General features: G+C 74.6%; 47 protein-coding genes and 1 pseudogene. 33 read left to right on the forward strand and 15 right to left on the reverse strand.

Going from position 1 to position 49,129, the window contains the following annotated elements; translation table 11 throughout:
- Nucleotides 1-155: 155 nt before the first annotated feature.
- Nucleotides 156-275, reverse strand: a pseudogene (locus ABD345_RS31205) (LysR family transcriptional regulator); the annotation flags it as partial.
- Nucleotides 276-398: 123 nt separating this feature from the next.
- On the opposite strand from ABD345_RS31205, the gene ABD345_RS31210 reads away from it, so the two are divergent.
- The 5 genes from ABD345_RS31210 (at nucleotide 399) to infA (ending at nucleotide 3,939) form a co-directional block, all read left to right on the forward strand.
- Nucleotides 399-755 carry a DoxX family protein gene (locus tag ABD345_RS31210; RefSeq protein WP_344557051.1) on the forward strand — a complete coding sequence of 119 codons (357 nt, stop codon included), beginning with the start codon at nucleotides 399-401 and terminating at the stop codon, nucleotides 753-755.
- Between the two features lie 173 nt (nucleotides 756-928).
- Nucleotides 929-1,582 carry a hypothetical protein gene (locus ABD345_RS31215; RefSeq protein WP_344557054.1) on the forward strand — a complete coding sequence of 218 codons (654 nt, stop codon included), beginning with the start codon at nucleotides 929-931 and terminating at the stop codon, nucleotides 1,580-1,582.
- 356 nt (nucleotides 1,583-1,938) lie between these two features.
- Entirely contained in the window at nucleotides 1,939-2,679 is a 741-nt protein-coding gene (locus ABD345_RS31220; protein WP_344557056.1) for a hypothetical protein, read from the forward strand.
- A gap of 229 nt (nucleotides 2,680-2,908) precedes the next feature.
- The gene (locus ABD345_RS31225; RefSeq protein ID WP_344557058.1) at nucleotides 2,909-3,664 is read left to right on the forward strand and encodes a GNAT family N-acetyltransferase; all 756 of its coding nucleotides are present in this window, start codon (nucleotides 2,909-2,911) and stop codon (nucleotides 3,662-3,664) included.
- A 50-nt stretch (nucleotides 3,665-3,714) separates the two neighbouring features.
- On the forward strand, nucleotides 3,715-3,939 hold the full coding sequence (infA, locus tag ABD345_RS31230) for a translation initiation factor IF-1 (protein ID WP_014140224.1): 225 nt from the start codon (nucleotides 3,715-3,717) through the stop codon (nucleotides 3,937-3,939).
- On the opposite strand, the gene ABD345_RS31235 is transcribed toward infA, so the two are convergent.
- A complete protein-coding gene (locus ABD345_RS31235) occupies nucleotides 3,927-4,760 on the reverse strand; it encodes an HAD family hydrolase (RefSeq protein ID WP_344557060.1) in 834 nt (277 codons plus the stop codon). The two genes, infA and ABD345_RS31235, sit on opposite strands and share 13 nt — an antisense overlap.
- A gap of 118 nt (nucleotides 4,761-4,878) precedes the next feature.
- On the opposite strand from ABD345_RS31235, the gene ABD345_RS31240 reads away from it, so the two are divergent.
- A complete protein-coding gene (locus ABD345_RS31240; protein ID WP_344557061.1) occupies nucleotides 4,879-6,051 on the forward strand; it encodes an 8-amino-7-oxononanoate synthase in 1,173 nt (390 codons plus the stop codon).
- Nucleotides 6,052-6,097: 46 nt separating this feature from the next.
- Here the strand turns inward: ABD345_RS31240 and ABD345_RS31245 are convergent, their stop codons facing one another.
- A complete protein-coding gene (locus tag ABD345_RS31245) occupies nucleotides 6,098-7,594 on the reverse strand; it encodes an alkaline phosphatase family protein (protein ID WP_344557062.1) in 1,497 nt (498 codons plus the stop codon).
- Nucleotides 7,595-7,898: 304 nt separating this feature from the next.
- Here ABD345_RS31245 and ABD345_RS31250 point away from each other — a divergent pair, with 304 nt between their 5' ends.
- Nucleotides 7,899-8,666, forward strand: coding sequence for a GntR family transcriptional regulator (locus ABD345_RS31250; protein ID WP_344557063.1), 768 nt, complete (start codon nucleotides 7,899-7,901; stop codon nucleotides 8,664-8,666).
- A 58-nt stretch (nucleotides 8,667-8,724) separates the two neighbouring features.
- On the opposite strand, the gene ABD345_RS31255 is transcribed toward ABD345_RS31250, so the two are convergent.
- On the reverse strand, nucleotides 8,725-9,363 hold the full coding sequence (locus tag ABD345_RS31255; protein ID WP_344557064.1) for a hypothetical protein: 639 nt from the start codon (nucleotides 9,361-9,363) through the stop codon (nucleotides 8,725-8,727).
- A gap of 257 nt (nucleotides 9,364-9,620) precedes the next feature.
- Between ABD345_RS31255 and ABD345_RS31260 the strand changes: the two genes are divergently transcribed.
- Nucleotides 9,621-9,959 carry a hypothetical protein gene (locus ABD345_RS31260; RefSeq protein ID WP_344557065.1) on the forward strand — a complete coding sequence of 113 codons (339 nt, stop codon included), beginning with the start codon at nucleotides 9,621-9,623 and terminating at the stop codon, nucleotides 9,957-9,959.
- A gap of 172 nt (nucleotides 9,960-10,131) precedes the next feature.
- Here ABD345_RS31260 and ABD345_RS31265 read toward each other — a convergent pair whose 3' ends face one another.
- Nucleotides 10,132-10,953 (reverse strand): SAM-dependent methyltransferase, encoded by an 822-nt coding sequence (locus tag ABD345_RS31265; protein ID WP_344557066.1) that lies wholly within the window; start codon nucleotides 10,951-10,953, stop codon nucleotides 10,132-10,134.
- 313 nt (nucleotides 10,954-11,266) lie between these two features.
- On the opposite strand from ABD345_RS31265, the gene ABD345_RS31270 reads away from it, so the two are divergent.
- Both ABD345_RS31270 and ABD345_RS31275 read left to right on the forward strand, forming a co-directional pair.
- Nucleotides 11,267-11,869, forward strand: a complete 603-nt coding sequence (locus ABD345_RS31270; protein ID WP_344557067.1) for an RNA polymerase sigma factor — start codon at nucleotides 11,267-11,269, stop codon at nucleotides 11,867-11,869.
- Nucleotides 11,870-11,950: 81 nt separating this feature from the next.
- Complete coding sequence (locus tag ABD345_RS31275) at nucleotides 11,951-12,583, forward strand: hypothetical protein (protein WP_344557068.1); 633 nt, start codon at nucleotides 11,951-11,953, stop codon at nucleotides 12,581-12,583.
- Nucleotides 12,584-12,598: 15 nt separating this feature from the next.
- Here the strand turns inward: ABD345_RS31275 and ABD345_RS31280 are convergent, their stop codons facing one another.
- A complete protein-coding gene (locus tag ABD345_RS31280) occupies nucleotides 12,599-13,120 on the reverse strand; it encodes a P-loop nucleotide/nucleoside kinase family protein (RefSeq protein WP_344557069.1) in 522 nt (173 codons plus the stop codon).
- Between the two features lie 380 nt (nucleotides 13,121-13,500).
- Here ABD345_RS31280 and ABD345_RS31285 point away from each other — a divergent pair, with 380 nt between their 5' ends.
- From ABD345_RS31285 to ABD345_RS31300, 4 genes are all read left to right on the forward strand, one after another.
- Nucleotides 13,501-14,892: a sulfatase family protein gene (locus ABD345_RS31285; protein WP_344557071.1), complete on the forward strand. Its 1,392-nt coding sequence runs from the start codon at nucleotides 13,501-13,503 to the stop codon at nucleotides 14,890-14,892.
- Nucleotides 14,893-14,982: 90 nt separating this feature from the next.
- Complete coding sequence (locus tag ABD345_RS31290) at nucleotides 14,983-16,017, forward strand: formylglycine-generating enzyme family protein (RefSeq protein ID WP_344557072.1); 1,035 nt, start codon at nucleotides 14,983-14,985, stop codon at nucleotides 16,015-16,017.
- Between the two features lie 227 nt (nucleotides 16,018-16,244).
- Nucleotides 16,245-18,404 (forward strand): M4 family metallopeptidase, encoded by a 2,160-nt coding sequence (locus ABD345_RS31295; protein WP_344557073.1) that lies wholly within the window; start codon nucleotides 16,245-16,247, stop codon nucleotides 18,402-18,404.
- Between the two features lie 121 nt (nucleotides 18,405-18,525).
- A complete protein-coding gene (locus ABD345_RS31300) occupies nucleotides 18,526-21,300 on the forward strand; it encodes an ATP-binding protein (RefSeq protein ID WP_344557074.1) in 2,775 nt (924 codons plus the stop codon).
- Between the two features lie 56 nt (nucleotides 21,301-21,356).
- Here the strand turns inward: ABD345_RS31300 and ABD345_RS31305 are convergent, their stop codons facing one another.
- Entirely contained in the window at nucleotides 21,357-21,899 is a 543-nt protein-coding gene (locus ABD345_RS31305; protein WP_344557075.1) for an MOSC domain-containing protein, read from the reverse strand.
- Between the two features lie 63 nt (nucleotides 21,900-21,962).
- Nucleotides 21,963-22,886, reverse strand: a complete 924-nt coding sequence (locus tag ABD345_RS31310) for a LysR family transcriptional regulator (RefSeq protein ID WP_344557076.1) — start codon at nucleotides 22,884-22,886, stop codon at nucleotides 21,963-21,965.
- A gap of 84 nt (nucleotides 22,887-22,970) precedes the next feature.
- Between ABD345_RS31310 and ABD345_RS31315 the strand changes: the two genes are divergently transcribed.
- Genes ABD345_RS31315 through ABD345_RS31325 form a run of 3 tightly spaced genes read left to right on the forward strand, consistent with a single transcriptional unit; the run spans nucleotide 22,971 to nucleotide 26,400 of the window.
- Nucleotides 22,971-23,702 (forward strand): succinate dehydrogenase cytochrome b subunit, encoded by a 732-nt coding sequence (locus tag ABD345_RS31315; protein WP_344557078.1) that lies wholly within the window; start codon nucleotides 22,971-22,973, stop codon nucleotides 23,700-23,702.
- A 29-nt stretch (nucleotides 23,703-23,731) separates the two neighbouring features.
- Nucleotides 23,732-25,675, forward strand: coding sequence for a fumarate reductase/succinate dehydrogenase flavoprotein subunit (locus ABD345_RS31320; RefSeq protein ID WP_344557080.1), 1,944 nt, complete (start codon nucleotides 23,732-23,734; stop codon nucleotides 25,673-25,675).
- Entirely contained in the window at nucleotides 25,672-26,400 is a 729-nt protein-coding gene (locus tag ABD345_RS31325) for a succinate dehydrogenase/fumarate reductase iron-sulfur subunit (RefSeq protein ID WP_344557081.1), read from the forward strand. Before ABD345_RS31320 ends, ABD345_RS31325 begins: the two co-directional genes overlap by 4 nt.
- A 58-nt stretch (nucleotides 26,401-26,458) precedes the next feature.
- On the opposite strand, the gene ABD345_RS31330 is transcribed toward ABD345_RS31325, so the two are convergent.
- Nucleotides 26,459-27,457 carry an Lrp/AsnC family transcriptional regulator gene (locus tag ABD345_RS31330; RefSeq protein ID WP_344557082.1) on the reverse strand — a complete coding sequence of 333 codons (999 nt, stop codon included), beginning with the start codon at nucleotides 27,455-27,457 and terminating at the stop codon, nucleotides 26,459-26,461.
- Nucleotides 27,458-27,579: 122 nt separating this feature from the next.
- On the opposite strand from ABD345_RS31330, the gene ABD345_RS31335 reads away from it, so the two are divergent.
- Nucleotides 27,580-29,055 carry an MFS transporter gene (locus ABD345_RS31335; protein ID WP_344557084.1) on the forward strand — a complete coding sequence of 492 codons (1,476 nt, stop codon included), beginning with the start codon at nucleotides 27,580-27,582 and terminating at the stop codon, nucleotides 29,053-29,055.
- 15 nt (nucleotides 29,056-29,070) lie between these two features.
- Here the strand turns inward: ABD345_RS31335 and ABD345_RS31340 are convergent, their stop codons facing one another.
- Nucleotides 29,071-29,481: an STAS domain-containing protein gene (locus tag ABD345_RS31340; protein WP_344557086.1), complete on the reverse strand. Its 411-nt coding sequence runs from the start codon at nucleotides 29,479-29,481 to the stop codon at nucleotides 29,071-29,073.
- 241 nt (nucleotides 29,482-29,722) lie between these two features.
- Here ABD345_RS31340 and ABD345_RS31345 point away from each other — a divergent pair, with 241 nt between their 5' ends.
- Nucleotides 29,723-30,154, forward strand: coding sequence for an ATP-binding protein (locus ABD345_RS31345; RefSeq protein ID WP_344557088.1), 432 nt, complete (start codon nucleotides 29,723-29,725; stop codon nucleotides 30,152-30,154).
- 77 nt (nucleotides 30,155-30,231) lie between these two features.
- On the opposite strand, the gene ABD345_RS31350 is transcribed toward ABD345_RS31345, so the two are convergent.
- Complete coding sequence (locus tag ABD345_RS31350; protein ID WP_344557089.1) at nucleotides 30,232-30,651, reverse strand: winged helix-turn-helix transcriptional regulator; 420 nt, start codon at nucleotides 30,649-30,651, stop codon at nucleotides 30,232-30,234.
- A gap of 87 nt (nucleotides 30,652-30,738) precedes the next feature.
- Here ABD345_RS31350 and ABD345_RS31355 point away from each other — a divergent pair, with 87 nt between their 5' ends.
- Nucleotides 30,739-31,563: a Rossmann-fold NAD(P)-binding domain-containing protein gene (locus tag ABD345_RS31355; protein WP_344557090.1), complete on the forward strand. Its 825-nt coding sequence runs from the start codon at nucleotides 30,739-30,741 to the stop codon at nucleotides 31,561-31,563.
- A gap of 58 nt (nucleotides 31,564-31,621) precedes the next feature.
- Here the strand turns inward: ABD345_RS31355 and ABD345_RS31360 are convergent, their stop codons facing one another.
- Together ABD345_RS31360 and ligD are read right to left on the reverse strand one after the other, a co-directional pair.
- Entirely contained in the window at nucleotides 31,622-33,079 is a 1,458-nt protein-coding gene (locus ABD345_RS31360; RefSeq protein ID WP_344557091.1) for a serine hydrolase domain-containing protein, read from the reverse strand.
- A 108-nt stretch (nucleotides 33,080-33,187) separates the two neighbouring features.
- The gene (gene ligD, locus ABD345_RS31365) at nucleotides 33,188-34,189 is read right to left on the reverse strand and encodes a non-homologous end-joining DNA ligase (protein ID WP_344557092.1); all 1,002 of its coding nucleotides are present in this window, start codon (nucleotides 34,187-34,189) and stop codon (nucleotides 33,188-33,190) included.
- 103 nt (nucleotides 34,190-34,292) lie between these two features.
- Between ligD and ABD345_RS31370 the strand changes: the two genes are divergently transcribed.
- Entirely contained in the window at nucleotides 34,293-35,357 is a 1,065-nt protein-coding gene (locus tag ABD345_RS31370; protein WP_344557093.1) for an ATP-dependent DNA ligase, read from the forward strand.
- On the opposite strand, the gene ABD345_RS31375 is transcribed toward ABD345_RS31370, so the two are convergent.
- Nucleotides 35,330-36,313 (reverse strand): TetR/AcrR family transcriptional regulator C-terminal domain-containing protein, encoded by a 984-nt coding sequence (locus tag ABD345_RS31375; RefSeq protein WP_344557094.1) that lies wholly within the window; start codon nucleotides 36,311-36,313, stop codon nucleotides 35,330-35,332. The genes ABD345_RS31370 and ABD345_RS31375 overlap by 28 nt on opposite strands.
- A gap of 179 nt (nucleotides 36,314-36,492) precedes the next feature.
- Between ABD345_RS31375 and ABD345_RS31380 the strand changes: the two genes are divergently transcribed.
- Nucleotides 36,493-37,701: an FAD-dependent monooxygenase gene (locus ABD345_RS31380; RefSeq protein ID WP_344557095.1), complete on the forward strand. Its 1,209-nt coding sequence runs from the start codon at nucleotides 36,493-36,495 to the stop codon at nucleotides 37,699-37,701.
- Nucleotides 37,702-37,798: 97 nt separating this feature from the next.
- On the opposite strand, the gene ABD345_RS31385 is transcribed toward ABD345_RS31380, so the two are convergent.
- Nucleotides 37,799-39,757: a fibronectin type III domain-containing protein gene (locus ABD345_RS31385; RefSeq protein ID WP_344557096.1), complete on the reverse strand. Its 1,959-nt coding sequence runs from the start codon at nucleotides 39,755-39,757 to the stop codon at nucleotides 37,799-37,801.
- 414 nt (nucleotides 39,758-40,171) lie between these two features.
- Between ABD345_RS31385 and tdh the strand changes: the two genes are divergently transcribed.
- The 11 genes from tdh to ABD345_RS31440 form a co-directional block, all read left to right on the forward strand.
- Nucleotides 40,172-41,203, forward strand: a complete 1,032-nt coding sequence (gene tdh / locus ABD345_RS31390) for an L-threonine 3-dehydrogenase (protein ID WP_344557097.1) — start codon at nucleotides 40,172-40,174, stop codon at nucleotides 41,201-41,203.
- Nucleotides 41,204-41,252: 49 nt separating this feature from the next.
- Entirely contained in the window at nucleotides 41,253-42,443 is a 1,191-nt protein-coding gene (locus tag ABD345_RS31395) for a glycine C-acetyltransferase (protein ID WP_344557099.1), read from the forward strand.
- 307 nt (nucleotides 42,444-42,750) lie between these two features.
- Nucleotides 42,751-43,671, forward strand: coding sequence for a LysR family transcriptional regulator (locus ABD345_RS31400; protein WP_344557100.1), 921 nt, complete (start codon nucleotides 42,751-42,753; stop codon nucleotides 43,669-43,671).
- A 214-nt stretch (nucleotides 43,672-43,885) separates the two neighbouring features.
- Entirely contained in the window at nucleotides 43,886-44,029 is a 144-nt protein-coding gene (locus ABD345_RS31405; protein WP_344557101.1) for a hypothetical protein, read from the forward strand.
- Nucleotides 44,026-44,433: a type II toxin-antitoxin system death-on-curing family toxin gene (locus ABD345_RS31410; protein WP_344557102.1), complete on the forward strand. Its 408-nt coding sequence runs from the start codon at nucleotides 44,026-44,028 to the stop codon at nucleotides 44,431-44,433. The genes ABD345_RS31405 and ABD345_RS31410 overlap by 4 nt, the downstream gene beginning before the upstream one ends.
- 457 nt (nucleotides 44,434-44,890) lie before the next feature.
- The gene (locus ABD345_RS31415; RefSeq protein WP_344557103.1) at nucleotides 44,891-45,196 is read left to right on the forward strand and encodes an urease subunit gamma; all 306 of its coding nucleotides are present in this window, start codon (nucleotides 44,891-44,893) and stop codon (nucleotides 45,194-45,196) included.
- A 3-nt stretch (nucleotides 45,197-45,199) separates the two neighbouring features.
- On the forward strand, nucleotides 45,200-46,051 hold the full coding sequence (locus tag ABD345_RS31420; protein WP_344557104.1) for a cobalamin biosynthesis protein CbiX: 852 nt from the start codon (nucleotides 45,200-45,202) through the stop codon (nucleotides 46,049-46,051).
- A gap of 87 nt (nucleotides 46,052-46,138) precedes the next feature.
- Nucleotides 46,139-46,576 (forward strand): urease subunit beta, encoded by a 438-nt coding sequence (locus ABD345_RS31425; protein WP_344557105.1) that lies wholly within the window; start codon nucleotides 46,139-46,141, stop codon nucleotides 46,574-46,576.
- Entirely contained in the window at nucleotides 46,576-48,300 is a 1,725-nt protein-coding gene (ureC, locus tag ABD345_RS31430) for an urease subunit alpha (RefSeq protein WP_344557106.1), read from the forward strand. Before ABD345_RS31425 ends, ureC begins: the two co-directional genes overlap by 1 nt.
- Nucleotides 48,297-48,998, forward strand: coding sequence for an urease accessory protein UreF (locus tag ABD345_RS31435; RefSeq protein ID WP_344557107.1), 702 nt, complete (start codon nucleotides 48,297-48,299; stop codon nucleotides 48,996-48,998). The genes ureC and ABD345_RS31435 overlap by 4 nt, the downstream gene beginning before the upstream one ends.
- Before the next feature lie 22 nt (nucleotides 48,999-49,020).
- A partial coding sequence (locus tag ABD345_RS31440; RefSeq protein WP_344557108.1) for a GTP-binding protein occupies nucleotides 49,021-49,129 on the forward strand: 109 nt, incomplete at its 3' end.

Raw genomic sequence — 49,129 nt, forward strand, 5'->3', positions numbered from 1 at the left:
GCTCGATCACAGCCCACTGAGCATCCGTCAACGACGAGTCATACGACGGCTTGCAGACACAGACGCACATGGCGGCGATCATCGCGGACACCCGACCGCGAAGATCACCGCCAGTGGATCACGCCACGCAGTTGATCAATTACCCCACACTTTCTCAGCGGCGGCTGGCTGATGTGCAGGCGGCGGGCGGCCCGGCCGAAGTGCAGTTCCTCGGCGACCGCCACGAAGTACCGCAGGGTCCGTAGCTCCACGCTGCGACGATACCCATCCGGTATCGGCCGTGCGGAACGGGTCTTGGACAGCCGCCCGGCCCCGGCGGTGGACTCGTCCGAGCGCGGCCGGTCAGGTCCGCGCCACCGACGGGCCCGCGCAGCGGTGTCCCCCCACGGACGGGAACCATGGAAATCGCCTACTGGATCGTCGCCGGGCTGCTCGCCCTCCTCTACCTCTACGGGGGCGCGCTCAAAGTGCTCCGCAGCCCCGACCGGCTCCGCCCGATGATGGCCTGGGTCGACCGCGTCCCGCCGCCCGTCCTACGCACCCTGGGCACCCTCGAACTCCTCGGCGCCGCGGGCCTGCTGCTGCCCCCGCTGACCGGCACCGCGCCCTGGCTCGCCCCGGCCGCCGCCACCGGCCTCCTCCTGCTCCAACTCGGCGCCATCCCGGTCCACCTGACCGGTGGCGACCGCCGGATCGGCCTCAACCTCGCCCTCCTGGCCGCCGCGGCCGCGGCCCTCTGGCTGTCCGTCGGCTAGCGGGCGCGGCCCGGCAGACCACCTGCGGGGCTGCGCGGTAGTGCGCTCCCCGGGCACAGGAGCTTCCGGTCGCCTCCCTGACCCGCGAGGAGTTCCCCGGGCCTCGGCGCGGCCGCTCGGTGCAGGCGGCGAACGGAGACCTCCCGTCCGGTGCGTCGGCTGCCCTCCCGCTCATGAACGCTCGCATCCGCTCCGCACCGGGCCGGGCGCCGAGGAGGCGTTCCCCGGCCCCGGACCCGACCTCGAAGTGGGAGGCCGTTCGGGGGCGGGCCGCCGCCGTCTTCGACCTCGGGGCCAGGCTGCCCGCGCAGGTCTTCCGGGGGCTCGCGGACGAGGCGGTGTTCTGCGAGTTCGACGTGCTGCTCACCCCGGACGCCGGGCCGGCGCTCGCCGCGCTGGCCAGGTCGCACGGCGACCGGCAGGTCGACCTGCTCGTGGTCGAGGGGGCGGGCGTCGCCGAACCGGTGCTGTCGCTGTCCGTCGACGCCACGGCGGACGACTACTGGGCGGAGGTCGGGTTCGACGCGGTCCGGGATCCCCTGGAGTCGGTCACCGTCGCGGCCCGGGTCGTCGCGCTGACCGGCCCCTCCGGCCGCTGGGGGTGCCGGGGCGAACGCGACCCGGAGGTCGCCGTCCTGCGGGGCCTCCCGGACGGGGGCGCCCGGGACGACTGGAGCCTCCGGTACGGGCCTTGCCTCGGCGCGGCCGACGCGCTGGCGCACTGGCTGCCGGTGACCTTCCGCGGGCGGCACGTCCCCGACGCCCACGCCGCCGAACTGTCCGCCAACTACGGTGCGCGGCAGGGGAGCCGCGGTCGTCCGGGCTGAGGGGGAAGGCCGCTCCCGGCGCCGTCCACCGGGCGCCCCGGGGGCGTCGGTGCCGGTTCGGGTGCGATCGCTACGATGCCCGGATGCCGGCCCTCCCGCGGCGGATACCCGCCGCGGGTATCCGCCGCTCCTCCCGCCCGGTCGCCCGAGTTCGACCTGCTGGTCGCCTTCCCCGACCTGGCCGCGCTGCGCGACTCCGTCCGGCACTCGCGCCGGGAGGAAGTGGAGGCGTTCTTCGCGGCGCTGACCGGCCCGGCCGACCGGGCCACCGCGATCGAGGTCGTCGCCGAGACCCGGAGGCCGGAGGGTTCCTCCAGCGGACGGCGGACGCGCACCCCGGCAGCACGTTGCCACGGGTGCCGCAGGGCGGCCACTACATCCACCTGGCGTGGGAGGCCCGCGGCGGCGGCCTGGCCAAGGACGTCTCGGCGGATGGCGTCGCGGCGGAGGGCGTCGCGGCCTTCCACCGGCGTCTCGGCATCGCCGACAAGCTCCTCGGCCGGGTCGTCTCCGAGGACCCGGGCACCACCGACGCCCGGCGGCTGCGGCTGAACGTCTCCCGCGGCCTCCAGCAGGGCGCCGACCGGACCAGGGACCACTACCTGGGGCTGGCCGCCCACGACCCGCACGACTACGTCGCGCAGTCCCGGTTGCTCCAACCACCGCTGCCCAAGTGGGGCGGCTCCTGGGACGAGGCGTTCGCCTTCGCCCGGCAGTGCCGCCTCGTCGCGGAGCCGGGGAGCCTCAACCCGGTCGTGCTGGCCCAGGCCCACCTCGAACGCCGGCTCAACGTCGGCGGCGAGAAGGACCCGGCCCACCTGCGCCGTCCCGAGGTCCGCGACGAACTGGCCGGTGCCGCGCGGGAGTCCGTGCTCCACCCCGGTTTCCGCGGCGGCTACCGCTCGGTCGAGGCGCACGGCCACTTCGCGGCCGTCTTCGGTTCCGCCGGGGAACACGCCCTGGCCGCCCCGCACTTCCGGGCCCTCAACGGCTACGCTGGCGAGTTCCCCTGGGCCCTCCTGCGCTCCCTCACCAGCCTCGGCAGGGGCACCGCCTACAAGCGGCTGCGCCGCCGCGCCGCGAGGGCCGGCGGGTGAGACCGCGGCCGGTGGGCCCGGGCCGGGAAGTACGGGAAAAAATGGGTTGGACGGGCGGCGGCGGGTTGCTACTGTTCGGATCGCCGTGAACGGAAACGAGGAGGTGAGTTCCCCATGAGAGCTGGATCGAGGCGGGTGCTCCCCCCTTCCCCCACGGTGTAACGACTGACACAGGTGTCGTCGGGAGCGCCCGCGTGAGAACGCAAGCACTCCTGAAAGGCGAAAGCCGATGAACACCACCGTGCAGATCACCCGGGTCGGCGAGACCCAGTGGCAGGCCGTGACCGATGACGTGGTCGTCGGCCACGGCGACTTCTCCCAGCGTCCCGACGGGCGCCGCTTCGTGAGCATCGACGTGTGGGACGACGCGGCCTTCGCGCCGCTGGCCACCGCGATGCTCGCCGCCCTGCCCGCCCCGCTCCGCACCCTGGTCGCGGGGGGCGACACCGCGCTCGCCGCCCACTGGGAGCGGGCCGGGTTCGTTCCCGAACGGCAGGAGTGGGAGTACGAGCTGTCCACCGCGGGGCGGGACGGGCGCCCCGCCCCCGGGGTCACGATCCTGCCCGCCGGCACGGCCGACGAGGCCGAACTGCGGCTGCTAGAGCGGCAGATCCGGGCCGAGGTCGAGGCGTCCTCGGGTTGGTACAGCATGCCCGCGGAGGTTCGACCCGGCCCGCCGGGGGACACTCTGATCGACCCGTCCCTGTACGCCGTCGCCGTCCACGAAGGCCGGTACGCGGGCCTGGTCCGGGTGGTCCGCCGCGGTCGCGGTCCCGCCCGGGTCGGCCTGCTCGCCGTCCGCGCCGCCCACCAGCGGCAGGGCATCGGCCGCTCCCTGCTGGCCCACGCCCTGCACGTCCTGCACGAAGCCGGGACCGGCACCGCCCGGGCCGAGGTGGACCGCTCCCGCACCGCCGCCACCGCCCTGCTGGAGGGCCTCGGCGCCGAACGGACCGGTCACCTCCTGCACCTGATCCACCCCTGACCGCGAACCCCGCTCCTCCGTCCCCCTTCCCGTCGAAGAATCGAGATCCCTTGCCACGTGTCGCGAAGGGCCTTGAGCTTGAGGGCACCGTCCTCGAGTGCCTGCGGAACGCCACCTTCAAGGTGGAACTGCAGAACGGCCACCAAGTACTCGCCCACATCAGCGGAAAGATCCGCAAGAACTACATCAAGATCCTCCCGTTCGACCGCGTCCTGGTCGAACTCAGCCCGTACGACCTGACCAGGGGCCGCATCCTGTTCCGCTACCGCAACTGACCCCGGGTCAGGCCCGTCCCTCCGGCCCGCCCCGCTGCCGCGTCCCCGCCGGCAGCGCGGCGCGGGCGCGCTCCCGGCCGGGGCGACCGGCCGGGCGGGCGGCCGGCCAGCAGGGCGGCCAGCAGGGCCGGGAGGGCGTGCACGGAGCGGATGCGGTGCGCCGGCGGGACGTCGGCGGTGCCGGCCGGGTCGACCAGCAGGGCGGGGATGCCCGCGCGGCGCGGGCCGTGGTAGTCGGGGCCGGCGGAGTCGCCGATGAACCAGGCGTCGGCGGGGGAGAGGCCGAGGCGCTCCAGGGCGGTGCGGTAGATCGACGGGTGCGGCTTGCGGTGCCCGGTGTCCACCGACAGCACCACGGCGTCCATCAGTTCCAGCACGCCCAGCCGGGCCAGCAGGTCGGGCACCATGGTCGGGCTGTGGGTGTTGGAGACCACCGCCAGCCGGCACCGTCCGGACAGTTCGCGCAGCAGCTCGGCGACGCCCTCGAAGGGCCGGATCGCGCTGCCCCACTCCGCCAGGTACGCGGCCACGAACCCCGCCACCTGACTGCCCGTCGGCGCGGCGGGCAGCGCCTCGGCGAGGAACGCGGCGGCCACCTCGTCCACCGAGAACTCGCGCTCGTCCGCCGCCGTCTCCCGGTCGAACCGCGCCGTGGTGGCCGACCAGGCGGACAGGAAGCCGGCGTAGTCCAGGGCGGCGCCGAACTCCCGCAGCAGGGCGTGCGAGCGCGGGTAGCCCTGCTCGGTGCGGCTGGGCGAGTAGTCCACCAGGGTGCCGAAGAAGTCGAACAGCAGGTGCGAGGGGCGGCGGAGAGCATCCATTGCCGGAGTCTGCCGGGCCGACCGGACGCCCGCCCGCCGAAGCGCCGGAGTGTGGGACACCGCACATCGGGGCGGTGCGCGTTGCCCCGGCCGCGCGCCGGGTGGAAGAGTGCCGGGCATGGTGGCAGACGCGCAGGTCAGCGGAGCGGAAGCGGCTCCGGAGCGGGTGTTCGACTGGCTGGACGAGGCCGCGGCCGTCCGTGACGCGGCCGGGCTGACCAGGCGGTTGCGCAGCCGGCCCGCCGAGGACCCGGTGCTCGACCTGGCCTCCAACGACTACCTCGGCCTGACCCGGCACCCCGCCGTCACCGCTGCCGCCGCCGGGGCCGCGCTCCGCTGGGGCGGCGGCGCGACCGGCTCCCGGCTGGTCACCGGCACCACCGAGGCGCACACCGCGCTGGAACGCGAACTCGCCGAGTTCTGCGGCTACCAGGCCGCGCTGGTGTTCTCCTCCGGCTACACCGCCAACCTCGCCGTGCTCACCGCGCTCGCCGGACCGGACACCCTGATCGTCTCCGACGCCCACAACCACGCCTCGCTGATCGACGGCTGCCGCCTCGCCCGGGGCCGGGTCGCCCGCGCCGCGCACTGCGACCCCGCCGCGGTGCGCGAAGCCCTCGCCGCCCGCAGCGAACCCCGCGCCCTGGTGGTCACCGACTCGGTGTTCTCCGTCGACGGCAACGCCGCCCCGCTCGCCGGACACCTCGCCGCCGCCCGCGCGCACGGCGCCGCGCTGGTCATCGACGACGCGCACGGCCTGGGCGTGCTCGGCCCCGGCGGCGCGGGCGCCGGAGCCGCCGCCGGCATCGCCGGGCAGCCCGACGTGGTCGCCACCGCGACGCTCTCCAAGTCCCTCGGTTCCCAGGGCGGCGTCGTCCTCGGCCCCGAACGGGTCGTCCGCCACCTGGTCTCCGCGGCCCGCACCTTCATCTTCGACACCGGCCTCGCCCCCGCCGCCGTCGGCGCCGCCCTGGGCGCGCTGCGCCTGCTGCGCGCCGAACCCGGCCGGGCCGCCGACGCCCTGCGGGTGGCCCGCGAACTCGCCGACCGGCTCGCCGAATCCGGCCTGGACGCCTCCGCCCCCGACGGCGCCGTGGTCTCGGTCCGCGCCGACGACCCCGAGCACGCCGTGCGCTGGGCCGCCGCCTGCCGGGACGAGGGGCTGGCCGTCGGCTGCTTCCGCCCCCCGTCCGTCCCCGACGGCGTCCCGCGCCTGCGGCTCACCGCCCGCGCCGACCTGACGGCCGACCAGGTCGCCTTCGCGGTGCAGGTGGTGCTCAAGACCCGCTGAGCGGTGCCGGGCGGGCGGGGCCGCCCGCCCGGACCAGGGGGCCGGTTCAGCCGAAGAGGACCTGGTCGACCGTCCAGAACGCCGAGTTGGTGCCGGTGTAGCGGAACTGGAACCGGGCCGTCGAGGCCCCCGCCGGGACGGCCACCTCCAGGTGCTCCACCGTGTTCAGGTCGGCCCGGTAGGACTTCACCAGCTGCGCGGCGCCGCCGTCGAAGGACACGTACACGTCGCCGGTCTGCGGGCCGTCGACCTTGTAGTCGGTCGCGAAGGAGAGCGTGCCGCGGGTGCGGCCCGCCACCGAGTAGGCCGGGCTGACCAGCGTCGAGTCGAACGGGCCGGTGCCGTGCGACTTGTCGTCCCACTCGTCGGAGTCGGCGACCGCGAACACGTTGCGGGCCCGGACGTTGGTCTCCCGGCTCTGGCCCAGCTGGGCCGCCGTCCAGAACTCGTCGGTGGCGAACGCCCAGCCGCGCCACTCGGTGACGCCGCCGGTGGGCATCCGCGAGTTGTCGATCGACCAGCCGGCCGGCGGGGTGCGGGTGAAGCCCTTGACCGTCGAGCCGATGCCGGTCTCGTCCACCCGGGTCTGCAGGCTCGGGCGCAGCGCGTCGAACTCGTCCGGCACGATCTCGTCCACCGGCTTGCCGTCCAGGCCCCAGGCCGGGTCGATCGGCGCGCCCTGGTGCTTGAGCACGGTCGGCGCGATGTCCACCGGCTTCACGTCGTAGCGGTGCGCCCCGGCGGCGTAACCCCGGCCGCCCAGGACCATCCAGGTCTGCCGCTCGTTGGCGCTGTTGCCGCCGTGGCCGCCCGCGTCGGTGTGGCCGTGGTCGGTGGTGACCACGATCAGCCAGTCCTCCGCGGCGTACGTGGCGCGGGACTTCAGCGCGGTCAGCACCTGGCCGACCAGCCCGTCCGCGCCGTGGATCGCCGCCAGGTACTGGCTGGACGCGCCGCCGTACGAGTGCCCGGCCTCGTCCACCTCGTCGAAGTGCAGGAACACCGAGTCCGGGTTGCCGTGCGCCAGGTAGTCGGCGGCGTCCGAGGCGGTCTTGGCGTCGTTCTCGCTCTCCGGGATCCGCAGGTCGGCGGTGCCGTTGAAGACGTTCGCGGTGATCGGGTTCCAGGAGCCGATCACCAGCGTCGAGTTCGCCGGGTCGGCGCTCTCCAGCCGGCTCGCGTAGTCCGGGTACAGGTCGAAGCGCGAACCGGTGAAGTTGTTGTCCAGCACCCTGTGCTTGTCCGGCCACACGCCCGTCGCGATGGTCGACCAGCCCTGCCCGGACAGGGTCGGTGCCAGCGGGTTCGCGTACAGGTCGGAGGTCGCCGTGGTGCCCGAGGCGATCAGCGCCTTCAGGTTCGGCGCGTCCGCCGCCAGCAGCTTGTCGTACCGGGTGCCGTCGATGCCGATCACCAGCGTCTTGGCCTGCTTGCTGCCGTTCGGCAGGCCGTTGTACGCGCCGGTGGCGGCCACCGCGGACGAGCCGCCCAGCGGTACCAGCGCGGCCGCGACGACGGCCGCCGCGGAGAGGGAAAGGGCCATGGTGGAACGGGAGTTGCGCACGGGGGCTCCCAACGGGAAAGCGAAGCGGTGCGGTTGCACCGGCAACCGAGGATGGGCCGGGCGGGCAGCGGCGAACCCGCACCGAGTCCACGGTTGTATGAACAAGCGTCAAAATTCAGTCCAGACCGGTTATCGATCCGTGATGGTTCGTCGGCGCCCCGAAAGCACCCCGGACCGGCGGGCCGAGGAGGGGCGCAGGAAGGGCGGGGGAGAGCGGGGGAGAGCGGGGGAGAGCGGGGGAGGGCGGGACGGACGGGCGCGGGCCGCTCGGTACCCTGGCGCGGTGAACCACGGCACCCCCCGCGCCCCCCTCGCCCCCGCCCGGTCGGGCGTCCCCGAGCACGGCCGGGTGCCCAAGTACTACCTGGTCAAGACCCGGCTCGAAGGACTCGTCGGCGAACTGGGCCCGGGCGGACGACTCCCCACCGAGGCCGACCTGGCCGAACGCTACGGCGTCGCCCGCGCCACCGTCCGCCAGGCCCTGCGCGAACTGCTGCTCGAAGGGCGGCTGCGCCGCCAGGGCCGCGGCACGGTGGTGGCCGAGGCCAAGATCGAACAGCCGCTGTCGCTGGCCAGCTACACCGAGGGCGTCACCCGCCGGGGCCTGCGCCCCGGCCGCACCCTGATCGCCCTGGACCGGCAGCCCGCCGACCCCGCACTGGCCGAACGCCTCGCCGTCCCGCCCGGCGAACCGCTCTGGCACCTCGAACGCGTGCTGCGCGCCGACGAGGAGCGCGTCGGCCTGGAGTCCACCTACCTGCCGGTGGCCCGCGTCCCCGGACTGGCCACCGAGTTCGACCCGGCCGGATCGCTCTACGGCCACCTGCGCGAACGCGGCGTCCACCTCGCCGGAGCCGAGGAGCGGATCGAGACCGTGCTCGCCACCCCGCGCGAAGCCCTGCTGATCGGCACCCCGCCCGCCCTGCCGATGCTGCTGCTGCACCGCCGCAGCCGGGACGCCGACGGCCGCCCGCTGGAACTCGTCCGCACCCTCTACCGGGGCGACCGGTTCAGCTTCACCCTCGACCTGACCGCGCCCACCACCGACTGACCGGCCCCGCCGCCCCCGCTGCCCCGGTCGCCCCGCCGGTTCCGCCGCCCCGGTCGGCTCAGAGCGCCGACACCAGCAGCAGGAGCACCAACAGCGGCGCACCCCAGGCCAGTCCGCGCAGCACCCCGCGCCGCACGGTGTCCTCGGCCGGCAGTCGCAGGCGCGGCGCCGCCGGGCCCGCAGCCTCCGCGCCGGACGCGCCGGACGCGGCGGCGCGCTGCGGGGCCAGCGGCAGGCCCATCCGCACGCCCGCCGTGGCCAGCGCGGGCGCCAGCAGCGTGGAGGCCAGCCACAGCGGGTAGAGGAAGCCCGGATCCCGCTGGGAGACCGGGTCGTGGGACGAGGCGGGCGCGATCTCCGCGACCGGCCAGGCCAGCAGCGCCACCAGCGCGCCGAACAGCAGCGCCAGCGCCGCCCCCGCCCACACCGCGCCCACCGGACGCGAACGGTACTTCGGCGTCACCGTCCGCAGCAGGCTCCCCGCCAGCACCGCCGTCCCGTAACCGGCGAACACCGCCAGCCCGTCCCCGCGCAACGCCCCGCGCAGCCCGTCCGCCCACGACGCCCCGTCCGCCGCCGCCCCGAACCCCCACCCGCCGGCCGCCGCCGCCAGGACCAGGACCACCGCCCCGGGGGCCGCCGTCCGCGCCGCCGGCCCGTCCGTCGCCGTACCGCCCACTGCCGTGCCGTTCACCATGGCCGGCACGCTACAGCCGCCCCCGGCCCGGCCGGGCGGCGGCCCCGAAGCCCCGGCGCCCGCGCGGACCGGGAGCGCGACGGTCGCCTTGCCGAACGCGGCTCCCGGCGGGCGGGCCCGGTCCGGAACGCCTCGCGGGCCCGCCCGGAAGGGCGAGGACGGCCGGACCACCGCAGCGCTCCGGCGCAGCACCGCCGGGGGCGCCGCCGAGCACCGCCGCAGGGTACGCCGACCCGGCCCGTCCGCCGGGCTGCTGCGTGCTCGACGGCGCGACCAACGCCAGCGACGCCGCCCGGGAGGTCCGCGAGGAGCTGCGGGCCCGCCGCGAGGGCACCGAGCACGCCGTCGCGGCCGAGATCGCCGCCGTCGCCGGCCTGCTCCCGCCCCGGGCCCGGGAGGAGGCGGACGGCCCGGCCGCCTCCTCCGCCGCCGTCGTCCGGGGCACCTCCGCCCAGGCCCGCGACGGCGCCGACCGCGCCACCCTGGAGCGGGTCGCCGAACTCGCCCGGCGGGCCTGGCCGTCCGAGTCCAATGAGGGGCCAAGGGCCGGAGGGGCGCCGGGGAGGGGCACGGCGGGGCGCTCCGCCGGGGCGTGACATGGGGCTCGCGCGCCCGCCGCGTCCCCCGGGCGCCGACCGGGTCCGCCGCGCGCTGACCGCGCGCCCACCGCGCTGACCGCGCGCCCACCGCGCCGCCCGGGCGCCCACCGCGCCGCCCGGGCGCCCGGGCGTTTGGGCCCGCCCGGGCCCCGCGCAGGGGCGGGAGTGGTCAGGGGCGGACGGCGACGGCGCCGTAGCAGGAGGCGCCGGCGTCGGTGATGTGCTCGGTGTCGTCCTCGGCGTCGGGGGAGGGGTTCCAGCGGGGGGTGGCGACGATGCCGGGGTCGAGGACGTCCCAGCCGGTGAAGAAGCGGCCGAACTCCTCGCTGGTGCAGGCCGCGACGGGGGTGCCGGCCGCGGTGTAGACCTGGATCAGCCGGGCGGTCTCGTCGGGGGCGAAGTCGGGCGTGAGGTGGGTCATCACCAGGGCGGAGCCGCTGGGCAGCCGGGACTTGAGGCGCTCGGTGATCCGGTGCGCCTCGTCCGGGACGAAGTGCAGCAGGGCGTTCATGCTGAGCGCGATCGGCCGGTCGAAGTCGAGGGTGCGGGCGGCGGCCTCCAGCAGGGCGTCGGGTTCGCGCACGTCGGCCTGGACGTAGGCGGTGACGCCCTGTTCGGTGCCGCGCAGCAGGGCCTGGGCGTGCAGCAGCACGATCGGGTCGTTGTCGGCGTAGACCACCGCGGCGTCCGGCGCGGTCCGCTGGGCGACCTCGTGCAGGTTCGGGGAGGTGGGGATGCCGGTGCCGATGTCGAGGAACTGGCGGATGCCCGCCTCGGCGAGCCGGCGGGTGGTGCGGCGCATGAAGGCGCGGTTGGCGCGGGCGGCGGAGCGGGCGTAGGGGAAGACGGCCAGGGCGCGGCCGGCGGCCTCCCGGTCGGCCGGGAAGTTGGTGGTGCCGCCCAGGTAGAAGTCGTACATGCGCGCCGAGTGCGCCAGGTGGATGTCGAGGCTGACCTCGACCCCGTCGGTCCGCTCGCCTGCCGTCGTCATGGTCTCCCCCTGATCGTCCGTCACTGCGCTCCCACTATGCCCACACGGGCGAACGGACAGGCAAGGGTGCGGGACCGGTCCGGTGCGGTGGTCGGCGAAACGGTCGGAAGCGGTCGTTGGACGGTCAGGAACGGTCATCGCCCCGGATGGGCAGGTTTTCGGCTAGAGCGACTTATGTCTGATCTTGAAACCTCTTGTGCCGGATTAGCATCTCGGTACCTGATGCGTCTTAATGTTCTTCCAGGGGACGTGAGTTCCCGCGGCGGCGCCGTGCCGGCCGTCGGCCCGGTACCGCTGGGGAGGAGTTGGGCACGTGACGTCACAGGGCAACGAGTTTGCTCCCCGCGCGAACGGGGACGGCCCCGAAAGTGACTGGACGGTGGGGGACCGGCACCGCCTGACGTTCGACGCGTTCTGCGACACCCACCACCGGACGTGGTCCGGCTTCGCGGGCACCCGCCTGCACGACGGCGCCGCGCGCGAGGCGGTGGAGACCGCGAAGGGCCGGGTCTGGCGGGAGTGGCCGCGGATCCTGCGCGAGGAGTTCCCGGCGTTCCAGGCGTGGACGATCCTCAAGGAGGAGGTCGGTGCGGCCCTGCTGCGGCGGATGATGGACGGCGAACCGCCGCCCGCGCCGGGGCTGGTCCCGCGCTGGGTGCGCGCGGTGCGGGTCGCCGCCGAGCGGGCGCACCACCTGCCGGAGACCGGCGCGAGCCACGAGCGGTTGTACGCTGCGCTGTGCGGACTGTCCGAACGGCGCCACGACGTCGTGGTGCTGCGCTACCTGCTCGGCCTGACGGACACCCAGATCGCCGACTGCCTGGCCACCACGGAGGCCAACGTGCGCTCCACCGCGGGCCAGGCCCTCGACCGGCTGGCCGCCGCGCTCGGCGGCCACCGCGAGCGGCACCGGTGAGCGGTCGGCACCGACGGAGAGGCGGCACCGATGAGCGGGCAGCAGGGATGAGCGGGCGGCACGGATGAGCGAGGAGCACCGATGAGCGCCGGACGCGACGGCCTCCACTCGCCCACCCGGACGTCCCGGCCGCGCCCCGACGACACCGGCGTGTCCTGGGAGCGGCTGCTGACCGCCCCGCGCCCCTTCCCCTCCGAGCACCTGCAGGCCGCCCACGAACTCGACCTCGCCACCAGCCTGTTGCTGGCGATGCCGACCGCCGCCGCCTCGCTGGACCTGCTCGTCAACGACCGCCGGATCCACCCCGAGGGCGCCCTCGTCCTGGGCGCCCTGCTGCACGCCGCGCACCACCGCGAGGGCGCCCAGTTCTGGTGGCAGTTCGCGGCCGGCGCCGGCTCCTACACCGCCGCGTCCTGCCTGAGCCTGCTGCACCGCAGCCTCGGCGAGTTCCTGGACGCCGAGGTCTGGCGCCGCCAGGCCGAGGCGCTGGCCGCCGGTCCCCGCCCCCCGCAGCGGGTGCTCGGCTTCCGGGACGCGCTGCTCCCGGCCGGGGTGCTGCCCGAGCTGCTCGCGCTGTGCCACGAAGGGCTGGACGTGAAGCTCCCGCCCCGGCTGGCCGCCGTGATCCACCAACTCCCGGTCGCCTGCGACGACCCCGAGTACGGCGAACTGCCGCAGGTCAGCAGCACCCTGGTCCGCGACCTGGCCAGGTGAGGCCCCGGCCCGCGCTCAGTACTGCCGGATCACCCGCTCGCCCTCGCCGACCGGCTCCTCGAAGGCGTCGAAGTAGCGCCGCAGGGTCTCCGCGGAGACGGTGACGCTGTTGGCGTCCTCGCGCCGGTTGCGGACCGCGAGGCGGCGCAGCAGGACCGGCAGTTCGGCCCGCAGCCGCACCAACTCCCAGCGGCAGCCGTGCCGTTCGACCAGCGCCTTGTAGCGCTCCCGGGTGCTCCGCCGCCAGAAGCTGTAGTCGACCACCACCGGGCGGCGGGCCTCCAGCAACCGGACGAGCTCCTGCCACAGCTCCTCCTCGGCCTCCGCCTTGAGCCGCTCGTACACCGCCGGGTCCAGCAGCGCCGCGTCCCGCCCGATCCGGGCCCACACCACCTCGTCGATCGACAGCCGGACGAAGCCGCGCCGCTCCAGCGCCTTCGCGCAGGTGCTCTTGCCCGAGCCGGGCAGCCCGCACATCAGCACGACCAGGCCGGGCTCCGTCCCGTCCAGGTCCGGCAGCAGTTCCGCTTCACGCACTCCGTCCACTCCGTCCACGCCGTCCACGCCGTCCACCCTAGGACGCCCGGGCCGGCGCCGGACACCCGTTTTCGCAGCCGTACCGCACCCTCGTCCACGAAGGGCCGGACGTACGGGTGCACCGGCCGGCCGACCGGGGCGCCGGGGGTTTCGGGCGGTGTGCGAAACATTGCAACGGGCCCGTGAAAAGCGTGCGTTGTCTGCCCGCAGCCGATTGCGGGCGGCCGCGGCGCGCCCGTAGGTTCACCGTCAGCGCGCCGCGCACGATCCGCCGGCCGGGGACGCCCGCCGACTCGCACCGCCTGCCGCCACTCCTCCGGTGACTCCAGCGAAAGGGCACGCACACCATGAGTCGGAACCCCGAACCTCCCCGCGAAGAAATGAAGTTGGGCCGCCGCGGCTTCCTGGCCGGCGCCGCCTCGGTGGCCGCCGCCACCGCGCTGCCGCTGGGCCTGGGCGCCGGGAGCGCCGCCGCCGCGGCCGGCGCCCGGCCCAACATCCTGGTGATCCTCACCGATGACCAGCCCAAGCAGACCGAGTGGGCCACCCCGAAGACGGTGGACTGGCTGGTCGGCCACGGCGTGCGGTTCACCTCCGGGCACGTCACCACGCCGCTGTGCGCGCCCTCCCGCTCGTCGATCTTCAGCGGGAAGTACGCCCACCACCACGGCGTCCGCGACAACGGCCACCCGTACAACCTCGACCAGCACGACACGATCCAGCGGGCGCTCCGCCAGGCCGGGTACCGCACCGGCCTGTTCGGCAAGTACCTGAACGCCTGGCAGCCGGCCGACAACCCGCCGCACTTCGAGGAGTGGCTGCTGTCGGACCCGGTGGTCTACAACGACGGGCAGTACAACGACAACGGCACCGTGCACACCATCCCCGGCTACTCCACCTCGGTCATCCGCGACCGCGCGCTGGCCTTCCTCGACAAGGCCGCCACCGACACCCGCCCCTGGTTCGCGTTCGTCGCGCCGAAGGCCCCGCACGCGCCGAACACCCCCGAGCCCAAGTACGCCGACACGACCGTCCCGGTCTGGAACGGCCGCCCGTCGGTCGACGAGGCCGACCGCAGCGACAAGCCCGCGTGGATCCAGAACTCCACCGGCACCCTCGCCACCGGACGCCAGGTGCGGGCCAACCAGCTGCGCACGCTGCTCTCGGTGGACGACGCGGTGCAGGCGATCCACGACAGGCTGGCCGCGCTCGGGCAGCTGCAGAACACCCTGGTGGTCTACCTCGGTGACAACGGCTACACCTGGGCCGACCACGGCTGGTCCAAGAAGTCGGTGCCCTACCTGCCCTCCGTCGAGGTGCCGTTCTACGTCTCCTGGCCGGCCGGCGGCCTCGGCGCGGGCAGCCCCGCCGACCACCGGATCGTGGCCAACATCGACATCGCCCCCACCGTCCTGGAGGCCGCCGGGATCACCCCCGACTGGGCGGTCGACGGACACTCGCTGCTCGGCCCGTACAGCCGCGACCACCTGCTGGTCGAGTGGTGGGAGCAGGGCCCCCACCAGGCCGGGAGCCCGCACACCTGGTCCTCCTACCTGTCGAGGACCGAGCAGTACACCGAGTACTACAAGCTGCACACCGATGCGGACGGCCTGCCCGTCGGCACCGGCGAGGTCGCCTTCCGGGAGTACTACGACCTGGACGCCGACCCGTACCAGCTGGTCAACAAGCTGTACCAGGCCACCCCGGCCCAGGAGCAGGCGCTCGGCGTCCCGGCCCTCGCGGCCACCCTCAACGCCGAGCGCACCGCCTGACCCATCCCCCGCGACACCCCTCCGAGCCCCGGCCGGTCGTCTCCCCGGCGACCGGCCGGACCCCGTACCCCCCGCGAAGAAGAGGCCGCCATGCTCTCCTGCTGCACCCCCGGGCACGAGCCCGCCGACCTCGGCCCGTCCGTACCGACCCCGCTGCCCACCCTGCCCGTCCTGACCCTGGAAGCCGCGCCCCCCGCGCCCCCGGCGGCTGCCGCGCCCCCCGCGCCCCCGGCGCCTCCCGCCGCCCCGGCCCTCTCGCCCGCCGCGCTGCGGGCCGCCCGCGGGCTGCTGGCGCTGCCCGGCGGGGCGTTCCTGATGGGCGGTCAGGACCCGGACGGCGTCCCGGGGGACGGCGAGGGCCCGGTCCGCGAGGTGCGGCTCACGCCGTTCGCGATCGCCGCGACCACCGTCACCAACGCCGAGTTCGCCTCCTTCGTCCGGGAGACCGGGTACGTCACCGACGCCGAGCGGTTCGGCTCCAGCTTCGTCTTCGAGGGCTTCCTCACCGACCGGGTGCGCGCCGCCTCCCCGCAGGTCGCCGCCACCCCGTGGTGGCGGGCCGTCGAGGGCGCCAGCTGGCGCGCCCCCGAGGGCCCCGGCAGCGACTTCGCCGCCCGCCAGCAGCACCCCGTGGTGCACGTCTCCTGGAACGACGCCCGGGCGTACTGCGCCTGGTCCGGCACCCGGCTGCCCACCGAGGCCCAGTGGGAGTACGCCGCGCGCGGCGGGGCGGTCGGCACCCGCTACCCGTGGGGCGACGAACTCGCCCCCGGCGGAAGGGAGATGCTCAACATCTGGCAGGGCGACTTCCCGACCCGCAACGTCGGCCGGCACCGCTCCACCGCCCCGGTCCGCTCCTACCGCCCCAACGGCCACGGCCTCTACAACGTGCTCGGCAACGTGTGGGAGTGGTGCGCCGACCGGTTCAGCCCCGACCACCACCGCCCGGACACCCCCGCCACCCGGCAGGACCCGCTCGGCCCGCCCACCGGCCCCGCCCGGGTCATGCGCGGCGGCTCCCACATGTGCCACGCCTCCTACTGCAACCGCTACCGGCTGGCCGCCCGGTCCGCCAACACCCCCGACAGCTCCAGCGGCAACATCGGCTTCCGGATCGCCCGTTGAGCACGTGCCCGGGGTGACGGGCACCGGCCGGCCGCACGTCGGAAGGGTTCCCCGGGGGAGGGGACGGCGCACCCTTGACCGGCCCTTGCCGGGTCGGCGAGGGCATGTCGCGGAGGTGCTCCGCGGTCCTAGCGTCCTGCCGCCGAGCTGAAACCGGCCACGACGCCACACCCCATCGGCGTCGCCGGCCGTCCCCCATCAACCCCGGCTCGGTGGGAGGAAACCCGATGAACCGCAAGACCGCTCTGGCGGCAGCTGTTGCGGCCGCCCTCACCCTGGGCACCGTGGCAGTGGCGAGTTCCCAGTCCCCCGCACTGGCCAGCGGCACCACCGCGAACGGTGCCGGGTACCAGGCGATGACCGCGCTGGGCCGCGCCACGGTGATGGAGCAGGCGGAGAAGGAGGCCAAGGGGCTCGCCAAGAGCCTGGGCCTCGGCGCGGACGAGCGCCTGCTGCCCAAGGACGTGATGGTCGACAACGACGGTTCCCGGCACGTGCGCTACGACCGCACCTACCGCGGGCTGCCGGTGGTCGGCGGCGACCTGGTCGTGCACTACGCGAAGAACGGCAAGCCCACCTCGACCACCTGGGCCCACGAGGGCGCGATCAAGGTGGCGGGCGTGACGCCCAAGCTGACCGGCAAGGACGCCTCGGCCACCGCCGTGCGCAGCGCCAAGCACGTCAAGCAGGCCCGCACCACCAACCTCGACACCAGCCAGCTGGTGGTCTGGGCGGTCGGCAAGGTCCCGGTGCTGGCCTACCGCAACACCGTCACCGGCGCCGGCGAGGCGGGCGCCGACTCCCGCGAGGCGGTCCTGCTGGACGCCGCCAGCGGCGCGGTGCTCGACCAGTACGAGGTCAACCAGACCATCTCCGGCACCGGCAACGGCGTCAACGTCGGCCAGGTCTCCATCGAGACCAGCCAGGGCGGCAGCGGCTACACGCTGACCGACGCGCTGCACGGCTCCACGGTCGTCTACGACTCGTACAACAGCCCGCAGTCGAACCCGGCGCAGAACGCCCGGACCTTCTCCAAGTCGTCCAACTCCTGGGGCAACGGCTCCACTTCGAGCCGGGAGAGCGCCGCCGTCGACGCCTCCTACGGCCTGGCGAAGACCTGGGACTTCTACAAGAACACCTTCAACCGCTCCGGCATCCGCAACGACGGCCGCGGCGCCCCCGCGTACGTGCACGTGGACAACCAGCTGCTGAACGCGTTCTACGACGACTCCTGCTTCTGCATGTCCTTCGGCGACGGCTCCTCGCAGAACGGCAACACGCCGCTGACCGCACTGGACGTCTCCGGCCACGAGATGAGCCACGGCGTCACCGCCGCCACCGCCAACCTGAACTACTCCGGCGAGTCCGGCGGCCTCAACGAGGCGACCTCCGACATCTTCGGCACCATGGTCGAGTTCTACGCCAACAACGCCACCGACCCCGGCGACTACTACATCGGCGAGAAGCTCCGGATGGGCAACGGCTACCTGCGCCGGATGGACAACCCGGCCGCCGACGGCTCCTCGCTGTCCTGCTACAGCAGCCGGGCCGGGCAGGTCGACGTGCACTACTCGTCCGGCATCGCCAACCACTTCTTCTACCTGACCGCCGAGGGCACCGGCGCCAAGACCATCGGCGGCCTGCCGCACAACGGCACCCCGTGCAACGGCGACACCTTCAGCGGCATCGGCAAGGACAAGGCCGCGGCGATCTGGTACCGCGCCCTGTCCACCTACATGACCTCCACCACCAACTACTCCTCGGCGCGCACCGCGACCCTGCAGGCCGCCTCCGACCTGTACGGGGCGAACTCGCAGGAGCGGTACATCGTCTCCAAGGCGTGGGCCGCGGTCTCGATCGGCACCGCGCTGCCCGACCCGGGCGGCAACCAGTCGCCCACCCCGTCGCCGACCTCCTCGCCGACCTCCTCGCCCACCGGCAACCCCAACCCGGGCAACGCGCTGGTCAACGGGAACTTCGAGCAGGGCGCCACCGGTTGGACCCAGAGCGCCAACGACATCACCAACTCCACCCAGCAGGCCGCGCACGGCGGCTCCTGGTACGCCTGGATGATGGGCTACGGCTCCGCCGCCAGCGAGACCCTCTCGCAGAGCAGCGTCGCGGTGCCCACCGGCAGCCCCAAGCTCACCTTCTGGCTCAAGGTCACCACCCAGGAGTCCGGCTCCACCGCCTACGACACCCTGAAGGTGAACGTCAACGGCCAGACCGTGGCGACGTACTCCAACGCCAACGCCTCCGCCGGCTACGTGCAGAAGACCGTCGACCTGAGCGCCTTCGCGGGCCAGACCGTCAGCCTCTCCTTCACCGGCCAGGAGGACGCCTACCTGTCCACCGTCTTCCTGCTCGACGACGTCAGCGTCGGCTGACGGAGGTTCCCTGAAGGCCCCAACGATCAAGCCTTAAAAGGGACTTAACAGCGACTCGCGAGGGTGTCGTGTTCATGCGACACCCTCGCGCAGCCGGTTCCGAGACGGCACACTGACCGCCATGACCGGCATCCTCCCCGGCCCGACCGGACCCGCCACCACCCCGGCGGACCCGACCGAGCCCCCACTCGTCGACCGCACCCACCTGCTCGCCGAGATCCGGGCCGCGCTCACCGCCACCGGCGGCGTCCTGCTGCACGGGCCGGCCGGGATCGGGAAGACCGCACTGCTCGACGCACTCGCCCAGGAGGCCGGTCCGGCCGGCGGGACCGTCCTGCGCAGCAGCCCCACCGCCGCCGAGGCGGACCTGCCGCACCTCGCCCTGATCGACCTGCTCGGCGAAGCCCTCCCCGGCCTCGCCGAGGAACTGCCCGACCACCTGCGCCAGGCCCTGGAGTGCGCGCTGCTGCACCGCGCCCCCCAACCCGGCACCCCCACCGACCCGTTGGCCGTCCGGGTGGCCGTCCTGGAAGCCCTGCGCCGGCTCGCCCAGCGCGGCCCCGTGCTCGTCCTGCTCGACGACACCCAGTGGCTCGACGAAGCCAGCCGCCAGGTCATCGCCTTCACCGCCCGCCGGCTCACCGACCGCCGGGTCCGCTTCGCCGTCACCGAACGCACCGAACGCACCGAACACGCCGACGCCGCACCCGAGATGGGCGCACTCTGCCCGCCCGCCGCCCGCGAGATCGCCGTCGGACCGCTCGGCGAACGCGGCACCGGCGCCCTGCTGCGCGAACGCCTCGACCTGCGCCTCAGCGGCCTCACCCTCACCCGGGTGCACACCGTCAGCGGCGGAAACCCCTACTACGCCCTGGAGTTGGGCCGCTCACTGGCCGCCGGCGGCAGCGAGAGCGCACTCGCCGCCGACCCCGCCCGCCCGCTCGACGTCCCGCACCGGCTGCGCGCCCTGGTCTCCGCCCGGCTCGGCGAACTCCCGGACGCCGCACGGCAGTCGCTCACCGTGCTGGCCGCCGCCCGGACCGGCACCGGCCTGCCCGACACCGTCACCGAGCCGCTCGCCGCCGCCCGCCGGCACGGCATCGTCCAGCCGACCCCCGCCGGCACGCCCCAGTTCAGCCACCCCCTGATCGCCGAAGTCGTGCTCGCCGACGCCACCCCCGCCGCCCTGCGCGAGGCCCACCGGCTGCTCGCCGACCTCGCCGCCGACCCGGTCGAACAGGTCCGCCACCAGGCCCTCGCCGCCGACGCCGCCGACCCGCAGCTCGCCTCCCGGCTGCACCGCGCCGCCGACACCGCACTCACCCGCGGCGCCCCCGGCACCGCCGCCGAACTGCTCCGCCTCGCCGCCGACCACACTCCCGACCCCGACGCCGCCGGACGCCGCCTGCTCGCCGCCGCCCGCAACGCCGCCGCCGCCGGACTGCCCGACCTCGCCCGCGCCTGCGGCGAACGCCTGGAGAGCGCCCCCGCCGCCGACGTCCGGGTGCACGCCCGGCTGCTGCTCGCCCGGCTGCTCGGCCCCGACCACCCCGGCGCCGAACCCCTGCTCGCCGCCGCCGCCGAGGACACCGGCGGCGACCCCGCGCTCACCGCCGCCGTCCACCAGGAGCGCGCCGTCCGCGCCCTGCACCGCGGCGACCGGGCCGAAGGGCTCGCCGAACTCGCCACCGCCGAGAAGCACGCCGACCAGGCCGACGACCCCGACCTACTGGTCGAACTCCTCGCCCAGCGCGCCCCGTTGACCCTGCTCACCGACCCCGCCCTCGGCCTGGCCCAACTCGAACGCGGCTGCCGCCTCGCCGCCGGACGGCCCCCCACCGCCGCCGCCGTGTTCTGCCGCGAAGGACTCGCCGTCGCCGCCCTGCGCAGCGGCGACCTGCCCCGCGCCGTCGCCGAGGTCGAAGCCCTGCGCGCCGAGGTCGAAGCCGCCGGCCGCACCGAGGACCTCGCCGACGTCCTCTACATCTCCGCCTCCGTCTACGAACGCGCGGGCCGCTGCACCGAGGCGTACGCCGCCGGCCGCGCCGCCCACGACCTGCGCGAACGCATCGAACCCAGCCCCGGCCCGGCCCGGGTGCTCGGTGGCGCCGCCGAACTCAACGGCGGCACCGCCGACCGCGCCGCCCACCTGCTGGACTCCGCGATCCGCGCCGCCGAGAACGACCACGACCGCGAATGGCTCGCCTACGCCCACGGACTGCGCGGCCGGGTCGAACTCCTGCGCGGCAACCACCCGGCCGCCGCCGAACACCTCACCCAGTGCCAACTCCTGCTGCGCCGGATGGAGTTCACCGACCCCTCCCTCTTCCTGGTGGACGCCGACCTGGCCGAGGCGCTCGCCCTCTCCGGCCGCCCCGAGGAGGCCGCCGCCACCCTCGCCGACGCCCGCGAACGCGCCACCCGGCTCGGCCGCGAGGTTCTCACCCTCGGCCTGCACCGGGCCGAAGCCCACCTAGCCGCCGCCACCGACCCCCGCCGCGCCGCCGACACGCTGCGCGCGCTGCTCCCCGACACCCACCCCTACCCGCTCGAAATCGCCCGCGCCCACCTCGCGCTGGGCGCCCTGGAGCGCCGGGCCCGCCGCCGCGCCGCCGCCCGCACCGCCCTCCAGGAGGCCCACGCCCGCTACGCCGCCGCCGGCTGCCTGCCCTGGCAGCAGCACACCGCCGCCGCCCTGGCCGCCCTCGACGCCCTGGAGGCCGACCCCACCCCCATGCAGCAGCAGATCCTCGCCCTGATCCGCTCCGGCGCCACCAACCGCGAGATCGCCGCCCGCCTGCACCTCTCGGTCAAGGCCGTCGAGGCCAACCTGACCCGCCTCTACCGCCAGTACGGGGTCCGGGGCCGGGCCGAACTGGCCCGCCACCGGGACTGACCGGCCGCCACCGCAAGTGCCGGCCGGACGTCACCGCACGTGCCGGCCGGACGTGCTCAGACCCGGTCGAGCGGCCGGTGCGGCTCGGGCGGCAGCGTGACGGTGATGCCGTCGCCGGGGCGGATCTCGCCGCCGGAGCGGACCACGCCCATGATCCCGGCCTTGCGGACCACCGCCCCGGTCGCGTCCCGCCCCACCACCTGCTTGAGCAGGCCGTGCCGGAAGTTGTCGATCTGCGCGCACGGGTTGCGCAGCCCGGTCACCTCGACCTCGGCCGCGTCCCCGAAGCGCAGCACCGCGCCGACCGGCAGCCCCAGCAGGTCGACGCCCCGGGTGGTGACGTTCTCGCCCAACTGCCCCGGCTCGACGGTGAATCCGGCCTCCGCCAGTTCCTCGAACAGCTCGGCGTGCATCAGGTGCACCTGCCGCAGGTTCGGCTGGGACGGGTCCTGCGCGACCCGGGAGCGGTGCTTCACCGTCACCCCGGCGTGCACGTCCCCCTCGACCCCGAGGCCCTCCAGCAGCCGGATCCCCTCCCGGTTCGGCTTCGTGAACGAGTACTCCCCGTTGCTGCTGACCGCAACCACGCTCCCGGTCACCCGGACCACCTCTCGTCGCACTGATGTTCCGTGCACCCACCCTATACGCGGGGCCCGCCGGGGTCAGGGGGTGGGGAGCAGCCGGGTGCCCGGGGGCAGCGAGTCGGTGCGGTCGGCCTCCCGGAGGTAGGCGAGCAGCGTCTCGCGGAACGCGCCCGCGGCGCGGGTGAGCGGCAGGTCGCGGCCGTGGGCGAGGGCGATGGTGCGGCCGAGGCCGGGCGGGGCGAAGGGGGTGCTGGGCAGCGCGGCGCTGGCGGCGACCATGCCGGGGACGACCGCGGGGCCCAGTCCGGCCCGGACGGCGGCCAGCACGGCGTCCATCTCGCCGCCCTCGACCGCGTACGAGGGCTCGAACCCGGCCGCCCGGCAGGCCGCCAGGGTGGTCTCGCGGACGTCGTAGCCCTCGCGGAACATCACCAGGTCCCGGCCGCGCAGGTCGGTGATCCGGGCCCGGCGGCGGGGGAGCGGGGCCGCCGAGACCAGCACCAGGTCCTCGTGCAGCAGCGGGGTGACGGCCAGCGGGTCGGTGGCGGCGGAGGCGGGGGTGATGACCAGCGCGAGGTCCAGCTGCCCGGCCTCCAGGTCGCGGACCAGGTCGCGCGAGCCGCCCTCGGTGAGCCGCAGGTCCACCCCGGGGTGCCGGGCCCGGTAGCTGCCCAGCACCTGCGGGACGAGGCTGGCGCACAGCGAGGGCGGCGCGCCGAAGCGGACCCGGCCGCGGCGCAGCTGCACCGTCTCGGCGACGGCCCGCCGGGCGCTGTCCGCGTCGGCCAGGATCCGGCGGGCCAGCGGCAGCAGGGCCTGGCCGGCGTCGGTCAGGGCCGTCCCGGAGCGCGAGCGGTGGAACAGCTCGGCGCCCAACTCCCGTTCCAGGGCGCGGACCTGTTGGGAGAGCGAGGGCTGCGAGACGTGGCTCAGCTCGGCGGCCCGGGTGAAGTGCCGGGCGTCGGCGACCGCGACGAAGTAGGCGAGCTGCTGCAACTGCACACCAGCCATCATAGGCAGTGCCTATCGTGATCAGCGCTTCCATGTCTTGGACACCTGTGACACGCCCGGCTTACGGTCATGGTCATGGCTCCTGCTACCCGGACGAACCGGACGAACCGGACCCCCGCCCCCGGCCGGCACCCGTCCTCCCTGGCGTCGCTGTGGCGCAGCTCGGTCGGCAAGAAGGCGGTGATGGCGGTCAGCGGCCTGCTGATGCTGGCCTACCTGGTCGCCCACATGCTCGGCAACCTCAAGGTGTTCTTCGGCCCGGACGACATCAACGGCTACGCGCACTGGCTGCGCACCATCGGCGAGCCGTTCCTGCACCACGGCTGGTTCCTCTGGCTGGCCCGGCTGGTCCTGCTGGCGGCGGTGGTCGCCCACGGCACCGCCGCCTACCAGCTCTCCCGCCGGGACGTGCGGGCCCGCCCGGTGAAGTACGTGCACCGGCGGCAGCGGGCGACGTACGCGACCCGGACGATGCGCTGGGGCGGGGTGATCCTCGGCCTGTTCGTCGTCTGGCACATCCTCGACCTGACCACCCTCACGGTGAACCCGGCCGCCGAGGAGGGCCACCCGTACCAGAACATCGTCGCCTCGTTCTCGACCTGGTACTCGGGCGCGATCTACTGCCTGGCGATGCTGGCGCTCGGCCTGCACGTGCGGCACGGGTTCTGGAGCGCCGCGCAGACCCTCGGCGCCAACGACCCGCGCCGGGACCGGGCGTTGAAGCTCGCCGCGAACGGGCTGGCGCTGCTGCTGACCGCCGGGTTCCTGTCGGTGCCGGTGGCCGTGATGGCCGGACTGGTCCGATGAACCCCCAACACCCCACCGGGAGCACGGCAATGAGCTACCTCGACTACACCCTCGGCGCGCCGGTCGCCGACACCGCCGCCCCGGACGGGCCGATCGAACAGCGGTGGGAGCGGCGGCGGTTCGAGGCCAAGCTGGTCAACCCGGCCAACCGCCGCAAGCACACCGTGATCGTGGTCGGCACCGGCCTGGCCGGCGGCGCGGCCGGCGCGACGCTGGCCGAACAGGGCTACCACGTCGTCCAGTTCTGCTTCCAGGACTCCCCGCGGCGCGCTCACTCGATCGCCGCCCAGGGCGGCATCAACGCGGCCAAGAACTACCGCAACGACGGCGACTCGGTGCGCCGGCTGTTCTACGACACCGTCAAGGGCGGCGACTTCCGGGCCCGCGAGTCCAACGTGCACCGCCTGGCCGAGGTCTCGGTGGAGATCATCGACCAGTGCGTGGCCCAGGGCGTCCCGTTCGCCCGCGAGTACGGCGGCCTGCTCGACACCCGCTCCTTCGGCGGCGTCCAGGTCTCCCGCACCTTCTACGCCCGCGGCCAGACCGGCCAGCAGCTGCTGCTCGGCGCCTACCAGGCGCTGTCCCGGCAGATCGCCGCCGGGAACGTCGAGATGCACCCGCGCACCGAGATGCTCGACCTGCTGGTGGTCGACGGCCGGGCCCGCGGCATCGTCGCCCGCGACCTGGTCACCGGCGAGATCCGCTCGTACACCGCGGACGCCGTGGTGCTCGCCACCGGCGGCTACGGCAACGTCTTCTACCTCTCCACCAACGCCAAGAACTCCAACGCGACGGCGATCTGGCGGGCCCACCGGCGCGGCGCCCTGTTCGCCAACCCGTGCTTCACCCAGATCCACCCCACCTGCATCCCGCGCTCCGGCGACCACCAGTCCAAGCTGACCCTGATGAGCGAGTCGCTGCGCAACGACGGCCGGATCTGGGTCCCGAAGGCGAAGGGCGACACCCGCCCGCCCGCGCGGATCCCCGAGGACGAGCGGGACTACTACCTGGAGCGGATCTACCCGGCGTTCGGCAACCTGGTGCCCCGAGACATCGCCTCCCGGGCCGCCAAGGTGGTCTGCGACGAGGGCCGCGGCGTCGGCCCCGGCGGGCAGGGCGTCTACCTGGACTTCGCCGACGCGATCGCCCGGCTCGGCCGGGACGCCGTCGAGGCCAAGTACGGCAACCTGTTCGAGATGTACCAGCGGATCACCGCCGAGGACCCGTACACCGTCCCGATGCGGATCTACCCGGCGATCCACTACACGATGGGCGGCCTCTGGGTCGACTACGACCTGCAGACCACGATCCCGGGCCTGTTCGCGATCGGCGAGGCCAACTTCTCCGACCACGGCGCCAACCGGCTCGGCGCCAGCGCCCTGATGCAGGGCCTCGCCGACGGCTACTTCGTGCTGCCGCCCACCCTCAACGACTACCTGGGCCGCACCAAGCTCGCCGCCGTCCCCGCCGACCACCCCGAACTCGCCGCCGTGGAGGCCGAGTCCGCCGACCGGCTGAACCTGATCCTGGCCGTCGACGGCGACCGCACCCCCGACTCCTTCCACCGCGAACTCGGCGAACTCCTCTGGGAGGAGTGCGGAATGGCCCGCGACGAGGCCGGACTGCGCCGCGCGCTGGCCCGGATCCCGGAGATCCGCGCGGAGTTCTGGCGCCGGATCAAGGTGCCCGGCACCGGCGAGGAGCTCAACCAGGCGCTGGAGAAGGCCAACCGGCTGGTCGACTACTTCGAACTCGCCGAACTCATGTGCCTGGACGCTCTGCACCGCGCCGAGTCCTGCGGCGGCCACTTCCGCACCGAGTCCGCCACCCCCGACGGCGAAGCCGCCCGCCGCGACGAGGAGTTCGGCTACGCCGCCGCCTGGGAGTTCACCGGCACCGGCGAGGCCCCCGTCCTGCACCGGGAAGAGCTCGCCTTCGAGCACGTCCACCCCACCCAGCGGAGCTACGCGTGAACCTCACCCTGCGCATCTGGCGCCAGCAAGGCCCGGACACTCCGGGCGAGATGACCGAGTACCGGGTCTCCGGAATCAGCGAGGACATGTCCTTCCTGGAGATGCTCGACACCCTCAACGAGGAACTGATCCTGCGCGGCGAACGCCCGGTCGCCTTCGACCACGACTGCCGCGAGGGCATCTGCGGCGCCTGCGGCATGGTCATCAACGGCCAGGCCCACGGCCCCGAACGCACCACCACCTGCCAGCTGCACATGCGGCACTTCGCCGACGGCGACACCATCGACGTCGAACCCTGGCGGGCCGGCGCCTTCCCCGTCGTCCGCGACCTGGTGGTGGACCGCTCCGCCCTCGACCGGATCATCGGCTCCGGCGGCTACGTCACCGCCCCCACCGGCTCCGCCCCCGAGGCGCACGCCACCCCCGTCCCCAAGGAGGCCGCCGACCTGGCCTTCGAGCACGCCGAGTGCATCGGCTGCGGGGCCTGCGTCGCCGCCTGCCCCAACGGCTCCGCGATGCTGTTCACCGCCGCCAAGGTCGTCCACCTCAACGTGCTCCCGCAGGGCGCCCCCGAACGGGCCTCCCGGGTGCGGAACATGGTGGAGACCATGGACGCGGAGGGCTTCGGCGGCTGCACCAACACCGGCGAGTGCGCCACCGCCTGCCCCAAGGGCATCCCGCTGACCGGCATCTCCCGCCTCAACCGCGAGTTCCTGCGGAGCTGACCGGCCCGGACCCGCCCGCCCGCTCCGCCCGCTCCGCCGTACCGCCCCTCCCCGCCGGTCAGATGTCGCGCGGGGAGGGCAGCGGCAGCGGCCCCGGCCCCTTGACGGTCCGGATGGTCGGCGCGGTCTCCACGTGCTGCACCCCGGACAGCGCCGCCACCCGGGTGGTCAGGTAGGTGTACAGCTCCCGCGCGCCGCGGGTGATCACCACCGCGTGCAGGTTGCTCGGGCCGGTCGTCGCACAGGCGTACGCCACCTCCGGATGGGCGGCCAACGCCTCACCGGCCGCGGCGAGTTCGGACGGCACCACGTTCAGCCACAGGCAGGTGTGGCTGCGCAGTCCGAAGATCCGCCAGTCCACGTCCAGGTCGAAGTAGAGCGCGCCGGACGAGGTCAGCTCCTCCAGTCGGCGGCGCACCGTGCTCTCCGACTTCCCGCAGGCGGCGGCCAGTTCGGCCAGCGGCGCCCGCCCGTCCACCGCCAGCACGCCCAGCAGGCGGCGGTCCGTCGCGTCCAACTCCGGTACGGGGGAGTCGGATCCGGCCGTCTCCGGCCCGTCCGGGGCGAGCGCCGCGACCTGTTCGGCGCTCAGCGCACCGGACTTGGCCACCAGGCTCTGCGCCCCGCCGAAGAAGGTGTGCAGCACGCAGTGCGCGGCCACGCTCAGCACGCTCGGCGTGCGCGGCAGGTGCTGGAGCAGCAGCGAGTGGTCCGCGCGCTCCGGCGGGGTCCGGGTCGTGCAGGAGATCTCCGTCCCGCCCGAGTTCAGCGACACCCACACGGTGTCCTCCCGGCGGGCCAGCGCGGCGGCCACCGCCCCCGCCGAGTCCGGCGCGCAGCGCACCCGCAACTGCCAGCGCGCCTCGCCCAGCCGCTCCGGATCGGTCAACCCCAGCACCCGGACCGCCCCCGCCCCGCGCAGCCGCCCGTACCGGCGCGCCACCGTCTGGTCGGACACCCCCAGCACCGCCGCCAGCCGGCTGAACGCCGCCCGCGGCGCCAACTGCAGCGCGTGCACCAGCTGCCGGTCGATCAGATCGTACGTGTCGGATCCCACCGCACCAGGGTAACCGGTGTCGGAAAGCACCGGAAGCGGCGCACTGGCTAGGGGAAAGCCGCACCCCGGCCCGAAAGTACCGGGAGAACGAGCGACCCCGCCCCGGAAGGACGACCCGTCCCGTGCGCAAGTGGACACCCCTGACGGCCATCTGCCTCGGCGCGTTCATGCTGCTGGTCGACACCAGCATCGTGAACACCGCGCTGCCCGAGATGTCCGAGGACCTGCACTCCACCTTCACCGCCCTGCAGTGGGTGGTCGACGTGTACGCCCTCACCCTCGCCGCCCTGCTGACGGCCTTCGGCTCGCTCGGCGACCGCCTCGGCCACCGCCGCCTCTACCTGGCCGGCCTCGCCGTCTTCGGCCTCGCCTCGCTGGCCTGCGCGCTCGCCCCCGGCGCCGGCACCCTGATCGCCGCCCGCGCCGTCCAGGGCATCGGCGCCGCCGCCATGATGACCTCCACCACCGCCCTACTGAACGCCGCCTACCGGGGCCGCGACCGGGGCACCGCGTTCGGTGTCTGGGGCGCCGTCAACGGCGCCGCGGCCGCCGCCGGACCGGTGCTCGGCGGGCTGCTCACCCAGCAGTTCGGCTGGCGCTCGGTCTTCCTGGTCAACCTGCCGATCGCCGCCCTGACCGGCTGGCTCACCCTCCGCCACCTCGCCGCCGACCCGGCCCGGACCGCCCGCCCCGCCGGACGCTTCGACCTGCCCGGCGCCACCGCGTTCACGCTGTTCGCCGCCACCCTCACCTACGGCCTGATCGAGAGCGGCGAACGCGGCTGGAGCGACCCGCTGGTGCTCGCCGTCCTGGCCGCCGCCGCGCTCGCCCTCGCCGTCTTCACCGCCGTCGAACTGCGCACCGCCCACCCCCTGCTGGACCTCGGCCTGCTGCGCAACCCCGCCTTCGCCGGGCTCGCCGCCGCCGGACTGCTGCTCACCGCCGCCGCCTTCGCCCAGCTCACCTACACCGGCCTGTGGCTCCAACAGGTCCTCCACCTCGGCCCGTTGAGCGCCGGACTCGCCGTCTGCCCGCTCGCCGCCGCCGCCTTCGTCACCGCCCCGCTCGGCACCCGACTGCTGCGCGGCGCACCCCCGCGGCTGCCGATCGGCCTCGGCCTGGCCCTGATCGGCACCGGCACCCTGCTGCTCGCCCTGGTCTCGCCCGGCTCCGGCTGGACGGTCCTGCTGCCCGGCCTGCTGGTCACCGGCACCGGCGTCGGCCTGGCCACCCCGCAGATGATGTCCGCGGCCCTCGCCACCGTCCCGCGCGAACGCGCCGGCATGGCCTCCGGCGCCTTCAACACCGCCCGCCAGCTCGGCTTCGCCCTGGGCATCGCCGTCCTCGGCACCGTCTTCCAGAACACCCTGCGCGACCGGGGCGGCGCCGACCCCCGCCACGCCCACGCCGCCGCCCTCGACCGGGTCTACCTGACCGCCGGCGCGGCCGGCCTGGTCGCCGCCCTCCTGGTCGTCCTCCTGGTCCGCCGCCCGGCGGCACCCGAAACCGCGCCGGAATCCGCACCCGCGCCCGAAACCGCGCCCGAACCCGGATCCGGGCCCGCCCTGGTCAAGGACCGCTCCCCGCAGCCGTCCTGACCCGCCCGCCCGCGGTCACGCCCGCCCCGCCGACGCCAGGCCGCACGCGGGCGGTGCGGACGGCGCGGACGGCGTGGGCCGGGCGGGCGGCCGGGGCGCGGCGGGGAGGACCTCGAAGACGGTGTCGGTCTCGGTCACCTCCAGCAGCCGGGCGACCACCGGGCGTGGGGCGGCGAGGCAGAGCACCGTCCCGGCCCCCGCCGCGGCGGTCCGGGCGCGCAGCAGCTGGTTCAGGCAGGACGAGGAGCAGAAGCGCAGTTCGGAGCAGTCGACGACGAGCGTCTCGGGCGCGGGCCGGACGGCCAGCGCCCGGTGCAGGGCGGCGGCGAGGACGTGCTCGGTGTCGCGGTCGGCGTCGCCGCGCAGCGCGAGGACCACGGTGCCCGGCGGTGCGGGGCGCCGGTCGGCGGTGAGGACGGTGTCCATGATCGGAGTCCTTCCGGCAGGGGAGTCCGGTGGTGTCCTGTTTCGACCCTGCTCCTGCCGAGGCCGGTACACAACCCCGGGAACGGAGCGACCCGCCCCGGGACCGCCCGGAGAACGGAACCGGAGCCGCCCCGGCGCCCGGGTACCACCGGCGCCCGTTAGCGTTCGGGCCCGGCTGGAAAGACGCGTGGGTGGCGTGCGCGGGCGCGCCGCGCAGGCGTCGAGGCAGGAGGTGGCAACCATGGGCCCCGGGGACGGCGAGAACCACTGGCACTTCCGGTTCGGGCCCGGCGGAGTCAGGTCGGTCGGACCCGGCCTGGGCTGCGTGCGCGACGTGCTGGCCGCCCTGCCCGGCGCCGGTGGCGGCGACGGCGGTGACGGCGGTGACGGGGCGAGCCGGCGGCGGGACGACGTGCTGCTGGTGGCCTGCGAACTGCTGGCCAACGCCTGCGACCACGCCCCGGGCGTGACCTGCCTGGACGTCGACCTGGCCGACGGCCACCTGACCGTCGCGGTCACCGACGGGGCGCTCACCCGCCCCGTGCCCGCGCCCTGGCGCCCCGGACAGCCCCACGGCCACGGCCTGCACGTGGTCGAGCGGATCTCCACCCGGTGGGGCGTCTCCCCGTTCCCCGGCGGCAAGACCGTGTGGGCCGCCCTCCCCGCGCCCTGAACCCCACCGTCCGCCCGTCCGCCCGTCCGCCCGTCCGCCCGTCTGCCCGTCTGCCCGTCCGTCCGCCCGGCCGGCCGTCAGCGGATCTCGTGGCCCGGATGCTCCAGGTCGTACGCCGCCCGGGCCTCGGCGATGGCGCCGCGGTGCGCGAGCGACCAGTCGGCGAGCGCCTTCACCAGGTGGGTCAGCCCGGCTCCCGTCCCGGTCAGCCGGTAGTCGACCTGGGCCGGGACGGTGGGGTACACGGTGCGCCGCACCAGGCCGTCGCGTTCGAGCCGGCGGACGGTCAGCGTCAGCATCCGCTGCGAGATGCCCTCGACGGCGCGCTGCAACTCGCGGAACCGCCGCGGCCCGCCGGCGAGTTCGACCACTACCAGCACCGACCACTTGTCGCCGATCCGGTCCAGCACGTCCCGGATCCCGCAGTCGGGGTGGTCGTGCCGCCCGCAGGGGTCGAGGTCCGCGGGGGTGGTTACCGCCGTGTGCGTGAGTGACACCGAACTGCCTCCTTGTGGCCCGTGAGCACCCGATCGAGGATCGAGCCTGGTTACCGAAGAGAACCACGACGGAAGGCGGCGAACGGCATGATCCTGGTGACGGGAGCGAACGGGAACCTCGGCTCGGCGATCCTCACGGCCCTGCGAACCCGCGGCAGCACCGCGACCGGAGGCAGCCGCACCCCGGGGGAGGGCACCCGGCGCCTCGACTTCGACGACCCCGCCGGACTCGACCTCACCGGCGTCTCCACCCTGGTCCTGGTCTCCGCGGGCTACGCCGAGGACGACCGGGTGATCGCCCGGCACGCGGCTGTCCTGGCCGCGGCCGCCCGCGACGGCGTCGGCCACGTCGTCTACACCAGCCTCACCACGGCCGGCGACCACCTCGCCTTCGCCGCCGCGCACCGCGCCACCGAACGCCTGCTGCGCACCGGCGCGCTGCCCTGGACGATCCTGCGCAACGGCCTGTACGCCGAACTGTTCGGCGCCCTGCTGAGCTGGAGCGGCGACGGCCTGGAGTCCCCGTTCGGCGACGGCGCCCTGGCCGCCGTCGCCCGGGCGGACCTCGCCGACGCCGCGGCGACCGTCGCGGCCGACCCGGTCCCGCACCGCGGCCGGACCCTCGACCTGGTCGGCCCGCCCGTCACCGCCGACCGGGTCGCCGCCCGGCTCGGCGTCCCGCACCGCGGCATCGGCCTGGACGAGTACCGGCGCCGCCTGCTGGACGAGACCCCCGGCCTCCTCCCGTTCCAGCCGCCCATGCTCGCCTCGATCGCCACCGGCGTCCGCCACGGCTTCCTGGCCGGCACCACCCCCGACCTCGCCGACCTGCTCGGCCGCCCCGCCCGCGACCCGCTGGCCGTCGCCGCCGCCACCGCGGCCGCCGCCCGCCCGACGGTCGCGGCGAGCTGACGGACGGCGCACCCGGTGCCGGCCACGCGCCGGTCACGGCGGTGCACGACACCAACGGCTAGGCGACGTCCGGCCGGGTCATCAGCGGTGCGCGCAGGTGCAGTTCCAGCCGGGGGCCGGTCAGCGGCGGGGTGCTCCACCGGGCCGTCGCCGTTCCCGCCGCCGGGTCGACGGTCAGCCGGACGCGGTGCGGAGTGGTGATCACGTACAGGTCGGCGAGGAAACGGCCGTCCTGCCAGGCCCCGGCGGCGACCACCGGGCGGCCGAGCGGGGCGCTCTCCCGCCAGGTGCCGTGGCCCACCTCCAGGTCGAGGACGGCCCCGGTGCCGGGGAGCGGTCCGAGCCGGACCCGCCAGCCGCCGTCGACCGGTGCGACGGCGACCGCCGTCCCGGACGGCAGCGCCGACTCCCCGGCGGTGGCGTCCAGCTCCGCGCGGGCCGCCCGGCCCGGTCCGGCGGTGCCCGGCACCGGCCGGAGCGACAGCCGCCGCAGCCGCTCGGCCAGCGCCGCGTCGTCCGCCGCGTCGTCCGCCGCGCCGTCCGCCCGGCCGAGACCGGGCAGCAGGCACTCCCACAGGGCGTCGAACACCGCCTGGGACTCGCCCTGCGCGGTCACGGCCACCACCAGCTCGTGCCCGGGGACCACCACGCACTGCTGCCCGTAGGCGCCGTGGCCGTGGTAGCCGTGCCGGGAGCGCCAGAACTGGTAGCCGTAGCCGCAGGAGAAGTCCGGGTCCCTCGCGCCGCTGACGAACGACTCGGAGGCGACGTGCCGACGCGTCGCGCGCTCGACCCAGGCGCGCGGGACGAGCTGCCGCCCGCCCCAGCGGCCGCCGCGCAGCAGCAGCTCGCCGAAGGCCGCCACCGCCTCGGTGGTCAGGTGCAGCCCGTGGAAGCCGAACGCGGCGCCGCTGCCCACCCGGTCCCACTCGGCGTGGTCGACGCCCATCGGCCCGAACAGCCGCTCGTCGAGGAACTCCGGCAGGCCGCGCCCGGTGACCCGCTCCACGATCCGGGCCAGCAGGAAGGTGGTCGCGTTGTCGTAGACGTGCCGGGTCCCCTCGGGCGCGTCGAACGGCAGGCCGAGGAAGCCCCGCACCAGGTCGCCCGGCTCCCGCGCCCACGCCTCCTCCAGGCTGTCCGCGGCGTGCCCGGCGGTCATCGTCAGCAGGTGGTGCACGGTGATCCGGCGTGCCTGCGCCGAGGCCCCGGCCGGCACCCGCTCCGGCAGCAGGTCCGCCACCCGGTCCGCCGGCGACAGCAGGCCGTCGGCGACCGCGAGGCCCACCGCCACCGAGGTGAACGACTTCGTCAACGAGTAGAGCAGGTGCGGCCGCCCGGCCGAGTAGGGCGCCCACCAGCCCTCCGCGACGACCCGCCCCCGGTGCACCACCAGCAGCGAGTGGCACTCGACGGGCAGCTCCGCCAGCCGGTCCAGCAGCGCCCCCACCGCCCGGGACGAGAGCCCGGTGGCGGACGGCGCCGAACGCGGCAGCAGGAGGCGCTGAGCAGACATTCCGAACTCCCCCGACGGGTGCGGGCCCCCGGGTGCGGGGCGGGCCGACCCGCGCATGCTACGGACGGCCCGGGCCGGGCTCCACGGCTTTTCCGCGGACCGCCGCCGTCAGTCCCGCTTGCGGGCCCGGCTCGGCCGCACCCGGGACGGCTCGCCCGGCATCTTCGGGAAGTCCGGCGGGTAGGGCAGGTCACCCGCGCCCTGGGCCGCGTACAGCTCCAACACCCGTTCCAGCGAATCCCGTTGACCGTCCATCCCGGCGTGCACGTCGCCGAGCTCGGCGAACCGCCCGGGCAGCGTGCGCAGCGTGAAATCGGCGGGGGAGACCCGCTCCAGCTCCTCCCAGCGCAGCGGCGCGGAGGCGGTGGCCGACGGGCCGGCCCGCAGCGAGTACGGGGAGGCGATGGTGCGGTCGCGGGCCATCTGGTTGTAGTCGACGAAGATCCGCGCGCCGCGCTCCTCCTTCCACCAGGCGGTGGTGACCTCGCCGCCCGAGCGGTGCTCCAGCTCGCGGCCCAGCGCGATCACCGCGTGCCGGCACTCGGTGAACGTCCAGCGCGGCTCGACCGGCACGATCACGTGCAGGCCCCGGCCGCCGGACGTCTTGGGCCAGCCGGTCAGCCCGAACTCCGCCAGCAGCGGCCGCAGTTGCAGCGCGGCGCGGACGGCGGCGGAGAAGTCGGTGCCGGGCTGCGGGTCGAGGTCGATCCGCAGCTCGTCCGGGTGCTCGGTGTCGGCCCGGCGCACCGGCCACGGGTGGAAGGTCAGGCAGCCCAGGTTGGCCGCCCACAGCACCGCGGCCTCCTCGGTCGGGCACACCTCGTCGGCGGTGCGCCCGGACGGGAAGGCGATCCGCGCGGTCGGCAGCCAGTCCGGGACGTTCTTCGGGGCGCGCTTCTGGTAGAACGACTCGCCGTCCACCCCGTCCGGGAAGCGCTGCAGCGTGGTCGGCCGCTCGCGCAGCCCGCGCAGCACCCCGGGCGCGAGGGCCAGGTAGTACTCGGCGACGTCCCGCTTCGTGTACCCGGGCTCCGGGTAGTACACCTTGTCCGGGTTCGACAGCCGCACCGTCCGGCCGCCGACCTCCAGTTCCACCGCTGCTCCAGCCATGCCCCCACGCTAGGCACCCGGCCGCCCCGCCCCCGTCCCGCGACACGCCGGGGCGGACGCGACACGCCGCCCCCGCCCGGCCCGCCGGGCCACCATCGGAGGCATGCAGCTCCCCGTGATGCCCCCGGTGTCCCCGATGCTGGCCAAGCCCGTCGCCGCGATCCCGCCCGGCATGCAGTACGAGGCCAAGTGGGACGGCTTCCGGGCGATCGTCTTCCGCGACGGCGACGAGGTCGAACTCGGCTCCCGCACCGGAAAACCGCTCACCCGGTACTTCCCCGAGGTGGTCGAGGCCGTCCGGGAGCGGCTGCCCGGACGCTGCGTCGTCGACACCGAGATCGTCGTCGCGCACGACGGGCGGCTGCACTTCGAGGAACTGCTGGAACGCATCCACCCCGCCGCCTCCCGGGTCCGCACCCTGGCCGGGCGCGCCCCCGCCACCCTGGTCGCCTTCGACCTGCTCGCCCTGGACGACGAGGACCTGACCGGCCGCCCGCTGGCCGAGCGCCGGGCCGCCCTCGCCCGCCTGCTGGCCGGCACCGCCCCGCCGGTCCACCTCGCCCCCGCCACCACCGACCTGGACACCGCGCGCGACTGGTTCGCCCGCTTCGAGGGCGCCGGGCTGGACGGCGTGGTCGCCAAACCGCTGGACGCCCCCTACCGCCCCGGCGAGCGCACCATGTTCAAGGTCAAGCACGTCCGCACCGCCGACTGCGTGGTGGCCGGCTACCGCGAGCACAAGTCCGGCCCGGTGGTCGGCTCGCTGCTGCTCGGCCTGTACGACACCGACGGCCGGCTGCAGCACGTCGGCGTCAGCGCCTCCTTCTCGATGGCCCGCCGAGCCGAACTCGCCGCCGAACTCGCCCCGCTGCGCCTGGACCCGGCCGACCTCGGCGAGCACCCGTGGGCGCACTGGGAGGAGGAGCAGGCCCAGGCGGCCGGCCGGCTGCCCGGGGCGGTCAGCCGCTGGACCGGGAAGAAGGACCTGTCCTGGGTGCCGCTGCGCCCCGAGCGGGTGGCCGAGGTCGGCTACGACCACATGGAGGGCACCCGGTTCCGGCACACCACGCGGTTCGAGCGCTGGCGGCCCGACCGCACCCCGGAGAGCTGCACGTACGGGCAGCTGGCGGAGCCGGTCTCCTACGACCTGGGTGCGCTGCTGTCCTGAGCCGGGGGCGCCGTCCGCCCGACCAGCACCGCCAGTCCGTCCAGCAGGCGCTGCAGCCCGAACTCGAAGAGCCGGTCGAGGTCGAAGTCGTAGCCCTCCAGGGTGAGCCGCAGGAAGGTCGGGTGGGCGGCGACCAGCTCCATGAACACCTCCTCCTGCTGGTCCATCCACTCCTCGGAGTCCTGCCCGGTGGCGGCCTCCGCGGCGGCCTCCATCTCCAGGCTGAGCGCGGTGCCCCGGACGTAGTTGAACAGCGTCAGGTAGGCGGTGAACACGTCCGGCACGCCCAGGCCCTCGGCGGCCAGCGCGGACAGCACCCACTCGCCGAAGGGCAGCGCGTTGGCCACCGGCTGGGGGCGGGTCACCGACAGCGCGGAGGCCAGCCAGGGGTGCGCGCGGAACAGGCCCCAGAGCCGGCGGGCGGCCAGCTCCAGCCGGGCGCGCCAGTCGCGCGCGGCGTCCGCGGCGGAGAACGAGAGCTCGGTGAAGACCCGGTCCATCATCAGGTCGACCAGGCCGTCCTTGTCCGGGACGTGCCGGTACAGCGACATGGTGGCCACGTCCAGTTCGGCCGCGACCCGGCGCATCGACAGCGCCTCCAGTCCCTCCGCGTCGGCCACCGCGACCGCCGCCGCGACGATCCGCTCCGCCGTCAGCCCGCCCTCCGGCGCGGGCCGCCGGGGCAGCTGCCGTCCCCCGGAACGGGCCGCCGCGGCGGTGGCCGGCGCGGCGGCCGGTGCCGGTTCCGGGCGTCCGGCGACCACCGTGCCGACCCCCGGGACGGCCCGCACCAGGCCCCGGCCGCGCAGCTCCGCCAGCACCCTGCTGGCCGTCGCCATCGCCACGTTCCAGCGGCGGGTGATCTCCCGGGTGGACGGCACCCGGTCGCCCGGGCGCAGCTCGCCGCGTTCGATCCGCTCCCGCAGTTCGGCCGCGATCTGCTCGTAGCGGTCCACCCGCCCCACCTCCGCACTAGTGCACCAGTGCCCGCCATGCTAGCTGCCGCAGCGCTCGCGGCACCAGCCGCCGACCTCCGTCCGAGCGCCTTGGTGCACTAGTGCAGCAATCCCGAATCTCTTCCTCTCAGCCTTGCCTAGTGTGCTGCGTACGGCGTACGTTCGGTGTCATGGAGAACATGACGACGAACCCCGACATCCTCGTCTCGGGCGGTGGAATCGCCGGTTCCGCCCTGGCGTACTGGCTACGCAGGGCGGGCTTCCGCCCGGTGGTGGTGGAGCGCGCCCCCACCTCCCGGTCCGGCGGCCAGACCGTCGACCTGCGCGGCGCCGGACGCACCGTCATCGAGCGGATGGGCCTGCTGGAGCGCGCCCGCGAGCTCGCCGTCGACCAGCGCGGCATCGCCCTGGTCGACCGCCGGGGCCGGCACACCGCCCGGCTGCCCACCGAACTCTTCGGCGGCGAGGGCATCGTCTCCGACCTGGAGATCCTCCGCGGCGACCTCGCCGACCTGCTGCACGGAGCCGTCGCCGACGACGTCGAGCACCTCTTCGACGACACCCTCACCACCCTGCACCAGGACGCCGACGGCGTGCACGCCACCTTCGAGAACGCCCCGCCCCGCCGCTTCGACCTGGTGGTCGGCGCCGACGGCCTGCACTCCGTCACCCGCCGACTGGCCTTCGGCCCGGAGCGCGAGCACTTCGTCCCGCTCGGCGGCTACACCGCCTGGTTCACCGCCCGCCTCGACCTCGACCTCGACGGCTGGTTCCTGATGTACAACGCCCCCGGCGGCCTGGTCGCGATGGCCCGCCCCGGCCGCCTGCCCGGCGAGACCAAGGTCGGACTCAGCTTCCGCTCCGCCCCCGTCGCCCTCGACCGCCGCGACCGCACCGCCCAACAGCGCCTGCTCACCGAGAAGTTCACCGGCGCCGGCTGGGAGACCGACCGGCTGCTCGCCGCGATGGCCGACGCCGACGACTTCTTCTTCGAACACCTCGGCCAGGTCCGCCTCGACGGCTACGCCCGCGGCCGGGTCGCCCTGGTCGGCGACGCCGCCTGCTGCCCCAGCCCGCTCACCGGCCTCGGCACCAGCCTCGCCCTGGTCGGCGCCCACCTACTGGCCGGCGAGCTCGCCACCGCCCGAGGCGACTTCACCACCGCCTACGCCGCCTACCAGCACCGCATGCACCCCTACGCCGCCCAGGCCCGACGGCTCCCGCCCGGCGGCATGCGCGGCTACGCCCCCGGCAGCGCCCCGATGATCGCCCTGCGCGCCGCCTCCATGCGCTGGATGACCCGCTGGCCGCTGCGCCGCCTGATGGAGTCCCAGGCCGCCAAGGCGTCCGACGTCGAACTCCCCGACTACCAGCAGGCGTTCGCCTGAGCCGGGCCCCGATCCGGTCCCGGGGACGGGAACGGGGACGGGGACGGCCCCGGTCTCCGTGGGGTGAGACCGGGGCCGTCGGGGAAGAGGTGGCGCGTCAGCCGGTGAAGCCGGCCGTGATGGAGGTGAACTGCCAGTCGGACTGGGCGATGCCGGAGCAGGTCTCCTGCAGGCCGCCGCCCGCGCAGCCGCGGTCGCGGTTGACCGACCAGAACGCCAGGCGGGCGATGTGGTTGGTGTTGGCCCAGTCGCGGATCGCGGTCCAATTGGCGATCGTGGTGGTCTCGTTGTTGTCGCTGAGACCGTTCATGCCGGAGATGCCCAGGTGCGAGTAGGCGGTGGCGTCGTCCCAGCCGTAGACCGACTTGAGCTTGTTCTTCAGGCCGGTCGCCGCGCTGACGGTGGCGGCGTACATGTCGGTCGACGCGTTGCCGAAGTCGAACGGCATGATGGTGAAGACGTCGATGTCCGCGCCGAGCGCCTTGGACTGCTCGATCAGCCGGTTGCCCGGGGCGGTCGGGCCGCTGGTGGCGGTGCCGAAGGTGACGATCGTCTTGATGCCCGGGTTCTTCTGCTTGACGATCTTCAGCGCGTTCAGGATGCGGTCCTGGACGGTGTAGTTCTCGAACTCGTCGGTGTTCTCGATGTCGATGTCGATCGCCTTCAGGTTGTAGGCGTCGATCACCTTCTGGTAGGCACCGGCCAGCGCGGTCGCGTCGGCGCAGTTCGGGCCGAGCTTGTTGCCCGACCAGCCGCCGAAGGACGGGACGACGTCGCCGCCCGCGGCGCGCACCGCGTTGATGGTCTGCTGGTCCACGCCGTTGAGCAGCGGGCGCTGGCTGTCCCAGGTCGGGTTGCAGCCGTTCTGCGCCAGCACGAAGGCGAGGGTGAACCACTTGATGCCGGTCGCGTTCATCACGGTGGCCGCGGCCGGCGGGTTGCCCCAGCCGTTGTACAGGTACGGCGCGGCCTGCTTGAAGGTGCCGGGCGTGCCGCCGCCGCTCGAAGGCGTGGTCACCGCGAGCGAGTTGGAGGCGGCGGAGGCGTTGCCCGCCGCGTCCCGGGCCTTCACGGTGAAGGTGTACGAGGTGGAGGCGGTCAGGCCGGTGACGGTCGCCGTGGTGCCGGTGACGCTGGTCGCCAGGGTGCCGTTGCGGTAGACGTCGTACGCGGTGACGCCGACGTTGTCGGTCGAGGCGCCCCAGGAGAGCGAGACCTGGGTGGCCGCGGTCGCGGTGGCGGTCAGCGCGCTCGGCGCGGTCGGCGCCTGCTGGTCGCCGCCGGCCGGCGTGGTCACCGCGAGCGAGTTGGAGGCGGCGGAGGCGTTGCCCGCGGCGTCGTGCGCCTTCACGGTGAAGGTGTACGAGGTGGAGGCGGTCAGGCCGGTGACGGTCGCGCTGGTGCCGGTGACCGTGGTGACCAGCGTCCCGTTGCGGTAGACGTCGTAGCCGGTGACGGCGACGTTGTCGGTCGAGGCGCCCCAGGAGAGCGAGACCTGGGTGGCCGCGGTCGAGGTGGCCGTCAGGTTGCCGGGGACGGTCGGCGCCTGGGTGTCCGGCGTGCCGCCGCCGGGGCCGTCCAGGCTGATGTCGTCCGCGTAGTACGTGCCCTGGCCGAACCAGCCGTTCAGGTACACCTCGGCGGTGGTCTGCGCAGCGCCGGTGGTGAAGCTCACCGTCAGCTGCTTCCAGTCGGCGGCGGACGGCGTCCAGGTCGAGGTGCCGCCGGTGACGCCGAGGTACACGTAGTTGCCGCGGACCCAGCTCGACAGCGAGTAGGTGGTGTTGGGCTGCACCGCGACGGTCTGGACGCACTTGGCGTTGTCCGAGGCGCTGACCGCGCCGGCCAGCGCCTTGCTGCCGCCGTGGACGGGCGTCGAGACGACCGAGCCGAGGCCGCCGGAGCAGGTCCAGCCGCTCAGGGAACCGGTCTCGAAGCCGGGGTTGGTCAGGATGTTCGCGGCGCTGGCGCTGCTCGGGACGGCCGCGACCGCGGCCGTCGCCAGCAGCAGTGCGGCGGCACCGATCGCGGTGGCGCGGCGGTTGGGGGCGTGCACGGGTACCTCCAGTGGGGGATGGGGGCGGAGGTGCGTTGGGAGCGCGCACAACAAAATGGACTGGACCAATTGGTTATGTCAAGGCTAGGTCAAGGTGCGGACGGTTCGCTGACCCTCCGTCAGGACCCGGTGCGCACCCTCCGGGAGCCGCCGCGGCACTGCTCCGTCCGGGTGTCTTGCGGCACGCCGGAACCGGCCCCGAGGCCCAGCTCGGGCACGATCGTTCAGCCCAGCTGTGGCACCCGTTAAGAATTCCTCGATGGACCGAACCCGCCGTGACCAGGCAGATTTCACCCTGCCCGGCCGGTGACCGCCGCACGCCGGGCCGCCCCACCGGGCCTGCGACCCCGCAGCGCCCGCCCCGCGGCCTGCCGACCCGCAGGCCCGCCGAACCCCGCGTCAGGAGCGCTCGCCGTGAAGGCACTCGTCAAGCTGAACGCCGAACCCGGACTCTGGATGACCGACGTCCCGGAACCGGAGATCGGCCCCGGCGACGTCCTGATCAAGGTCCTGCGCACCGGCATCTGCGGCACCGACCTGCACATCCGCGGCTGGGACCACTGGGCCCGGCAGACCGTCAAGACCCCGATGACCATCGGCCACGAGTTCGTCGGCGAGGTCGCCGCGGTCGGCGCCGCCGTCACCGACGTCACCGTGGGTGACCTGGTCAGCGGCGAGGGCCACCTGGTCTGCGGCAAGTGCCGCAACTGCCTGGCCGGCCGCCGCCACCTGTGCCGCAACACCATCGGCCTGGGCGTCAACCGGGACGGCGCGTTCGCCGAGTACGTCGCGCTGCCCGCCTCCAACGTCTGGGTGCACCGCGTCCCCGTCGACCTCGACGTCGCCGCGATCTTCGACCCGTTCGGCAACGCCGTGCACACCGCGCTGTCCTTCCCGCTGGTCGGCGAGGACGTCCTGGTCACCGGCGCCGGACCGATCGGCATCATGGCCGCCGCCGTCGCCAAGCACGCCGGCGCCCGCAACGTCATGATCACCGACGTCTCCCCGTACCGCCTCGACCTCGCCCGCAAGGTCGGCGTCACCCTCGCCCTCGACGTCTCGCAGCACACCATCGAGGACGGCCAGCACCAGCTCGGCCTGCGCGAGGGCTTCGACGTCGGCCTGGAGATGTCCGGCCGCCCCGAGGCCATGCAGTCGATGATCGCCAACATGACGCACGGCGGGAAGATCGCCGTGCTCGGCCTGCCCGCCGACGACTTCCCGATCGACTGGGCCCGGGTCGTCACCTCGATGCTCACCATCAAGGGCATCTACGGCCGCGAGATGTTCGAGACCTGGTACGCGATGTCCGTGCTGCTGGAGGGCGGACTCGACCTCACCCCGGTGATCACCGGCCGGCACGCCGCCCAGGACTACGAGGCCGCCTTCGACGAGGCCGCCGGCGGCAACTGCGGCAAGGTCATCCTCGACTGGACGACGTTGTAACCCGCACTCCGCGCACGACCGCCGACCCCTCGTTAGGAGCGACACCCCCGTGTTCGAGAACGTCCGCGACGACCTCGCCGCCACCCTCACCGAGATCCGCGAAGCCGGCCTGTTCAAGCCGGAGCGCGTCATCGGCACCCCGCAGTCCGCCGAGATCACCGTCAGCTCCGGCAACGGCGGCCAGGTGCTCAACTTCTGCGCCAACAACTACCTCGGCCTCGCCGACCACCCCGCCGTGGTCGCCGCCGCCAAGGACGCCCTCGACCGCTGGGGCTACGGCATGGCGTCCGTCCGCTTCATCTGCGGCACCCAGGACGTCCACAAGGAACTGGAGCAGCGGCTGTCCCAGTTCCTCGGCCAGGAGGACACCATCCTGTACTCCTCCTGCTTCGACGCCAACGGCGGCGTCTTCGAGACCCTGCTCGACGAGCGCGACGCCGTCATCTCCGACGCCCTCAACCACGCCTCCATCATCGACGGCATCCGCCTCTCCAAGGCCCGCCGCCACCGCTACGCCAACCGCGACCTCGCCGACCTGGAGAAGCAGCTCCAGGACACCCAGGACGCCCGCCGCCGCCTGATCGTCACCGACGGCGTGTTCTCCATGGACGGCTACATCGCCCCGCTGCGCGAGATCTGCGACCTCGCCGACCGCTACGACGCCATGGTCATGGTCGACGACTCGCACGCCGTCGGCTTCGTCGGCCCCACCGGCCGCGGCACCCCCGAACTGCACGGCGTCACGGACCGCGTCGACATCATCACCGGCACCCTCGGCAAGGCCCTCGGCGGCGCGTCCGGCGGCTACGTCGCCGCCCGCCGCGAGATCGTCGCCCTGCTGCGCCAGCGCTCCCGCCCCTACCTGTTCTCCAACTCGCTCGCCCCGGTGATCGCCGCCGCCTCGCTCACCGTGCTCGACCTGCTGGAGACCAGCGACGACCTGCGCGACCGGCTGCGCGCCAACACCGAGCTGTTCCGGACGAAGATGACCGAGGCCGGGTTCGAGATCCTGCCCGGCGAGCACGCCATCGCCCCCGTCATGGTCGGCGACGCCGCCCGGGCCGGCCGCCTCGCCGAACTCCTGCTGGAACGCGGCGTCTACGTGATCGGCTTCTCCTACCCGGTGGTGCCGCACGGCGCCGCCCGGATCCGGGTCCAGCTCTCCGCCGCGCACAGCACCGAGGACGTCGAACGCGCCGTCGCCGCCTTCGTCGACGCCCGCGCCGCGCTGGACGCCTGACCCGACCGGACCAGGTGCGGGCACCCTCAACCGCACCCACCCCCGGGCCGCCCCGACCCCCCTCCAGGGACGGCCCGCCCGGCGCGGGGAGCCATGCCCGGCTCCCCGCGCCGCTCGTGTCTCGTGCCGCCCGGCTTCTCGCGCTGCTCGTGCCTCGCGCTGCGGTCCGCGGTCGCCCACCGCCTGCTGGCCGTGCCGCTCCGCCGTCCGACCGGTCGGGACGCCTGGACCCGACCGGTCCGGTCCGATCCGGCCCGGGCCCACCCGGCGTCCCGACCGGCCCCGCCGCGCTGGCAGAATTGACCCCGTGATCGACGCACGACGGCTGCGGACCCTCCGGGCCGTGGCCGACCACCGGACGGTGACCGCCGCGGCGGCCGCGCTCTACCTCACCCCCTCCGCCGTCTCCCAGCAGCTCGCCGCCCTCGAACAGGAGACCGGCCACACCCTGCTGGTCCGCGCGGGCCGCGGCGTCCGGCTCACCGCCGCCGGCGAGATCCTGCTCACCCACGCCGACGCCGTCCTGGCCCAGCTCGAACGCGCCGAGGCCGACCTCGCCGCCTACGGCTCCGGCACGGCCGGAGAGATCACCGTCGCCGCCTTCGCCACCGGCATCGCCCTCGTCCTGGCCCCCGCCGTCACCGCACTCGCCGCGACCGCCCCCGCGCTCCGGGTCCGCGTCCTCGACGCGGAGGGCGACGCCAGCCTGCCGATGCTGCTCGACGGACGCGCCGACATCGCCGTCGCCGTCGAGTACCGCGGCGCCCCGCGCCCCGACGACCGCCGCCTCACCCGCCTCCCGCTGTACGCCGAGCCCTTCGACGCCGTCCTCCCGCTGCACCACCCGCTGGCCGACCGCCCCGGCCCGGTCGCCGTCGCCGACCTCGCCGCCGAACCCTGGATCGGCCCCTACCCGGGCAACCCCTGCCACGACGTCGTCCTGCTCGCCTGCGAACACGCGGGCTTCCAACCCCGGCTGGTGCACTCCTCCGACGACTTCCGGGCCGTCACCGCGCTCGCCTCGGCCGGCGCGGGCGTCGCCCTCGTCCCGCGCTCCGCCCTGCGCGGCGCCGAACTCGACGCCGTCGCCGTCCGCCCCGTCGACAGCCCCCTCGCCACCCGCCGCGTCTTCGCCGCGACCCGGGCCGGTGCCGAACTCCACCCGCTGATCAGCCCGGTCCTGACCGCGCTGGCCGAGGCGGCCGGGCACCTCGACCACCCGGCCTGATCCCCTCCGTGCCCCCACCGGGTTCCCGGTCGCGCCGGGCCTTCCCCGCGCGCCGACCCCGGCCCCGGCCCGGCTCGCCCACATCCTCGTCACCGGGCTGTCCCGCTCCCACCCACCCCCACACCGCCCGCCGTCGAATAACCGATCGACCGTGATCCGCCCGGACGGCTAGCTTCCGTCCGTCGACGGCGACCGGCCGGGAGGGGGCACCGAGGTGGAGCAGCAGGAGCAGGTGGAGCAGCGGGACCCGCGGGCCGCCGACTGGCCGCCGGAGCGGCGCGCCGAGCGGCGGGCCGCGCTGGTGGCGCGGATCCGGGCGGCGAACGCCGAGACGCTGGAGAGGCTGGCCGACCTGTGAGCACGCACCGTTCCGTTCCCGCCCGCACCGACCACCTCGATGAGGACGACATCGCCTACCTGGTCGGCGGCGCCGCCGTGGTGCGCGAGCGCTCGTTGCTGCAGTCGGCGCTCGGCCGTCCGCAGGCGTCGGCCTTCGGTGCGGACGCCTACCCGGACGTGTGGACCAAGGCGGTCGCGCTCGGCGAGTCCATCGCCCGCAACCACCCCCTCGCCGACCGGAACAAGCGGACCACCTTCGAGTCGATGCTGCTGTTCCTCGACTACAACGGGCAGCCCTACAGCGACCCGCACCCGGACGACGCCGTGGCCTTCATGCTGAGGCTCGCCCAGGGCGGCTACGCGGGCCGGTTCGACGACGCGGTGGCCGACTTCCGCCGGATGCTCGGCGCCGCCGGGCGCTGAATCCGCCTTCGGGCCGGGGCGGACCCTCGCCGCTGCCCTGACCGAATTGCCGGACACATTCTCATTCGTGACGGGCACGCGGCCGCCGCCGGAGCCGGTGGGGCGTTACGGGCCGGTAAAACTTCGCAAAGGATCGCCCGCCCGTCGGGGGCCGGATGCGCCGAATTCAACAGATTGTTGCAGCTCAGTGGCCACCTGGTGACGATCCGTGAACTCGGAGCGACTCTCCGTTCCTGATGGCATTCGCAAGGCGCAGGAGTACGGTTCCAGGGAAATCGTCGGAGTCGGCTTCCGGACCGGACGGCCGTGCCGGAAACCGGTGCGCGGCACCGGTCGGAAATGTGCGGGGGAGGGCGCCGCGATGCCCGAGCATCGGGCGTCCAAATAATCGAACATTCGAGCAGTGCGAGAGCGTACCGGCATTTCGATCGAATTCCGGAAAGGACGAGTGGTTCCCGTGAATCTCTCCCCGCGCGAGATCGACAAGCTGTACATCTACGTGGTGGCCGACCTGGCCCGCAAGCGCCGCGACCGCGGCGTCAAGCTGAACTACAGCGAAGCCTGCGCGCTGATCAGCGAGGCCGTCATGGAGGGCGCCCGGGACGGCCGCACCGTCGCCGAGTGCATGGAGATCGGCAAGCAGGCGGTCCGCGGCGCGGAGGTCATGCCGGGAGTGCGGGCGATGCTCCCGCTGCTGCAGGTCGAGGCGGCCTTCGTCGACGGCACCAAACTGGTCTCCTGTCACGACCCGGTCGGCGCCTGACCGATGACGCCCCCTCAGCACGCCCTCGTGGTCCTGGCCGCGGGCCACGAGAGCGACGGCGGACGGGACCTCGCCGCCCTGGCCCCCGCCGGAGCCGGGGTGCACGCCGCCGCTGCCGCACCGGCCGCCGCTGCCGCACCGGCCGCCGCTGCCGCACCGGCCGACGCCGGGGTGCACGCCGTCGCCACGGCCGGACGGCCGCTCGCCGAGGCGGTCCGGTCGGCCCTGGCCGCCGCCGGGGAGCGCCCGGTGTGCGTCGTCCCGATGACCCTCGGCCGGGATCCGCGCCTGGTCGCCGACGCCGCCCGGGCCCTGCGCTGGCTCGCCGCCGGAGAGGGGTCCGGCCGGCTCGCGCTGGCCGCGCCGTTCGCCGCCGCCGAACACCTGACCGGCTGGTTGCGCGCCGCCGCCGGGACGGCCCCGGGCGCCCCGGCGGCCCCGGACGGCGCGGTGCTGGTCACCGCCCCGGCGGCCGGCCCGTTCGAGGACGCCGAACTGTTCCGGATCGCCCGGCTGGCCCGGCAGTTCGGCCGGCACCGCTGGGTGGAGGTCGCGTTCGACGGCGGCGACCCGGACCCGGCCGAGGGCGCGGCCCGCTGCCGCCTGCTCGGCGCCCGGACGGTCACGGCCGTGCCCGCCTCGTTCGGTCCCGCCCTGCGCACCCCCGTGCCCGGCGTGCGCGACGGCGGCCCGCTGCTGCACCCGTCCGCCGTCACCGGCGTGGTCGCGGCCCGGACGGCGGCGGCCCTGCACCTGCTCGGCCACGGCGAGGACGGCATCGCGGCCGGCCTGGACGCCGAGCACGGCCACGGCCACGCGCACAGCCACCCCCACGCACCCGCACACGCGCACTGACCCCCTCGCCCACGTACACGCACCCGCACAAGCCCGCGTACACGCACACGCACTGACCCCCCGCACCCGACAGAGAGGGAGGCCGCCATGTCCGGTGGCGCCGCGTACCTGTACGGCGACGACCCGGTGGAGATCAACGCCGGCCGCGCCAAGGCCACCGTCACGGTCAGCAACACGGGCGACCGGGCGATCCAGGTCGGCTCGCACTACCACTTCTTCGAGGCCAACCGGGCCCTCGCCTTCGACCGCGCGGCCGCCTTCGGCATGCACCTCGACATTCCGGCCGGCACCGCCGTCCGGTTCGAACCGGGCGACACCAGGGACGTCGTGCTGGCCGAGTTCGGCGGCCACCGCCGCCTGGTCGGCTTCGCCGGCCTCGCGGACGGCGGCGTCACCGCCCCCGCCACCCGCGAGCGGGCGCTGCGGCGGGCCGCCGAGCAGGGGTTCCGGAGCGCCGGCGCCCCCGGGAAGAGCCCCGCGAGCGTCCCCGAGGGCGCCCCCGAGCGCCAGGAAGGCGAGCGCTGATGGCCGTCCTCCCCCGCAAGCAGTACACCGACCTGTTCGGTCCCACCGTCGGCGACCGCTTCCACCTCGCCGACACCAACCTGGTCGTCGAGGTCGAACGGGACTTCAACCAGGGCCACTACGGCGACGAGGCCGTGTACGGCGGCGGCAAGGCGATCCGCGACGGCATGGCGCAGGACCCGGCGGCGACCTCCGCGCAGGGCGCGCTCGACCTGGTGATCACCAACGTGGTGGTGCTGGACGCGGTGCTCGGCGTGGTCAAGGGCGACATCGGCGTCAAGGACGGCTTCATCGCCGCGGTCGGCAAAGCGGGCAACCCGCACACCCAGGGCGGCGTGCACCCCCGGCTGGTGATCGGCCCGGGCACCGAGGTGATCTCCGGCGAGCACCTGATCGCCACCGCGGGCGGCATCGACACGCACATCCACTTCATCGCCCCGCAGCAGGTCCAGGAGGCGCTGAGCAACGGCATCACCACGCTGATCGGCGGCGGCACCGGGCCGTCCGACGGCACCAACGGCACCACCTGCACGCCCGGCCCGTGGAACCTGCACCGGATGCACCAGGCCGTCGAGGACCTGCCGGTCAACGTCGGCCTGCTCGGCAAGGGCAACGGCGCGCTGCCCGGCGCGCTGCGCGAACAGGTCGAGGCGGGCGCCTGCGGCCTCAAGGTGCACGAGGACTGGGGCAGCACCCCGGCCGCGGTCGACAGCGCGCTGTCCGTCGCCGACGAGTACGACGTGCAGGTGGCGATCCACACCGACACCCTGAACGAGTCCGGCTACTTCGAGGACACCCTGTCCGCGATCGACGGCCGCACCATCCACACCTTCCACACCGAGGGCGCGGGCGGCGGCCACGCCCCCGACATCATGCGGATCGCGGGCGAGCCCAACGTGCTGCCCTCGTCCACCAACCCGACGCTGCCCTACACCGTCAACTCGGTGGACGAGCTGCTCGACATGGTGATGGTCTGCCACCACCTCAGCCACGGCATCCCCGAGGACGTCTCGTTCGCCGACTCCCGGGTCCGCGCCGAGACCATCGCCGCCGAGACGGTGCTGCACGACGAGGGCGTGATCTCGATCCTCTCCTCCGACTCGCAGGCGATGGGCCGGATCGGCGAGTCCTTCACCCGCGCCTTCCAGACCGCGCACCACTGCAAGGACCAGCGCGGCAAGCTGGAGGGCGACAGCGAGCGCAACGACAACCTCCGGGTGCTGCGCTACCTCGCCAAGCTCACCATCAACCCGGCCCTCGCCTCCGGCACCGCCGACCACATCGGCTCGCTGGAGCCCGGCAAGCTGGCCGACATCGTGCTCTGGCCGATCCACTCCTTCGCGGCCAAGCCCAAGATGGTGATCAAGGGCGGCATGATCGGCTGGGCGCTGATGGGCGACCCGAACGCCTCGCTGCCCACCCCCCAACCCGTCTACTACCGGCCGATGTTCGGCCAGTACGGCCGGGCCCGGCAGGCCACCCGGGTGACCTTCATGTCGCAGGCCGCCGTCGACCTCGGCGTCCCGGCCGAACTCGGCCTGCGCAGCACCGTGCTGCCGGTGCGCCGCTGCCGCTCGGTCGGCAAGCAGCACATGGTGCGCAACGACGCGCTGCCGCGGATCGAGGTCGACCCGGAGACCTACCGGGTCACCCTGGACGGCGAACCGGCCACCATCGAACCGGCCCGGTCGCTGCCGCTCAACCACCTCTTCTACCTCGCGTGACCCCGGCCACCGGCGGGACGGACGCGCTGCTGGTCTGCCTCCAGCTCGCCGACTCCGCCTTCCCCAGCGGCTTCTACACCCTCTCGCACGGCCTGGAGGGCTACGTCCAGGCGCGCGCCGTCACCCCGGAGACGCTGCCCGCGCTGCTCGCCGACCTGCTCCGGCACGGCGTCGGCCCGTCCGACGCCACCGCGCTGGTGCTGGCCCACCGGGCCGCGACGGCGGGGGAGTGGGAGCTGCTGGCCGCCGTCGACCGGCGGCTGCACGCCACCCGGCTGAACCGCGAACTGCGGCTGGCCGCCACCCGGACCGGGCGCCAACTCCTGGACATCGCACGGGAGTCGATCGGCGGCGAGGCGCTGGAGCGGTACGCCGACCTGGTCGCGGCCAAGCGCGCCCCCGGCTGCCAGCCGGTGGCCGTCGGGGTCGCCCACGCGGCGGCCGGCGTCCCGGTCGAACAGGCCGCCACCAGCGACCTGTTCGCGTTCTGCGGCAGCTTCGTCGGCGCCGCGCTGCGGCTGCGGCTGACCGACCACCGCAAGGCCCAGGTGCTGCTGCGCGGCGCCGCCCCGATCATCCGGGAGACCGTCGAGGCCGCCCTGGCCAGGGAGTTGGCCGACCTAGGCGGCTGCGTCCCGGTCGCCGACGCGATGTCCGGGCGGCACGAGCGGGCCGAGGCCCGGCTGTTCATGACCTGAGAACCGTCACGGAGGCGAAGAGTTGACCGAGAACGTCCTGCGGATCGGCATCGGCGGGCCGGTGGGCTCCGGCAAGACCGCGCTGATCGAGGCGCTGGTGCCGGAGCTGATCGCCCGCGGCCACCGCCCGG

This window comes from Kitasatospora saccharophila (assembly GCF_039529925.1).
Classification (GTDB): Bacteria; Actinomycetota; Actinomycetes; order Streptomycetales; family Streptomycetaceae; genus Kitasatospora; species Kitasatospora saccharophila.

Coding starts and splice junctions, on each gene's coding strand:
- ABD345_RS31210 (WP_344557051.1), top strand. CDS start 399: ATGGAAATCGCCTACTGGATCGTCGCCGGGCTGCTCGCCCTCCTCTAC.
- ABD345_RS31215 (WP_344557054.1), top strand. CDS start 929: ATGAACGCTCGCATCCGCTCCGCACCGGGCCGGGCGCCGAGGAGGCGT.
- ABD345_RS31225 (WP_344557058.1), top strand. CDS start 2,909: ATGAACACCACCGTGCAGATCACCCGGGTCGGCGAGACCCAGTGGCAG.
- ABD345_RS31235 (WP_344557060.1), bottom strand. CDS start 4,760: ATGGATGCTCTCCGCCGCCCCTCGCACCTGCTGTTCGACTTCTTCGGC.
- ABD345_RS31240 (WP_344557061.1), top strand. CDS start 4,879: ATGGTGGCAGACGCGCAGGTCAGCGGAGCGGAAGCGGCTCCGGAGCGG.
- ABD345_RS31245 (WP_344557062.1), bottom strand. CDS start 7,594: ATGGCCCTTTCCCTCTCCGCGGCGGCCGTCGTCGCGGCCGCGCTGGTA.
- ABD345_RS31255 (WP_344557064.1), bottom strand. CDS start 9,363: ATGGTGAACGGCACGGCAGTGGGCGGTACGGCGACGGACGGGCCGGCG.
- ABD345_RS31265 (WP_344557066.1), bottom strand. CDS start 10,953: ATGACGACGGCAGGCGAGCGGACCGACGGGGTCGAGGTCAGCCTCGAC.
- ABD345_RS31275 (WP_344557068.1), top strand. CDS start 11,951: ATGAGCGCCGGACGCGACGGCCTCCACTCGCCCACCCGGACGTCCCGG.
- ABD345_RS31285 (WP_344557071.1), top strand. CDS start 13,501: ATGAAGTTGGGCCGCCGCGGCTTCCTGGCCGGCGCCGCCTCGGTGGCC.
- ABD345_RS31290 (WP_344557072.1), top strand. CDS start 14,983: ATGCTCTCCTGCTGCACCCCCGGGCACGAGCCCGCCGACCTCGGCCCG.
- ABD345_RS31295 (WP_344557073.1), top strand. CDS start 16,245: ATGAACCGCAAGACCGCTCTGGCGGCAGCTGTTGCGGCCGCCCTCACC.
- ABD345_RS31300 (WP_344557074.1), top strand. CDS start 18,526: ATGACCGGCATCCTCCCCGGCCCGACCGGACCCGCCACCACCCCGGCG.
- ABD345_RS31315 (WP_344557078.1), top strand. CDS start 22,971: ATGGCTCCTGCTACCCGGACGAACCGGACGAACCGGACCCCCGCCCCC.
- ABD345_RS31320 (WP_344557080.1), top strand. CDS start 23,732: ATGAGCTACCTCGACTACACCCTCGGCGCGCCGGTCGCCGACACCGCC.
- ABD345_RS31340 (WP_344557086.1), bottom strand. CDS start 29,481: ATGGACACCGTCCTCACCGCCGACCGGCGCCCCGCACCGCCGGGCACC.
- ABD345_RS31345 (WP_344557088.1), top strand. CDS start 29,723: ATGGGCCCCGGGGACGGCGAGAACCACTGGCACTTCCGGTTCGGGCCC.
- ABD345_RS31355 (WP_344557090.1), top strand. CDS start 30,739: ATGATCCTGGTGACGGGAGCGAACGGGAACCTCGGCTCGGCGATCCTC.
- ABD345_RS31360 (WP_344557091.1), bottom strand. CDS start 33,079: ATGTCTGCTCAGCGCCTCCTGCTGCCGCGTTCGGCGCCGTCCGCCACC.
- ligD (WP_344557092.1), bottom strand. CDS start 34,189: ATGGCTGGAGCAGCGGTGGAACTGGAGGTCGGCGGCCGGACGGTGCGG.
- ABD345_RS31370 (WP_344557093.1), top strand. CDS start 34,293: ATGCAGCTCCCCGTGATGCCCCCGGTGTCCCCGATGCTGGCCAAGCCC.
- ABD345_RS31380 (WP_344557095.1), top strand. CDS start 36,493: ATGACGACGAACCCCGACATCCTCGTCTCGGGCGGTGGAATCGCCGGT.
- ABD345_RS31420 (WP_344557104.1), top strand. CDS start 45,200: ATGACGCCCCCTCAGCACGCCCTCGTGGTCCTGGCCGCGGGCCACGAG.
- ABD345_RS31425 (WP_344557105.1), top strand. CDS start 46,139: ATGTCCGGTGGCGCCGCGTACCTGTACGGCGACGACCCGGTGGAGATC.
- ureC (WP_344557106.1), top strand. CDS start 46,576: ATGGCCGTCCTCCCCCGCAAGCAGTACACCGACCTGTTCGGTCCCACC.